The 57,671-nt window shown below is 58.4% G+C and carries 40 protein-coding genes (1 of these 40 running past the window's edge); 21 read left to right on the forward strand and 19 right to left on the reverse strand.

The genetic code is table 11. The features are described from left to right. Nucleotides 1-829: 829 nt before the first annotated feature. Nucleotides 830-1,801: a sensor domain-containing diguanylate cyclase gene (locus F3I15_RS15295; protein WP_150018500.1), complete on the forward strand. Its 972-nt coding sequence runs from the start codon at nucleotides 830-832 to the stop codon at nucleotides 1,799-1,801. A gap of 123 nt (nucleotides 1,802-1,924) precedes the next feature. Continuing rightward, nucleotides 1,925-2,749, forward strand: a complete 825-nt coding sequence (locus F3I15_RS15300) for an alpha/beta fold hydrolase (protein ID WP_150018501.1) — start codon at nucleotides 1,925-1,927, stop codon at nucleotides 2,747-2,749. Between the two features lie 45 nt (nucleotides 2,750-2,794). Here the strand turns inward: F3I15_RS15300 and treF are convergent, their stop codons facing one another. After that, on the reverse strand, nucleotides 2,795-4,453 hold the full coding sequence (gene treF, locus F3I15_RS15305; protein WP_370513347.1) for an alpha,alpha-trehalase TreF: 1,659 nt from the start codon (nucleotides 4,451-4,453) through the stop codon (nucleotides 2,795-2,797). Between the two features lie 834 nt (nucleotides 4,454-5,287). Between treF and F3I15_RS15310 the strand changes: the two genes are divergently transcribed. The 6 genes from F3I15_RS15310 (at nucleotide 5,288) to F3I15_RS15335 (ending at nucleotide 10,290) form a co-directional block, all read left to right on the forward strand. Further along, a complete protein-coding gene (locus F3I15_RS15310) occupies nucleotides 5,288-6,712 on the forward strand; it encodes a cytochrome ubiquinol oxidase subunit I (protein ID WP_039380115.1) in 1,425 nt (474 codons plus the stop codon). Next, nucleotides 6,713-7,717 (forward strand): cytochrome d ubiquinol oxidase subunit II, encoded by a 1,005-nt coding sequence (gene cydB / locus F3I15_RS15315; RefSeq protein WP_039380114.1) that lies wholly within the window; start codon nucleotides 6,713-6,715, stop codon nucleotides 7,715-7,717. A 22-nt stretch (nucleotides 7,718-7,739) separates the two neighbouring features. Then, entirely contained in the window at nucleotides 7,740-7,886 is a 147-nt protein-coding gene (locus tag F3I15_RS15320) for a DUF2474 domain-containing protein (RefSeq protein ID WP_369826793.1), read from the forward strand. Nucleotides 7,887-8,077: 191 nt separating this feature from the next. Next, nucleotides 8,078-8,944: a helix-turn-helix domain-containing protein gene (locus F3I15_RS15325; protein WP_150018503.1), complete on the forward strand. Its 867-nt coding sequence runs from the start codon at nucleotides 8,078-8,080 to the stop codon at nucleotides 8,942-8,944. Between the two features lie 250 nt (nucleotides 8,945-9,194). Continuing rightward, on the forward strand, nucleotides 9,195-9,338 hold the full coding sequence (locus F3I15_RS15330) for a cytochrome P450 (RefSeq protein ID WP_223810722.1): 144 nt from the start codon (nucleotides 9,195-9,197) through the stop codon (nucleotides 9,336-9,338). A gap of 160 nt (nucleotides 9,339-9,498) precedes the next feature. Next, nucleotides 9,499-10,290 carry a siderophore-interacting protein gene (locus tag F3I15_RS15335; protein ID WP_150018504.1) on the forward strand — a complete coding sequence of 264 codons (792 nt, stop codon included), beginning with the start codon at nucleotides 9,499-9,501 and terminating at the stop codon, nucleotides 10,288-10,290. Nucleotides 10,291-10,324: 34 nt separating this feature from the next. Here the strand turns inward: F3I15_RS15335 and F3I15_RS15340 are convergent, their stop codons facing one another. After that, on the reverse strand, nucleotides 10,325-10,591 hold the full coding sequence (locus F3I15_RS15340) for a SelT/SelW/SelH family protein (protein WP_150018505.1): 267 nt from the start codon (nucleotides 10,589-10,591) through the stop codon (nucleotides 10,325-10,327). Continuing rightward, a complete protein-coding gene (locus F3I15_RS15345) occupies nucleotides 10,584-11,585 on the reverse strand; it encodes an MDR family oxidoreductase (RefSeq protein ID WP_150018506.1) in 1,002 nt (333 codons plus the stop codon). Before F3I15_RS15345 ends, F3I15_RS15340 begins: the two co-directional genes overlap by 8 nt. 161 nt (nucleotides 11,586-11,746) lie before the next feature. Here F3I15_RS15345 and F3I15_RS15350 point away from each other — a divergent pair, with 161 nt between their 5' ends. Then, nucleotides 11,747-13,894, forward strand: a complete 2,148-nt coding sequence (locus F3I15_RS15350; RefSeq protein WP_150018507.1) for an ornithine decarboxylase — start codon at nucleotides 11,747-11,749, stop codon at nucleotides 13,892-13,894. Between the two features lie 49 nt (nucleotides 13,895-13,943). Here F3I15_RS15350 and mltC read toward each other — a convergent pair whose 3' ends face one another. From mltC to mutY, 3 genes are read right to left on the reverse strand one after another with little or no spacing between them, the layout of a single operon-like run. Further along, nucleotides 13,944-15,023 (reverse strand): membrane-bound lytic murein transglycosylase MltC, encoded by a 1,080-nt coding sequence (gene mltC / locus F3I15_RS15355; protein WP_150018508.1) that lies wholly within the window; start codon nucleotides 15,021-15,023, stop codon nucleotides 13,944-13,946. A 54-nt stretch (nucleotides 15,024-15,077) separates the two neighbouring features. Next, on the reverse strand, nucleotides 15,078-15,350 hold the full coding sequence (locus F3I15_RS15360) for an oxidative damage protection protein (protein ID WP_039380106.1): 273 nt from the start codon (nucleotides 15,348-15,350) through the stop codon (nucleotides 15,078-15,080). Further along, nucleotides 15,350-16,435, reverse strand: a complete 1,086-nt coding sequence (gene mutY / locus F3I15_RS15365) for an A/G-specific adenine glycosylase (RefSeq protein WP_150018509.1) — start codon at nucleotides 16,433-16,435, stop codon at nucleotides 15,350-15,352. Before mutY ends, F3I15_RS15360 begins: the two co-directional genes overlap by 1 nt. Before the next feature lie 154 nt (nucleotides 16,436-16,589). Between mutY and trmB the strand changes: the two genes are divergently transcribed. From trmB to F3I15_RS15380, 3 genes are all read left to right on the forward strand, one after another. After that, nucleotides 16,590-17,309: a tRNA (guanosine(46)-N7)-methyltransferase TrmB gene (gene trmB / locus F3I15_RS15370; RefSeq protein ID WP_039380104.1), complete on the forward strand. Its 720-nt coding sequence runs from the start codon at nucleotides 16,590-16,592 to the stop codon at nucleotides 17,307-17,309. Next, on the forward strand, nucleotides 17,309-17,635 hold the full coding sequence (locus tag F3I15_RS15375) for a YggL family protein (protein WP_150018510.1): 327 nt from the start codon (nucleotides 17,309-17,311) through the stop codon (nucleotides 17,633-17,635). Before trmB ends, F3I15_RS15375 begins: the two co-directional genes overlap by 1 nt. 364 nt (nucleotides 17,636-17,999) lie before the next feature. Then, on the forward strand, nucleotides 18,000-18,713 hold the full coding sequence (locus F3I15_RS15380; protein ID WP_150018511.1) for a DUF2884 domain-containing protein: 714 nt from the start codon (nucleotides 18,000-18,002) through the stop codon (nucleotides 18,711-18,713). Between the two features lie 31 nt (nucleotides 18,714-18,744). Here the strand turns inward: F3I15_RS15380 and hemW are convergent, their stop codons facing one another. From hemW to F3I15_RS15400, 4 genes are read right to left on the reverse strand one after another with little or no spacing between them, the layout of a single operon-like run. After that, nucleotides 18,745-19,875: a radical SAM family heme chaperone HemW gene (gene hemW / locus F3I15_RS15385; protein ID WP_150018512.1), complete on the reverse strand. Its 1,131-nt coding sequence runs from the start codon at nucleotides 19,873-19,875 to the stop codon at nucleotides 18,745-18,747. Beyond that, nucleotides 19,868-20,461, reverse strand: a complete 594-nt coding sequence (locus F3I15_RS15390) for an XTP/dITP diphosphatase (RefSeq protein ID WP_150018513.1) — start codon at nucleotides 20,459-20,461, stop codon at nucleotides 19,868-19,870. The genes hemW and F3I15_RS15390 overlap by 8 nt, the downstream gene beginning before the upstream one ends. A gap of 20 nt (nucleotides 20,462-20,481) precedes the next feature. Further along, nucleotides 20,482-21,036, reverse strand: a complete 555-nt coding sequence (locus F3I15_RS15395) for a YggT family protein (RefSeq protein WP_039380096.1) — start codon at nucleotides 21,034-21,036, stop codon at nucleotides 20,482-20,484. Between the two features lie 12 nt (nucleotides 21,037-21,048). After that, nucleotides 21,049-21,756 carry a YggS family pyridoxal phosphate-dependent enzyme gene (locus F3I15_RS15400; protein ID WP_150018514.1) on the reverse strand — a complete coding sequence of 236 codons (708 nt, stop codon included), beginning with the start codon at nucleotides 21,754-21,756 and terminating at the stop codon, nucleotides 21,049-21,051. A 15-nt stretch (nucleotides 21,757-21,771) separates the two neighbouring features. On the opposite strand from F3I15_RS15400, the gene F3I15_RS15405 reads away from it, so the two are divergent. After that, nucleotides 21,772-22,779, forward strand: coding sequence for a type IV pilus twitching motility protein PilT (locus tag F3I15_RS15405; protein ID WP_150018515.1), 1,008 nt, complete (start codon nucleotides 21,772-21,774; stop codon nucleotides 22,777-22,779). 108 nt (nucleotides 22,780-22,887) lie between these two features. On the opposite strand, the gene ruvX is transcribed toward F3I15_RS15405, so the two are convergent. The 8 genes from ruvX to metK form a co-directional block, all read right to left on the reverse strand. After that, nucleotides 22,888-23,304 (reverse strand): Holliday junction resolvase RuvX, encoded by a 417-nt coding sequence (gene ruvX, locus F3I15_RS15410; protein WP_150018516.1) that lies wholly within the window; start codon nucleotides 23,302-23,304, stop codon nucleotides 22,888-22,890. Further along, on the reverse strand, nucleotides 23,304-23,867 hold the full coding sequence (locus F3I15_RS15415) for a YqgE/AlgH family protein (RefSeq protein WP_150018517.1): 564 nt from the start codon (nucleotides 23,865-23,867) through the stop codon (nucleotides 23,304-23,306). The genes ruvX and F3I15_RS15415 overlap by 1 nt, the downstream gene beginning before the upstream one ends. Before the next feature lie 86 nt (nucleotides 23,868-23,953). Beyond that, complete coding sequence (gene gshB, locus F3I15_RS15420) at nucleotides 23,954-24,898, reverse strand: glutathione synthase (RefSeq protein ID WP_039380084.1); 945 nt, start codon at nucleotides 24,896-24,898, stop codon at nucleotides 23,954-23,956. Nucleotides 24,899-24,994: 96 nt separating this feature from the next. After that, on the reverse strand, nucleotides 24,995-25,726 hold the full coding sequence (rsmE, locus tag F3I15_RS15425) for a 16S rRNA (uracil(1498)-N(3))-methyltransferase (protein ID WP_039380081.1): 732 nt from the start codon (nucleotides 25,724-25,726) through the stop codon (nucleotides 24,995-24,997). A 74-nt stretch (nucleotides 25,727-25,800) separates the two neighbouring features. Beyond that, nucleotides 25,801-26,505 (reverse strand): deoxyribonuclease I, encoded by a 705-nt coding sequence (gene endA / locus F3I15_RS15430; protein WP_108570346.1) that lies wholly within the window; start codon nucleotides 26,503-26,505, stop codon nucleotides 25,801-25,803. A gap of 79 nt (nucleotides 26,506-26,584) precedes the next feature. Further along, nucleotides 26,585-27,097, reverse strand: coding sequence for a SprT family zinc-dependent metalloprotease (locus F3I15_RS15435; protein ID WP_150018549.1), 513 nt, complete (start codon nucleotides 27,095-27,097; stop codon nucleotides 26,585-26,587). 98 nt (nucleotides 27,098-27,195) lie between these two features. Beyond that, nucleotides 27,196-28,590 (reverse strand): sugar porter family MFS transporter, encoded by a 1,395-nt coding sequence (locus tag F3I15_RS15440; RefSeq protein WP_071668585.1) that lies wholly within the window; start codon nucleotides 28,588-28,590, stop codon nucleotides 27,196-27,198. Between the two features lie 1,602 nt (nucleotides 28,591-30,192). Further along, nucleotides 30,193-31,344, reverse strand: coding sequence for a methionine adenosyltransferase (gene metK / locus F3I15_RS15445; RefSeq protein ID WP_071668584.1), 1,152 nt, complete (start codon nucleotides 31,342-31,344; stop codon nucleotides 30,193-30,195). Nucleotides 31,345-32,129: 785 nt separating this feature from the next. On the opposite strand from metK, the gene speA reads away from it, so the two are divergent. The 7 genes from speA to speB all read left to right on the forward strand — a co-directional run bounded on the left by speA (nucleotide 32,130) and on the right by speB (nucleotide 56,302). Beyond that, nucleotides 32,130-34,109: a biosynthetic arginine decarboxylase gene (speA, locus tag F3I15_RS15450; RefSeq protein ID WP_039380074.1), complete on the forward strand. Its 1,980-nt coding sequence runs from the start codon at nucleotides 32,130-32,132 to the stop codon at nucleotides 34,107-34,109. Nucleotides 34,110-34,774: 665 nt separating this feature from the next. After that, nucleotides 34,775-35,464: an EAL domain-containing protein gene (locus F3I15_RS15455; protein WP_150018518.1), complete on the forward strand. Its 690-nt coding sequence runs from the start codon at nucleotides 34,775-34,777 to the stop codon at nucleotides 35,462-35,464. A gap of 303 nt (nucleotides 35,465-35,767) precedes the next feature. Continuing rightward, entirely contained in the window at nucleotides 35,768-50,320 is a 14,553-nt protein-coding gene (locus F3I15_RS15460; protein ID WP_150018519.1) for an Ig-like domain-containing protein, read from the forward strand. 71 nt (nucleotides 50,321-50,391) lie between these two features. Next, nucleotides 50,392-51,843, forward strand: a complete 1,452-nt coding sequence (locus F3I15_RS15465; RefSeq protein WP_150018520.1) for a TolC family outer membrane protein — start codon at nucleotides 50,392-50,394, stop codon at nucleotides 51,841-51,843. Then, a complete protein-coding gene (locus F3I15_RS15470; RefSeq protein WP_150018521.1) occupies nucleotides 51,840-54,017 on the forward strand; it encodes a type I secretion system permease/ATPase in 2,178 nt (725 codons plus the stop codon). The genes F3I15_RS15465 and F3I15_RS15470 overlap by 4 nt, the downstream gene beginning before the upstream one ends. Before the next feature lie 23 nt (nucleotides 54,018-54,040). Continuing rightward, entirely contained in the window at nucleotides 54,041-55,237 is a 1,197-nt protein-coding gene (locus F3I15_RS15475; protein WP_370513348.1) for an HlyD family type I secretion periplasmic adaptor subunit, read from the forward strand. Between the two features lie 144 nt (nucleotides 55,238-55,381). After that, complete coding sequence (gene speB / locus F3I15_RS15480) at nucleotides 55,382-56,302, forward strand: agmatinase (RefSeq protein ID WP_039380065.1); 921 nt, start codon at nucleotides 55,382-55,384, stop codon at nucleotides 56,300-56,302. Nucleotides 56,303-56,347: 45 nt separating this feature from the next. Here speB and F3I15_RS15485 read toward each other — a convergent pair whose 3' ends face one another. After that, complete coding sequence (locus F3I15_RS15485) at nucleotides 56,348-57,103, reverse strand: M48 family metallopeptidase (protein WP_150018522.1); 756 nt, start codon at nucleotides 57,101-57,103, stop codon at nucleotides 56,348-56,350. 272 nt (nucleotides 57,104-57,375) lie between these two features. On the opposite strand from F3I15_RS15485, the gene tkt reads away from it, so the two are divergent. Beyond that, a protein-coding gene (tkt, locus tag F3I15_RS15490; RefSeq protein ID WP_150018523.1) for a transketolase crosses the window boundary here: on the forward strand, nucleotides 57,376-57,671 show its 5' portion. The gene runs 1,696 nt beyond the window's last position; 296 of the gene's 1,992 nt are visible here — the first part of the coding sequence; the start codon lies at nucleotides 57,376-57,378; its stop codon lies off the right edge, out of view.

Consider the following 57,671-nt stretch of genomic DNA (forward strand, 5'->3'; position numbering starts at 1 on the left):
GGTCCGTTAAGGCCGGAGGGATAAGCCCGGGAATTCGCGAGGACGGCGCGGGGCGCGGATTGCTAAGGGGCGCGCCCACCCGCCCCTTAGCCCGTCCGCGTGCGAAAATGCCGCTGAAACTGCCGGAAGCCTGGCGGGCGGAACCCCCTCAGTGCCGCGCACTGCCGCATCCAGCTCCGCGCTGCCTGGCGCAGATTGAGCGCCGGTTCCGTTCGCCGTCAGCTGCGGCGGCTGCCTGTGTCCCGGCACGGCGACCGGGCAGAGGACGCCTGGCCGCGCCCTCTGCACTCCCCGGCCCTGCGCCAGCCCCGCCCGCCGCTGCNGCCCTCCCTCGGCGGACCCGGATGGCGCTTCCCCCGGCTGCTGATTTTTTCTCTCTTTCTTAAATTTTTTATGGCTGAAGGTTTCGTGAAGAAGCTTCAGACCACACCGCAACACTTTTAAAAAAACAAATGAAGGAGTTGCAGGCGGGGAGAGGGGCGCCCACCCGCCCCTTAGCCCGTCCGCGTGCGGAAACGCCGCTGAAACTGCCGGAAGCCTGGCGGGCGGAACCCCCTCAGTGCCGCGCACTGCTTAGCGCCCCCCCTTGCGCTAGCGGGCGGAACCCCCTCAGAGCCCCGCGCTGCTTAGCGCTATTTCCTCAGCCCCGCGCTGCTCAGCGCACCAACGCCCCTCCCCAACAGACAAAGCAAACTGAAAACCGGCAGATAATGCGCTATTACTTCTGCGGTTGGGACAATTTTCCGAAACTCGTCGGCTTTTCATCTCGTCTGTTTACAGAAAATTCAGGACAGGCAAAATAGCGTTTATTTTCTCACCATAACTCACTATGTCTGAAGAAGCCCTGCGTCAGCAGATCCAGAACCTGAAAAAACACAACGCGCGCCTGAAGCGCATTGCGCATGATGCGCGCAATAAACTCAGCGCCGCGCTGGATGGCACCGGACTCTGCCTGTGGCAGCTGGACATTCCCAGCGGCAAACTGGTGATATTTAACCGGCGCTGGGGGGCGATGCTTGGCTTTCAGCCGAAAGAGACCAAAGCGCGCTTTGAGGCCTGGCGGGAGTGCCTGCATCCGGAAGATGCGGATGAGGTACTGCGGGCGTTTTACGACCATATCGAAGGGCGGGCGCCGTGGTATGAGGCGCTGCACCGTATGATTGGCAAAAATGGCAAAATCACCTGGGTGCTGGATCGCGGTCGCGTCAGCGAGTGGGATGCGGCGGGTAATCCGCTGCGTGTGACCGGTACGCATATCGATATGACCAAAGAGAAAAACTATGAGGCTCAGCTCGCGCTGCTGGCGCATCACGATCCGCTGACGGGTCTCGCCAATCGCCATGCGCTCTCCGTTCAGTTTGCACAGATGCAGGCCGGAGGGCCGCTCTGCGTGGCGTTTATCGATCTGGACAACTTCAAACATGTCAATGATACCCTCGGTCATCGCAGCGGTGATGAAGTGCTGATCCAGCTCAGCCAGCGGATACTGGACGCTCTGCCGCCTGTGGTGCTGGCGGGCAGACTCGGCGGTGATGAGTTTGTGCTGCTGATGCCGTTCCTGATTGATTACCCTAAAGTACGGATTCTGGCGCAGGCGGTGCTGGAGGCGGCGCTGCAGCCGTTTGATGTGGATAACGGCCTCGCACAGATTGGCGCCTCAATCGGCGTGGCACCGGTACAGCCGACAGAGAGCTTTGATGATGCGCTGAAACGGGCAGACGAGGCGATGTATCAGGTGAAGCGTAATGGAAAGCAGGGGATCCGGCTCGCTGCCTCCGGGCAGGAGAGACGCGCCGTTTAACCCTTAAATGCATCCGCTGTAACCCTTATTCGCGTAATGCGCCTAAACTTGCCTGTGGACATTGCCGCGGCGATCTCTGCTGGCAATAAAACTGCCTGTTATCGGCCACACACGGAGAATGAGATGAGCACCTTTCAGACTAAAGATGGCGTTACGCTCTGGTTCAAAGACTGGGGCAGCGGCCAGCCAGTGCTGTTCAGCCACGGCTGGCCGCTGGATGCGGATATGTGGGACAGCCAGCTGACTTTCCTCGCGGAGCGGGGCTATCGCGTTATCGCGTTTGACCGTCGCGGTTTTGGCCGCTCAGAGCAGCCGTGGGAAGGATATAACTACGATACCTTCGCTGATGATATCCATGATCTGATTGAACATCTCCAGCTGGAAGAGATTACGCTGGTAGGGTTTTCAATGGGTGGGGGCGATGTCGCGCGCTACATTGGCCGCTACGGCAGCGCGAAAGTAAAATCGCTGGTACTGCTGGGTGCCGTGACGCCGGTGTTTGGCCGGAAAGCGGATCATCCGGAAGGCCCGGAACAGGCGGTGTTCGATGATATCAGGGCGGGATTGCGTCAGGATCGCGCGCAGTTTATCAGCGATTTTGCCACGCCGTTTTATGGTCTGAACGCCGGAAAGCAGGTTTCAGACGGGGTGCTGACCCAGACGCTCAATATCGCGCTGCTCGCTTCGCTGAAAGCGACTATCGACTGCGTTACGGCGTTTGCAGAGACGGACTTCCGGGATGATATCGCTAAAGTCGATGTGCCCACGCTGGTGATCCACGGCAGTAACGATCAGGTTGTACCCTTTGAGGCGACCGGCAAGCTGGCGCATGAGATGATTAAGCATTCGCAGCTGAAAGTGTATGACAATGCACCGCACGGCTTTGCGGTTACCCATCAGGATCGGCTGAACGCCGATCTGCTCGCCTTTTTGCAGCAGCAGAAATAAAAAAAGGTCGCCTGCGGGCGACCTCTTCTTAACTGCAGGGCAGAGTTAATCTGCCAGCAGATGACCATACATCGTCAGCAGACGGCGCGTCACGCCGTTGGTCCAGCCGAAACCGTCCTGCAGCGGATATTCACCGCCGCCGCCCGGACGCGCCCGATCGCCGCTGATATCATATTTCTCAACCAGCTTGTGATGCAGCGAGTAGAAATTTTTCACCGTAGTCAGCCAGTTCACCGCAATCTCAGTGGCCAGCGTCTCTTCACCGTAGTGATTCAGTCCTACCACGGCCATCCACTGCAGCGGTGCCCAGGCGTTGGGCGCATCCCACTGCTCGCCGCTCTCCACCATCGAGGTCAGCAGTCCGCCCTGCGTCAGCAGCAACTGGCGCAGCGCAATCGCCTGCAGATGCGCCTGCTCAGGCGAAGCCAGGCCGAGGAACAGCGGCACAACCGCAGCGGCGGTAAAGGCGCCAAACCGCTCGTTGCGCCAGTCGTAGTCACGATAAACGCCTGCGGTGGTATCCCAGAGGTAACGGTTAATCGCCTGCTTGCGCGCATCCGCTTTTTTCTGCCACGCCAGCGCCGTCAGCTCTTCGCCGCGGGCGTGCGATAGCGTGGAGATCATCAGCTCCAGCTTGTAGAGAAACGCATTAAGATCGATCGGGATAAACTGCGTGGTACGGATACTTGCCAGCCGCTGCGGATCGCGCAGCCAGCGTGAAGAGTAATCCCAGCCGGATGCAGCACCGGCACGCAGATCGCGGTAAACCTCATTAGCCGGACGGCTCGACTTGCTGGCCGTCTCCACATCTTCCACCCAGGATTCATCACGCGGTGTGTCGCGATCGTCCCAGTAGCGGTTGAGGAGAGAGCCGTCGGGCATGCGCACGACGTGACGATAAGCCTGATGCGGCATCAGCTCACCTGCGCCGTCCATCCAGAACTGATACTCTTTCATCAGCTGATCAAGGTAGCGTTTGGCACCGCGAATGCCATCCTCTTCAAACAGCTCCACCATCAGGGCAAACACCGGCGGCTGTGAGCGGCTGAGATAGTAAGTACGGTTTCCGTTAGGAATATGACCGTAGTTATCGATCAGCCAGGCAAAATTGTCCGCCATATGACGCAGCAGATCGTCACGCCCGGCATCCGCCAGCCCCAGCATGCTGAAATAGGAGTCCCAGTAATAGGTTTCGCCAAAGCGGCCGCCGGGTACCACGTAAGGTTTTGGCAGCGGCAGCAGCGAGGAGTGTGGCATATGCTGCTGAGGCATTTTTGTCAGCACCGGCCACAGATCATCGATGTGCTCTTTCAGCGTTTTATCCGGATTTGAGACATAAAAGCTCTCATTTACCTGCGGCAGGTAAAAGTGCTCATGAATAAACTTTTCCAGATCGAGATCGCCTGTCCGCTTGCGGCGACGATAGCGGATAAGAATATCCAGCGGATCGAATTTAGGCGCGCAGTCGGGAAACGTTTTGCTGTCAGCAAAAATATGAGAGGTCTGAACATGTTCAAACATCTCCAGATAGCGATCGGCAGGCGTCAGCGCATCCGGTGCCGGCAGTCCCTGAATCAGCTCAGGTTCTGGCTCCGAATCTTCTGCGCCTTCACGCACGAACTCATGAGGATCGTATTGATACCCCAGATCAGCATGGGCTTCGTGTTCACCGAACACCTGGCGTGGCTGGTGGTTAGTATTAATAACGGCCTCCTGAAATTCCTGGTTGCTCAAAAGACAAATTATAGAGGGTTCGCGGTTGCAGACAACAATGCGAAATATCTATGAACGTAATAAATATTGTCGATGGATCGCCGTTTTTGCCTTTTTTACAATATTAACAACGGCCTGTATTTAAAGATATTTAAGGTGTTTCTTAAATATACCTTCAGAAAGCGCACCGGATTAATCTGCAAATAAGAAAATCGCCAGTTTCAGGCGCCGCTTGCCCTTTTTTCTTGATCAATTTATGCGGTCGTTTTCTGCTTCCGACATCCGGTTCACATGCTTTAGCCATCCGGGCGTCTGTGCCTCCGGAAGAGACGCAGGATCCCGCTGCGATAAATTTTGTGCCAGATGAACAGGCGCTAAGCAAAAACGTTATTAATTACTTTTCGCTATAAACAAATTTTTTTTAATTTTAATTTAACTAAAAAAACGGCCGTGCAATAATTTTTACACTGCGCTGGCGCAGAGATCAGGCTGCCGTTTTGGTTGTTACCGTAATTAACAATTAAATGAACTGCTTAAAGAAGCGATCTCTTTTACAGCCGCTAAGCTTAATAACAACATTGTCACAATAGAGCAGGATAATTAACCTTAACTCAGTGATTTTAAACAAATAGTTTCTCGCAAAAACAATGATCTTAATCAAGGTTTACTGGTATAGTTTTATTCACTCCCTCTTTTCCGTTTGTTCCTGCCGGGTTTCTCACATTTGGCGGGAATTGATGACGGTGTAGCAGAAATTATTCTGCGCGCCATCTTTGTTAATAATAAGTAAAAATTCCGCGTAATTTTGTGGCAATGAGGTAAGCAATGTTTGGATTAGATGCTTTTCATCTGGCCAGGATACAGTTCGCGTTTACTGTCTCCTTCCATATTATCTTCCCGGCCATCACTATCGGGCTTGCCAGCTTTCTGGCGGTGCTCGAGGGGATGTGGCTGAAAACCCGTAATGAAACCTACCGCGATCTCTATCACTTCTGGTCGAAAGTGTTTGCGGTGAACTTCGGTATGGGGGTGGTCTCAGGTCTGGTTATGGCCTATCAGTTCGGGACCAACTGGAGCGGGTTCTCGCAGTTTGCCGGAAGTATTACCGGTCCGCTGCTGACCTACGAGGTGCTGACCGCCTTCTTCCTTGAGGCGGGCTTCCTCGGCGTCATGCTGTTTGGCTGGAACCGCGTCGGACCAGGCCTGCACTTCTTCGCCACCTGTATGGTCGCCTTAGGTACGCTGATCTCCACGTTCTGGATCCTCGCATCAAACAGCTGGATGCACACGCCGCAGGGCTACATCATCCAGAATGGTATTGTGGTGCCGGAAGACTGGTTCAAAATTGTGTTTAACCCCTCATTCCCTTATCGGCTGTTCCATATGTCGGTGGCGGCATTCCTCGCCAGCGCCTTCTTTGTGGGCGCGTCCGGGGCATGGCATCTGCTGCGCGGCAATGACAACCCGGCGATCCGCAAGATGTTCTCAATGGCGCTGTGGATGGCGCTGATTGTTGCTCCGATTCAGGCGATGATTGGCGATGCGCACGGCCTGAACACGCTGGAGCATCAGCCGGCAAAAATTGCTGCCATTGAAGGACACTGGGAAAACCCGCCGGGTGAAGCCACGCCGCTGATCCTGTTTGGTATTCCGGATATGGAAGAGGAGCGTACAAAGTATGCGCTGGAAATTCCTTATCTCGGCAGCCTGATCCTGACGCACAGTCTTGATAAACAGGTTCCGGCACTGAAAACTTTCCCGAAAGAGGATCGGCCTAATTCGCTGGTGATCTTCTGGTCGTTCCGCGTCATGGTGGCGATGGGTCTGCTGATGATCACGCTCGGCGTGTTCAGCCTGTGGCTGCGTTATAAACAGCGCCTCTACAGCTCACGACCGTTCCTGTGGTTTGCACTGCTGATGGGACCATCGGGCCTGATCGCTATTCTTGCTGGCTGGTTCACCACTGAAATCGGACGGCAGCCGTGGGTGGTTTACGGCGTGCAGCGCACAATCGATGCGGTTTCAGCGCATGGCGACCTGCATATGAGTATCAGCCTGCTGGCCTTTATCCTGGTCTACTCATCGGTGTTTGGCGTGGGCTATGTCTATATGATGCGCCTGATCAAAAAAGGTCCGCACACCGGTGAAGGGAAAGATGTCCGTCACGGTGGTCCGGGTCAGGACAAGACGCCAGCGCGCCCGCTCTCTGCTGCACATGAGAGCCTGGATGCTTCGCAGGAGGGTAAATAAATGATCGATTTTTCCGTTATCTGGTTCGCCATCATCGTCTTTGCCACGCTGATGTATATCGTGATGGATGGCTTTGACCTGGGCATCGGTATTCTGTTTCCGTTTAACAAAGATGCCGTTGAGCGCGACATGATGGTTAACACCGTGGCGCCGGTCTGGGATGGCAATGAAACCTGGCTGGTGCTGGGCGGAGCAGGGCTGTATGGCGCCTTTCCGCTCGCCTATGCGGTGATCGCTGATGCGCTGGCGATCCCGCTGACGGCTATGCTGATCGGCCTGATTTTCCGCGGTGTGGCGTTTGAGTTTCGCTTCAAGGCGACCGAAGAGCATCGTGCATTCTGGGATAAATCGTTTATTGCCGGCTCGCTGCTGGCGACCTTCAGCCAGGGCGTGGCGGTCGGTGCGATGATCAACGGTTTCCCGGTTAAAGGACGTGAGTTTGCCGGTTCAGCTCTGGACTGGCTGGCCCCGTTCCCGCTGTTCTGCGGCGTGGGTCTGGTTGTGGCCTATGCGCTGCTGGGCTGCACCTGGCTTATCATGAAAACCGAAAATGAACTGCACCGTAAAATGTCTGCGCTGGCTACGCCGCTGGTGATTGCGCTGCTGGTGATCGTCGGCATTATCAGCCTGTGGACGCCGTTTGCTCACGAAGCGATTTCGCAGCGCTGGTTTACCCGGCCGAACCTGTTCTGGTTCCTGCCGGTGCCGGTACTGGTTCTGCTCTGCTCGTGGGGCATTATGCGCGCCATCAAACGCGAGGCGCACTATTCGCCGTTCCTGCTGACGCTGGCGCTGATTTTCCTCGGCTTCTCCGGGCTTGGCATCAGCGTCTGGCCAAACATTATTCCGCCATCCGTAACCATCTGGGAAGCGGCATCGCCGCCGCAGAGCCAGGCCTTTATGCTGGTGGGCAGCCTGCTGATTATTCCGATGATTCTGGGCTATACCTTCTGGAGCTACTATGTGTTCCGCGGAAAAATCAAAGCTGACGCAGGATACCATTGAGATGCAAACGGAGGTCAGCAACATGAAACAGCACACTGAACACAAAGCGCCGCTCTGGAAGCGGGTGATGTGGCTGGTGATCATCTATGGTGCAAGCGTGCTGGCACTCGGCGTGGTGGCATCCCTGTTTCGTATGATGATGACCGCGGCAGGTATGCGTTCGCATTAATATCTGTCTGCAGCAGAGCGGCACGACACAGCGTGCCGCTCGCATTTCGTAAAAAGTTAGTTACCTAAGCAATTAGTGCGCCACCCTCAGCGGATCCTTTACTCTTCCTTACGTTGGTTAGGCGATTTTGTTATATTTATGTGACAAATAACGCATTAATGCGCGCTTTCCTGACTCATTCAATTAGAACCATGCTTAGCCTGAACCTGAAAAAGCAGTATATCTCTGACCTGGTTGACTGGATTGAAGCCAACCTGACCGATGAACTTAATATCGATCTTATCACCCTGAAATCGGGCTATTCCAAATGGCATATGCAGCGCATGTTCAAGGAGATGACCGGCCAGACGCTGGCCTCCTACACGCGTAAACGCCGCCTGACTTTATCCGCCATGGCGCTTCGCTTAACCAGCATGCCGCTGATCGACATCGCCGTGCGTTTTGGCTTCGATAATCAGCAAAATTTCACCCGTGTTTTCAAAAGTCATTTTTCGCTGACGCCTGGCGCCTACCGCCGTATTCCGGAAATGCGCATGAAAGCCTTTCACAGCCGCATCTCTGCACCGCGCCCGTGGGTTAAAACACGGCTCGCTGAGAAACCGGAAATCCGTCTGAGCGGAGAGGTGGTGGAGTGGGAGTGCCGCTTTGGCGAATATATTGACCATCACAACCATATTGTGGCGCAGTATACACGCGACTTTATCGCCTTTGCCGGTCAGCACGCCACGCGCGGCTGGCTCGGTTTTCAGTTCAGTCCCGGCGTGAGCTCGCTCGATCAGCAGCATATCAGCCTGTTTCAGGCGCTGGAGAGTGAGCACGCTGACGTTCTGCCACAGCATGTGCAGAACTGGACCGGCGAGAGCGGGCTGTATGCAGAGATCGACTGGCATGGCGCGCCGGAAGAGATCAACGCCTTCACCGCCGAGATTTACTACAACCATCTGCCCGCGCTCGGCGTGGCGCGCCGGCCCGGTAAGGATCTGCTCAGGCTCGATTTGAAATACAGTACGCCGCAGCTGCTGCAGGGCACCTTTCATATTCCGGTAGCACTGGAATAAACAGCAAATTGTGCGGCGAAACGTGACAGACCGCACAATTTTATAAACCCTGCGCCGGTAGCGGCGTAAAATTCTGCTCCGAAGCCTGACCTGCCGCGCCATGCGCTGGCAGCGCAGCATCAGGCTGGATGGCTCTCTGCATTCCCGGTCCGCTCCGGATCTTTACATGAAACCCAAAATCATCATGCGACTTTTACCGTTGTTCTTGTCCGCGGCGCTTGCCGTTTTTTCATCGCTGGCCGGTGCGCAAATGGCTGAGCCATTTTCACCCCCCGGCGGCCTGCATCCGCACCAGCAGCGCTGTGCTCAGCAGGAAATTGTGGGTGACAACGCACTGCCTCAGTATGAAAACAGTGAGAACGCTTCTCTCTGCTGCAGCGATCTGCACGCCTGACACCTGCCGCCGCTCTCCGCTAATGCGGCAACCGCATTTTTCGACATTGTTTCCCGGCGCGGTCACCGCTATCGTTTCGCCACGTAATGAGAATTATTTACATTAATTTAGCGTGGCGGTACAGGTGGAGTGCGCTGCTGCCGCTGCCGGGAGAAGTGAATTGTCACAGAAAAAGAGTCGTGCACCGCAGCGAGTGCGTAATGAGCTGCGCTTTCGTCATCTCACAGTAGCCAGCAAAACCCGTGTTGCCGGTGTTTTCTGGCGCATTGTGTTTACCGGGGCCGATCTGGCAGGCTTCCATTCCCCCTCGTTTGACGATCATATCAAAGTCTTTTTCCCCTCCGGGCCGGGCTGCGATGTTGCGCTGCCGCAGCTGAGCGAAAATGGCATCGTCTGGCCTGAGGGCGTGCGTCCCGCCGCGCGCGACTACACGCCGCTGGCGTTTAACGGCGTCGACGCTCTGACGCTCGATTTCTATATGCATGATGACGGGGTGGCGAGCGGCTGGGCAGCTGCGGCTAAGCCTGGCGATCGGATTGCGATGGGCGGGCCGCGCGGCTCCTGCATTATGCCGGTGGATTACGCCTGCCAGGTCTATGTCTGCGATGAAACCGGGCTGCCTGCTTTTAAGCGGCGCTATGCGGAACTGCAGGCGCAGCGCGTTCACCTGCTGGCGTTTACGGATGCTGCTATCGGGCGCGACTATCTGGGAGAGATGGAGGGCGTTACCGTTCACTGGCTGGGCAGCAACCGTATGGCGGCCACTACGCCAGCGCAGCTGACGGCAGAGCTGGCTGCCATCGATTTCACCGGCGATGACTATTTTGTCTGGCTGACCGGAGAAGGTAATGCGGTGAAGCAGCTCAGCGACTATTTTACGCAGCAGCGCGGCGCGGATACGGACTTTGTCCGCGCCGTCGCCTACTGGCATCAAAAGTCATCTGAAAAGTAAGTAGCGGCAGATATCCCGCTGCCGGCGAGCGGCGCTAGCGCCGTTTGTCGGCATGGCCCAGCGAGCGATCCGGCCAGCAGTAGTCGCGCACGCGCTGTTTCAGCGTGACCGCATCCGGAAAACCGCCGTCGCGTTTGCGCTCCCAGATAACCTGACCATCCACGCTGATCTCAAATACGCCGCCGGTACCAGGCTGCAGTGTGACCGCGCTGAGATCGTCGCTGAACGTCTGTAGCAGCTCCTGAGCCATCCACGCTGAACGCAGCATCCAGTTGCACTGGGTAATCGCGGGCTTAGACATCGTTAACTCCCTGACGGCAGTCCACTATCAGCCGGCCGCGCACCTTGCCCGCCAGCAGCTGTTCGGCGCCCGCCTGCGCTTCGCTGAGCGGAATGATGCGGGTTATCTGCTGCAGCAGCGCGCTGTCGGCCTGTTCTGCCAGCCGCTGCCACACCTGCTGGCGCAGCGGCTGCGGACACATGACGCTATCGATTCCGGTCAGCGTGACGCCGCGCAGAATAAAGGGTGCTACGCTGCCCGGCAGATCCAGCCCCTGCGCCATTCCGCACGCGGCCACCACGCCGTCGCGGCGCATCCCTGCCAGCACGTTGGCCAGCGTGTGGCTGCCCACGGTATCAATGGCGGCGGCCCAGCGCTCTTTTGCCAGCGGTTTACCCGGTTCGCTGAGTTCAGCACGATCGATTACCGCTGTGGCGCCCAGCGTATTGCACAGGTAGTCGCGCTCAGCCGTGCGTCCGCTGGCGGCGACCACCTCATATCCCAGGCGCGCCAGCAGGCTCACCGCAAAACTGCCTACGCCGCCGCTGGCTCCGGTTACCAGCACCGGGCCGTGCTGCGGAGTGATGCCCTGTTTTTCCAGCGCCATCACGCAGAGCATCGCAGTAAAGCCGGCGGTGCCTATCGCCATCGTCTGCTGCGGGCTGAGCGCATCCGGTACGCTGACCAGCCAGTCGCCGGAGACGCTGGCTTTCTGCGCCAGTCCTCCCCAGTGCTTTTCACCCACGCCCCAGCCGGTCAGCAGCGCCAGATCGTTCTGCTGCCACGCCGGATGGCGGCTGTGGGTCACGCGGCCCACAAAGTCGATGCCTGGCACCATGGGAAACTGGCGTACGATCGGCCCTTTGTTGCAGATGGCGAGCGCATCTTTGTAATTCAGCGTGGAGTAGCTGATATCGAGGATAACATCCCGATCGGGAAGCTGTTGCTCGGAGAGATCCTGCAGGGAGGTGCGATACCCCTGCGCATCATTTTCAATGACCAATGCTTTGAACATGCCGCCTCCGGCGATGGGAAGTGTGCAGCCAATAGTAACCCTGATTGTGAGCCGCAGCAAAAAATGCCATTATCGCGACCGGCGGGTCTCCTGCACTGGTTACGCCGTTCCTTTCTGTGCCACTGGCACCCACTCATCCTGTTATGCCGGGGATTTGAGTTATGAACCCATTGAAAATAGCCGCCAGTGTGGCAATCGCGCCGGGCCTGAGCCTGAATACCACCCGCGATGTCGTGACGCTCGACACGACCGACTTTACCGACGTTGCCGCGGTGGTGCTCTCGCTGGCGGATACGCGCAGCGGCGTACTGATGCTGCTGCGCCAGACCGGATTCAACCTGCCGGTGTTTGTGGCGAACGCGTTTGATAGCGCAGTACTGGAGCTGCCTGGCGTGACCGGAGAAATCAACGGCGCAGCTGAAGAGTGGCAGGCGCTGGAGCAGGCTGCGCAGCAGTATGAAGCGGCACTGCTGCCGCCTTTCTTTGATACCCTGACGCGCTACGTCGATATGCAGAACAGCACTTTCGCCTGCCCGGGCCATCAGGGCGGGGCGTTTTTTCGCCGCCACCCCGCCGGGCGGCAATTTTATGAATTTTATGGTGAAAACCTGTTCCGCTCTGATATGTGTAATGCAGATGTCCGGCTGGGCGATCTGCTGATCCATGAAGGCTCGGCGAAAGATGCGCAAAAGTTTGCAGCCCGCGTCTTTAACGCTGACAAAACCTATTTTGTGCTGAACGGAACATCAAGCGCGAATAAAGTCGTCACCAATGCGCTGCTGACGCGCGGCGACCTGGTTCTGTTCGATCGCAATAACCATAAATCTAACCATCACGGCGCGCTGCTGCAGGCGGGCGCCACGCCGGTCTATCTGGAGGCGGCGCGGAATCCGTTTGGCCTGATTGGCGGCATCGACGCGCACTGTTTTGATGAAAACTATCTGCGGGCAGAGATCGCAAAGGTTAGTCCCCAACGCGCCAGGCAGGCGCGGCCATTCCGGCTGGCGATTATCCAGCTCGGCACCTATGACGGCACCGTTTACAACGCGCGTCAGGTGGTGGACCGCATCGGTCATCTGTGCGACTACATTCTGTTTGACTCCGCGTGGCTCGGCTATGAACAGTTTATTCCGCTGATGGCGGCGGGTTCACCGCTGACGCTTACCCTGACGGAAGACGATCCGGGGATCTTTGTCACCCAGTCAGTACACAAACAGCTGGCGGGCTTTTCGCAGACCTCGCAGATCCATAAAAAGGATAATCATATCCGTGGTCAGCAGCGCTTTTGCCCGCATAAGCGGCTGAACAACGCCTTTATGCTGCACGCCTCAACCAGCCCGTTTTATCCGCTGTTTGCCGCGCTGGATATCAACGCGCGTATGCACCAGGGCGAGGCAGGGCGCAGCCTGTGGCACGACTGTGTCATACAGGGCATTGAGGCGCGTAAAGCGATCCTGCAGCGCTGCACCATGATTAAACCGTTTCTGCCTGCTCAGGTACACGGCGCGCCGTGGCAGCAGGCAGACAGCGCCGCTATCGCCCGCGATCCGGCTTACTTTAGCTTTGAGCCCGACGCGGAGTGGCACGGCTTCAGCGGCTATGCGCCGGGCCAGTATCAGATTGACCCCTGCAAGCTGCTGCTTACCACGCCGGGCATCGACGCACGCAGCGGCGCGTACAGCGACTTTGGCATTCCGGCCACCATACTGGCGAACTATCTGCGTGAGAACGGCATCGTGCCGGAGAAATGCGATCTCAACTCCATTCTGTTTCTGCTGACGCCGGCAGAAAGCGCGGAGAAGATGGCGCATCTGGTGGCGATGCTGGAGCAGTTTGAACAGCAGGTGCGCGAAGATGCACCGCTGGCGGAAGTGCTGCCGAGCCTGTATCGCAAGCATGCGGAGCGCTATCGCGGCTATACGCTGCGCCGCCTCTGTCAGGAGATGCACGATCTCTACGTCAGTTTTGCCGTTAAAGATCTGCAGAAAGCGATGTTCCGCGCTGACTGTTTCCCGCCGGTAGCGGTCAATCCGCAGGATGCACATCAGGCATATATCCGCGGTGAAGTGGAGCTGGTGCCGGTCGCGGAAGCGGAAGGGCGTATCGCGGCGGAAGGGGCATTACCTTATCCACCGGGCGTGCTGTGCGTCGTGCCCGGCGAGGTGTGGGGCGGGGCGGTACAGCGCTACTTCCTGGCGCTGGAAGCGGGCATCAACCAGCTGCCGGGTTTTTCACCGGAGCTGCAGGGGGTTTATATCGCGGAACAGAGCAGCGGCTATAAGCAGCTGGTGGCGAATATGCTGACCTGAATGTATCGCGCCCTGACCCGACCGGGCAGGGCGCGACAATCTGGCGCACTTAATAGCGGTGATAGCTGCGCTGCGCCTGGTTAACTTTATAGAGATAGCGACGCGACTCGGCAGAAGGATGGCGGCTGGTCAGCGTCTGGTAGACATCGGCTGGCGACATATCGTTGATCAGCGAAAATGCGCGATCTTTATCGCTGGAGAAGACGCGCAGCACGCTGCCGGCACCGCCGTTATACGCGGTGATCACCGCATAGCGACGCGAAGTAGGATCCTGAATGCCGCCCAGATAACTTTTCTGCAGCAGTGAGAGATAAGCCGTACCGGCATCGATATTGTTTTCCGGGTCCAGCAGATAACTGCGGCTAGGTTTGCCCCATTTACCTTTCATGCGGAAGACGTCAACGCCGGCAGTATGCTGCACCACCTGCATCAGCCCCAGCGCATCAGCGTGGCTGACCGCATAGGGGTTAAAGCTCGATTCGGTCTGCATAATCGCCAGAATCAGTGAGGCATCGACACCATACTGCTCAGCAGATTTGCGCACCATCGGCAGATACTTATGCGCACGTTTGTCGAGATGGTTCGGCACCATAGGAATGGTTACCGACCAGATCACATGCAGCCCGGCGGTGCGTTTTTGCAGTTTGTTCTGGATCAGGTAGTCCGCAAAGCTGGCGGCGCGCCCCTGCCAGCGGATCGGCTGACCGGTATTATCCAGCACCTGGCCATACAGCAGCGGCTCTTTACTGATCTTTATATCGTTGGCGTCAGAGTAGAGATCGACATTGCCCGGATCGTCGCCGATCAGCAGGGTGGTGACGATCGCCTGGCGCAGGCTGGCCATGGGATCGGTACCGGAGATGGTCTCAATGGTGATACTACCCTTGTCGAAGTTGATGTGACTGCGGGTGTAGTAGTTGTCACTGTACTTCACATAATCTTTCGGCCCGGCGATAAGAACTTCATTAATGCCCCAGATATTTTCGATATTGGCGGCAAACTGTCCCATCAGAATGTCAAAGCCGTTGGTATCTTTAACCCACTCTTCGTGATACTGCGATTTTTTTTGTCCGGAGCAGGAGATCAAGAGCGGCGCGATCGCCAGCAGGGCTATCAGTTTTTTATTCATCGTGAATCTGTGCCTGACTCAAAAAAGCGGGCCTCAAAGGAAGGCCCGGAACGGTTATTTTTCTGGCGGGGTAAAACCTTCGATATGCACATCTTTGCCTTCAAACAGGAAATTGACCATCTCCTTTTCCAGCACTTTGCGATCTTCCGGATTCATCATGTTGAGCTTTTTCTCGTTGATCAACATGGTCTGTTTCGACATCCACTGCTGCCAGGCTTCTTTAGAAATCTCATTATAGATGCGCTTGCCCAGCTCGCCGGGATAGAGCTGAAAGTCCTGGCCTTCAGCGTCACGTTGCAGATAGGTACAAAAAATGGTGCGGCTCATTACTCTTCCTCTTCGATCGCGCGCGATGACAGTGACAGCTGCTGCGGATGGCGTAATTCATGCAGTAAACGCTCTACCGGGGCAGCAAGGCCCACTGACGGTGGTTGCGCTAAGTTATACCAGAGACCGCCCGCTTCATCCATCAGCGACCCGGCGGATGGCTCTGCCAGCCACATCGGCACAATATCCAGATGGAAATGGCTAAAGGTGTGGCGAAATGCCGTCAGCTGCTGCAGGTCGCCGCTAATACCGTGCTGTGTCAGCCACTCCCGCAGTGCATCCTCGCTGCTGAACTGCGGAAAGCAGTAGAGGCCGCCCCACAGTCCCGTGGGTGGACGCTGCGCCAGCCAGACATTATCGCCATCCTGCATCAGTAAAAACCAGCCGCTGCGCACCGGCAGAGTGACTTTGGGCTTTTTGCCCGGATAGTCAGCCCAGCGCTGGGTGGCATACGCTTCGCAGCCGCTATTGAGCGGGCAGATTTCGCACTTTGGCCGCGAACGGGTGCAGACCAGCGCACCCAGATCCATCATCGCCTGATTAAACTGGCTGACGCCCTGCGCCGGCGTCACCGTTTCGCTGATCTGCCACAGCTGCTTTTCAACCTCTTTTTTGCCAGGCCAGCCGCCGATGGCGTAGCAGCGCGCCAGCACGCGTTTGACGTTGCCATCCAGAATCGGAAAGTGCAGGCCAAGCGACAGTGACAGGATCGCTCCGGCGGTTGAGCGGCCTACGCCCGGCAGGGCAGCAATCGCCGTGAAGTCGGGCGGGAACTCGCCGCCGTGCTGATCCACGACCTGTTTAGCCGCTTTATGCAGGTTGCGTGCCCGCGCATAGTAGCCGAGTCCGGTCCAGAGATGCAGAACCTCATCCAGCGGCGCGGCAGCAAGATCGCGTACGGTGGGGAAGCGCGCCATAAAACGGTCAAAATAGGGAATAACCGTGGCAACCTGCGTCTGCTGCAGCATGACCTCGGAAAGCCACACTTTATAGGGCGTCTTTTCCAGCTGCCACGGCAGCGTTTTGCGGCCAAAGCGGTCATACCACCTGAGCACCTGTTGCGCGAATTGCGACGCCTGCATCATATGAAGGAAATTTTCCGTGTTTACTCTACAATCAGGCAGGAATTGCAGCACAGAGCGTCAGGGGTGTAAACCGGAAGATTGCAAAGGCTTGCTTCTGACCTTTAACTTTGCATAATGCCCGTTTCCCCGAACAGGCTAACCAGCAGGCTTCAACATGATAAATGACGTCATCACTCCGGAATTTGATGAAAACGGGCGGCCGCTGCGCCGTATCCGCAGCTTCGTACGCCGCCAGGGGCGGTTAACGAAAGGCCAACAGCTCGCGCTGGATCAATACTGGCCGGTGATGGGCGTGGAGTATCAGCCCGCGCCGCTGGACATGACCGCGCTGTTCGGGCGCGATGCACCGCTGGTGCTGGAGATCGGTTTTGGTATGGGCGCCTCGCTGGTTACTATGGCGCAAAATAATCCGCAGCAGAACTTCCTGGGCATTGAAGTGCATGCGCCGGGCGTAGGTGCCTGCCTGGCATCGGCGAAAGAAGCGGGCGTGGAGAATCTGCGGGTTATGTGCCATGACGCGGTAGAAGTGCTGGAGCATATGATCCCGGATAACTCTCTGCGCATGGTGCAGCTTTTCTTCCCGGATCCGTGGCACAAAGCGCGTCACAATAAACGCCGTATCGTGCAGGCACCGTTTGCTGAACTGGTGCATCGTAAGCTGAAGCTTGGCGGCGTGTTCCATATGGCCACCGACTGGGAAGATTACGCGACCCATATGCTGGAGGTGATGAACAGCGTAGCGGGTTACGTTAATCAGTCAGCCACCCAGGATTACGTGCCGCGTCCCGAGACGCGTCCGTTGACTAAATTTGAGCAGCGCGGGCAGCGACTGGGCCATGGCGTGTGGGATCTGATGTTTGAGAGGGTAAAATAATGGCCGTACAGCGTAGTCGTCGTTTACGTAAGAAACTGCATATTGATGAGTTTCAGGAGCTGGGTTTCTCCGTAGCATGGCGTTTTGCCGACGGAACCACCGAAGAGCAGATTGATGCCACGCTGGATCAGTTTATTACAGAGGTGATCGATCCAAACGGTCTGGCCTATGACGGCAGCGGTTATCTGGTGTGGGAAGGTCTGGTCTGCATGCAGCAGACCGGAAAGTGCACCGATGAGCATCGTGAACTGGTGCGCAAGTGGCTGGAAGGACGTGAATTATCTGATATCCAGATAACGGAACTCTTTGACGTCTGGTGGGACTAAGTTGTAGTGCGACATTCGGGTGCGCATGACGGCGCGACCTGTAATGTACTGCGCCAGGGGCGCATTAATGCGCCCCCTACGGTGTAATGTGCCGCCGGGTCGCCGTTGAAATTCCGCGCCGGTACGAAAATCTGTAGGGGCGCCATTTATGGCGCCCGTTGAAATACCGCGCCAGGGGCGTATTAATGCGCCCCCTACAATGTAATGTGCCGTAGGGGCGCCATTTATGGCGCCCGTTTAAACACGGCACCAGGAGCGCATTAATGCGCCCCCTGTGATGTAATTTGCCGCCGGGTCGCCATTAATAGCGACCGCGCCATTGGCCGCACAATATCTACCCCGCACAGCACATTCAGGAGATCCCATGATTCGTAAGGCTCTGTTCGCCGCGCTACTGCTGACGGCAGCGCAGGCACACGCTGACTACCAGTGCAGCGTTAATCCGCAGGATGATGTGGTGATCACCCCGCAAAGCGTTCAGGTTGTCGGCAGCAACGGCAATCTCACGATGACTCCACAGGGTGATGTCACCTTTAACGGCAAAAAGATTACCGTTGATAACGCGGCACGTCAGCAGGCGATTGATTACCAGAGCGCGCTGCGTCGCGATTTGCCGTGGGTCAGCAACGGCGCTAAAACGCGCCTCGAACGCGGGCGTGCCGCACTGGATAAAGTGATCGTTGAAAAACTGGGCAGCGACAGCAACGTGCGCAACCGCCTGACCACGCTGGATGGCCAGCTGAAGCAGCAGATGAATCGCATCATTGAGCAGCGCCAGGATGGCCTGACGTTTCACCACCAGGCGATAAACCAGGTGCGCGCTGACGGGCAGAAGCTGGTACAGAGCACGCTGGGCGGCGTACTGCAGGATAGCCTGAATGAGATGGGCACGCAGCAGGCGACCAGCGGCAGTAATCCGCTGCAGGCGCTGATGGGCAATCTGGGCGGTCTGCAGCAGTCGATTCAGACTGAATGGAATAACCAGGAGCGCGATTTCCAGAACTTTGGCCATGAGGTCTGCAACCGGGTCATCGCGCTGGAAAACCAGCGTAAAACGCTGGTGAAGCGTATTAACTAGCAAAAAAAGAGCGGCCACCGGGCCGCTCTGATTACATAAACAGTTCCAGCAACGAATTCAGGAACAGTTTGCCTTTCTCGGTGATCTGCCACTCGCTGGCGCTTTCAGTGACATAGCCTGCGGCGATAGCCTGCTCCATCTGCGGGCGGATCGCCTGCTCATCCAGCCCGGTATAGCGGTGAAACTCCGCGCGCGGCGCCGCTTCCAGCAGGCGGAACCGGTTCATAAAGAACTCAAACGGCTTATCTTCGTTCGCTACGTCATGCTGCTTATCAAGGTAGTTGCCCTTCATAAAGCCGCGTGGATGACGGGTTTTTACCGTCCGCACAATGCGGCCATCCGCCTGCGTCAGCTTACCGTGCGCCCCGCAGCCGATACCGAGATAATCACCGAAGCGCCAGTAGTTAAGATTGTGCTCACAGCGATAGCCCGGCTTCGCGTAGGCTGAGGTCTCATACTGCTGATAGCCGGCAGCCGTCAGCAGCTGGTGCCCCTGCTCGTAGATATCCCACAGCGCATCATCATCCGGCAGCTGCGGTGGTCGTGAACCAAACAGCGTGTTGGGCTCAATGGTCAGCTGATACCAGGAGAGATGCGGCGGGTTAAGCGCGATCGCCTGACGGAGATCGTCCAGCGCCTCTTCCAGCGACTGGTCAGGCAGGCCATGCATCAGATCCAGATTAAAACTGCGCAGCCCGAGCGCGGCGGCCAGTTCAGCGGCGCGTTTCGCCTCCTGCGGTCCATGAATACGCCCCAGCCGCTCCAGCTTCTGCGGACTGAAACTCTGCACGCCGATGGAAATGCGATTGATCCCCGCAGCCTGGTAGCCGCTGAAGCGATCGGCTTCCACCGTGCCGGGATTCGCTTCCATAGTGATCTCCGCATCAGCCGCCAGCGGCAGGCGCGCCCGTACGCCATCCATCAGCGTCTGCATCGCGTGACTGCTCAGCAGGCTTGGCGTGCCGCCGCCAATAAAGATCGTGCGTACCTCGCGTCCGGCGGTCAGAGGCAGGTCCTGCTCAAGATCCTGCAGCAGGTGCTGTACATACTCCAGATGCGGGACTTCGCCTTTCAGCGCGTGTGAGTTGAAGTCGCAGTAGGGGCACTTCTGTACGCACCATGGAATATGGATGTAGAGGCTTAGCGGCGGTAAATCAGCCATTGCGCATCGCATCCAGCAGCAGCGTTAACGCTTTACCCCGGTGGGAGAGGGCACGCTTCTCATCTTTGCTCAGTTCAGCGGCGGTTTTACCCGCTTCCGGTACAAAGAAGATGGGATCGTAGCCAAAGCCGCCTTCACCGGCCGCCGTACGGGTAATTTCGCCCGCCCAGCTGCCGTGAAACACCAGCGGCACCGGGTCAGCGGCGTGCCGCACATAGACCAGCACACAGTGAAACTGCGCCTGACGCGCGCCATCCGGCACATTTTCCAGCGCCAGCAGCAGCTTCTCCAGATTTTGCTGGTCGCTGGCTTCTGCGCCAGCATAGCGTGCGGAGTAGATGCCGGGCGCGCCGCCCAGCGCATCTACCGCCAGACCGGAATCATCCGCGATAGCCGGCAGGCCGGTTATCTGCGCCGCGTGACGCGCTTTAAGCAGCGCATTTTCAATGAAGGTCAGACCGGTCTCTTCGGCTGACTCCACGCCAAGCTCCGTTTGCGCCACGATATCCAGACCGAAATCAGCGAGCAGATCGGCCAGTTCGCGAACTTTGCCCGGATTACCGGTTGCGAGAACAACTTTTTGCATAACAGTTCCAGATTAACAAATTACAGCAGATACCAGAGACCCGGGAACAGGTCCATGCCAAGGAAATTCAGCGCATAGAGCACCAGAATGACAATCATGGCGGAGAAGTCGATACCGCCCATAGCGGGCAGCATACGGCGAATAGGTGCCATCAGCGGTTCAGTAAGCTGTATCAGCACGTGATCCAGCGGCCCGCGTCCCTGACTGATCCAGCTCATCAGCGAGCGGATGATAATGACCCAGAACACCAGATTACCGGCTGACTTCAGCAGCGACAGCAGTCCTACCAGCAGATTGGTGGGATCAACCGAGAAGGCGCCAACCTGAATCAGCAGCAGAATCGGGTACTTCAGCGTAGTCAGCACAAACGCCAGCAGCAGCGAGGCGGTATCGATGGGGCCGATAGCGGGCAGCACGCGACGCAGCGGTTTGATCACCGGCTGCGTAATCTTCACCACAAACTGCGCCAGCGGATTGTAGAAGTCGCAGCGTGACCACTGCATCCAGATACGCAGCAGCAGTACCATGACGTAGAGATCGATTAGCGTTTTGACTAAAAACGTCAGTGTTAACATGGAGTTCCTCAGTTATTGTTGTGAAGGTCGCGCATAATCCCGCGCGCCAAACAGGGCGGTGCCAATTCTTACCATAGTGCTGCCGGCCGCGATTGCCGCTTCCATATCGTCGCTCATGCCCAGTGAAAGCGTATCAATGGCCGGGTAGTCGCGCTGCAGCGCATGAAACGCACTGGCCATCTGCTGGCAGACGGCCAGCTGGCGTGCATAATCCTGCTCGGGAGCCGGAATCGCCATCAGGCCGCGCAGGCTCAGGCGGGGTAGAGCGGCGATAGCGGCGGCCAGCGCCGGAACAGCCTCCAGCATGATGCCAGATTTACTGTTTTCGTCACTGATATTTACCTGAATTAACACGTTCAGCGGCGGTAAGTGCGCCGGACGCTGGTCGTTAAGCCGCTGCGCAATACGCAGGCGATCAACGGTGTGACACCAGGCAAAATGTTCTGCTACCAGACGGCTTTTATTGGATTGCAGCGGACCGATAAAGTGCCACTGCAGATCGCCTTCCGTCGTCAGCGCCGCGATCTTTTCCACCCCTTCCTGCACGTAGTTTTCACCAAACGCGCGCTGCCCGGCGGCAACCGCTTCTGCGACAGCGCTCGCAGGTTTGGTTTTGCTTACTGCAAGCAACGTAATCTCTTCTGGCGCCCGGCCGCAACGCACGGCAGCGGCAGCGATACGGTCGCGTACCTGATGTAAGTTGTGCTCAATGGAAGTCATAGTCAGGAGAAATAAATGGATTTAGATGAAATTGTGGCCCTTAGTGTAAAGCATAACGCCGCCGATCTGCACCTGTGCAGCGGACATTTACCGCACTGGCGGCGGCAGGGCGTGCTGGAGCCGGTGCCGCAGCAGCCGCCGCTGCCATCTGCGTGGCTGGAGACGTTTGCTTCGCGGTTTCTCAGTACTGCGCAGCAGTCGGAGCTTGACGTCACCGGACAGGCTGACTTTGCCCTGACGCTCAGCAGCGGCGTACGGCTGCGTGCCAATCTTTTCACCCAGCGGCACGGATTATCACTGGCGCTGCGGCTGATTGCGCAGACGATCCCGCCGCTGGCGCAGCTGCGCCTGCCGCCGGCCGTGCAGCAGCTTCTGCAGCTGCAGGAGGGGCTGGTTCTGATTAGCGGCGCAACCGGCAGCGGCAAGTCGACGACGCTGGCTGCACTGGTACAGGCGCTGAACCAGCAGCAGGCGCGGCATATCATTACCCTGGAAGATCCGATCGAGTTTGTGCACCGGAGTCAGCGTTCGCTGATTCAGCAGCGTGAAGTGGGGACGCACTGCCTCTCTTTTCAGCACGGGCTGAGAGCGGCGCTGCGTGAAGATCCCGACGTTATTCTGCTGGGCGAACTGCGCGACAGCGAGACAATCCGTTTAGCCCTGACCGCCGCTGAGACCGGGCATCTGGTGCTCGCTACGCTGCATACCCGCAGCGCGGCACAGGCGGTTGATCGTCTGGTTGATGTCTTTCCGGCTGAAGAGAAAAACCTGGTGCGCACGCAGCTGGCGGGCAGTCTGAAAGCGGTAGTGGCACAGCGGCTGGTGGCAGCGAAAGCGGGCGGACGCGTTGCGCTGTATGAGGTGCTGATCGCCACGCCTGCGGTAGCCAGCCTGATCCGTGAAGGTAAAGGACATCAGCTGCCGGGCGTGCTGCAGACCGGCGCGCAGCATGGCATGCAGACCTTTGCGCAGAGTGAACAGGCACGCCGCGCGGAGGGCATTATTGACCAGGCAAGCGGATAGCGGACCTGAGGCAGAAACAATGCTGCAGCTGTGCGCCCGGCCCGCTCCCGGCATCGGCTACACCTGTTGACCGGAGCGAGCTTTGTCGCGTTTATGCCGCTTGCAGCGTCAGTGGGTTTCGAACCAGTCCTGCAGAATAATCACGGCCGACTGTGAGTCTACCTGTCCTTTCTGCAGCGCACGAAAGCCGCCGCGCTCAAAGAGATCGGCGCGCGCCTCAACGGTACTCAGGCGCTCATCCTGCAGCTCAACGCGTACGCCAAAGCGGCCGTGCAGACGACTCGCAAACTTGCGTGCGCGGGCTGTCAGCGGCTGTTCGGTGCCGTCCATATTCAGCGGCAGGCCGACCACCACGTAGTCAGGCTGCCACTCCTTCAGCAGTTTCTCAATCAGGTTCCAGTCTGGCGTGCCTTCCTGAGCTTTCAGCGCTGTCAGCGGACGCGCGGTGCCGGTGAGCTGCTGACCCACGGCAACACCGATGCTTTTGGTGCCAAAATCAAAGCCGAGCAGCGTTGCATTCTGCATCAGGCGTGTCCCGCATCACTGGTCATGTTATGAATATCGACACCCATGCTGCGGGCGGCTTCGCGCCAGCGTTCGGCAATCGGCGTCTGGAACAAAATATGCGTGTCGGCCGGGGTCGTAAGCCAGGCGTTCTCCAGCAGCTCGTTCTCCAGCTGATCTTTTTCCCAGGCGCAGTAGCCGAGTGCGACCAGCACATTCTCTGGCTGCTGAGCAGTGCCGATCGCTTCCAGCACATCGCGCGAGGTAGTAATCACGGTATTGTCTGAGATGCGAATACTGGAGGCATAGGTATGCTGCGCAGAGTGCAGAATAAAACCGCGATCTTCCGCCAGCGGGCCGCCGGCAAACACCGGTTTATCAAGCTTAATCGCCGGATCGCGCTCTGACGGCGTGATCTTGAGCTTCTTCAGAATACCCTCTACCGTCAGGTTCTCCATCGGTTTATTAATAATCAAACCCATCGCACCCTCTTCATTATGCTCGCAGATATAGACAACCGAGCGCTTGAACAGAGGATCCTGCAGAGAGGGCATCGCTATCAAAAAATGATGCTGTAAATTCATTGTCACTCATTTACCGAAGAGAACCGGCGCCAGTGCGGCAGCGCCGGTATCAAAGGGGTTAGGGAGTTTGCACTCCGGCTGCGTCCTCAGCCCAGACGTTTTTCGATTGCGTCCATCAGCATACCGGTAACTGAAATCGGGAACGCCGCTTCAATTTCCCGTACGCAGGTTGGGCTGGTGACATTCACTTCAGTAAGTTTATCACCGATGATATCCAGGCCAACAAAAATCAGCCCCTTCGCTTTCAGCGTGGGACCGACGCGCCGTGCGATTTCCCAGTCGCTGTCAGAAAGCGGACGTGCTTCGCCGCGACCACCCGCTGCAAGATTGCCGCGGGTTTCGCCGCCCTGCGGAATACGCGCCAGGCAGTAAGGCACCGGCTCGCCATCGACGACCAGAACGCGTTTATCGCCCTCTTTAATCGCCGGCAGATAATTTTGCGCCATGCAGAAGAACTGGCCGTGATTGGTCAGGGTTTCTGTGATCACGCCAAAGTTTGCGTCATCCTGCTTAACGCGGAAAATGGATGCGCCACCCATGCCGTCGAGCGGTTTCAGAATGACATCACCATGCTCCTGCCAGAAAGCGCGCAGCTGCTCTTTATTACGGGTGACCAGCGTATCCGGCGTCAGATCCGCAAACCATGCAGTATAGAGCTTTTCGTTACAATCGCGCAGGCTCTGCGGCTTGTTTACAATCAGCGTACCCTGCTCTTCAGCCCGCTCCAGCAGATAGGTCGCGTAGATAAATTCGGTGTCAAAAGGCGGATCTTTACGCATCAACACAACGTTGAGATCGGCCAGCGGGATAGTCTGCTCGCTGCCAAACTCATACCACTGTGAAGCGTTTTGCTCCACGCTCAGCAGACGCGTACGGGCGTAGGTGACGCCGCCGCGCAGAGAGAGGTCGCCCATCTCCATGTAATGAATTTCGTAGCCACGACGCTGTGCTTCCAGCAACATGGCGAAGCTGGTGTCTTTTTTAATATTGATAGACGAAATCGGGTCCATCACAATGCCAAGCTTAATCATTATTCTCTCCTCAGAGGGGATATCAGCGACGTCCTTCCATGCGAAAGCGTCGTGCTGTGTAGTAGTCTGCGTCTCTTTTACGGCCCGAATTATCCCTTAACCGAGATCACCAAACCTCACCTGAAGTGCCGTTATAGCGGTGAGGGCAGTGGTTTCCGTGCGCAGCACGCGTGGCCCCAGTAATATATCCGTAAAGCCCTGCTGCGCCGTCATGGCGATCTCCTCAGCAGATAATCCCCCTTCAGGGCCAATCAGCAGCCGCACCCGCTCAACCGGTTGTGGCAAGGTGTTGATGCTGTGGCTGGCGCGTGGATGAAGATTCAGCCTGATGCCTTCATCAGCTTCGGCACACCAGGCTTCCAGCGTCATCGCGTCACGAATCAGCGGTACGCGGTTGCGGCCACACTGCTCGCAGGCAGCGATAGCAATCTTCTGCCACTGCTGGATCTTTTTTGCCAGTCGTTCTGCATCCAGCTTCACGCCGCAGCGCTCAGAAAACAAGGGCGTAATTACGTTTACGCCCAGCTCTATCGATTTCTGGATGGTGAATTCCATTTTTTCACCACGCGACATCACCTGGCCCAGATGTAAATGCAAGGGCGATTCCCGGTCATCAGGCTGACCGCTAAGAACCCTTACTTTTACACGCTTTTTATCCGCCTGGGTGATTTCGGCGTTAAAAGTCAGATTAGTGCCATCAAACAGCTCAAGCATCTGCCCGGCGCCCATGCGCAGCACACGGCCAACGTGGTTAGCCGCGTCATCTTCAAGAAAGATTTCACTGTCAACAGAGAGCGGTTCGGGGTGGTAAATGCGGGGTATACGCATGCGGTTCCTGCCAGCGTTATTGCCGCATCCCGTGATGCGGCGCAAAAATAATAAGCTAGTTTAGGGTAGCGCTTTTAGCGCTGGCAAGCGCGCTGTACATACGGGTTGTGATTTCCCTGTACCTGAGCAATACGACTGTCGCGCTCGCACTCCCAGACGCTGACCGGATAGAGCTTGTCCCAGGCGCTGAACAGTTGAGTCTGCTGGCGGGAGAGGCGCAGCTGATAGCGATCGCGCATGTAAAAGTAGGTGCGTGCAATGGCACCGCGCGCGCGGGCAGGCGGTTCAGCCAGCTTCTGTTTGAAGTCGACTTTCATCGCGCACTGCCCGTAAGGCTGCTCCCCGCCGTTCCACTGGCTGTACTGGAAATTATTGCGATCGCCGTTAACCTCGCCGATAGCGGGCTGAAGATTATGCAGATCGCTCTCTATACGGCGATATACCGGATCTTTGGCGCAGTTTTTTCGTCCTCCCTCCTGCCAGCACTGGCGCTGATGGCCAAATTCCCACGCCGGAACCACATGTTCCCACTCAATGCGCCCGGCGCGGTTAGCGTTTTTTCGTACGCTATAGCCGCAGCTTTTAAGATCGGGCACGCCTTTTTTTCCCTGCCAGTTGATCGTGCAGCCGCAGTAGAAATCGGGCGCATCCGCGTTAATTTGCGATGCGACCACTTTTGCCTGGCGAAAATTATTCTGATGAAACGAAGAGAAGCTGAGGCTGTATGCGCTAAGCGGTGCCAGCAGCAGAGGAAGAAGTAACAGCGTTTTGCGAGACATATTCCAGAAATTTACCCGATACCCAAAAAAGGGCGGCAGGGTAGCAGAATGACCGGAGCGGGGAAATGGGATTAGCGCGCTATATGCTGCTGAATTCGCCGGGCTGCAGCAGTGAACCACAGCGAACGCAGCGATATTCACTCTCCCCGCGCAGCACGCGATTATGCCGGCGCACGGTAAGCTGATGCTGCTGACAGCTGCAGCGATAGGTGAAGGTGTTAGTGCGCACCGAATTCAGTGCAAACTGATGCGTACGGCGTGCCGGCACGCCGAGCACCGTCTCCATCATCCACTTCCACTCTTTGCCATGCGGCGCAACGCGCCCGAAGCGCTTCCACACCAGCAGATGCGCCAGCTCATGCGGCACAACTTCGTCGGTGAACGCCTGCAGATTCTCCTGCAGCAGCACCGGATTCAGCCGAATCTCCCACTTCTCCAGCCAGGCGGTCCCTGCGGCAGTGCCGCGCTGCTGGTAGAGCAGTGCGGGTTCGTCAAAGGTGTATTCAAGGCGCTGTGCGGCGAGCTGCAAAAAGTGCCGCAGCGATCGCATGACCGCCTGCTGACAGGCGACAGGTACGCGGGTAGTTTTCATGGCGGGCAGCATACCATACGCTGCGCTGACGCGGCAGCGGGCAGTCGCGCACATAAAAAAGGGCCGCCCGCAGGCAGCCCTTGTCACTCAGAAAAACATCACTGCTGACCGATGTCGCGCAGTTTTTTACCTGCCATCAGGTTACGCTCAATGTGCTCCAGCGAGACGTTTTTGGTCTCCGGGATCAGCACCAGCGTCAGCACAATAAAGAACAGGTTCAGGCCGGCATAGACCCAGAAGGTCGGCGCGTTGCCCAGCGTGTTCAGCATGGTCAGGAAGGTGGCGCCCACGATCATATTGGCGATCCAGTTCGTGGTGGTTGAGACGGTAATCCCGAAATCGCGTCCTTTCAGCGGCTGAATTTCAGAGCAGAGCACCCAGATCAGCGGGCCGGCTGACATGGCAAAGCCGATGATAAACATCAGCAGCATCGCCACGGCGAAGTACTGTGCGCCCTGAGAGTGGATGCCCAGGTGCAGCATGGTGCCGAGAACGCCCATACCGGCCGCCATGACCATAAAGCCCAGCACCAGTGTCGGCTTACGGCCCCAGCGATCAACCAGGCCGATAGCGATAAAGGTCGCCAGAACGTTGACCAGACCCACAATCACCGTCCCCCACATCTGCTGCGTGGTGTTGGCGAAGCCGGCAATTTCAAAAATTTTCGGCGCGTAATACATAATGACGTTCATGCCGGTGAACTGCTGCATCACCTGCAGCAGCACGCCGAGGAACACCGCACGACGGAAGTTGCTGTTGCCCTGAAACAGCTGCCAGCCAGACTGTTTTACTTTCAGGCTCTCACGGATCTCATCCAGCTCACGTTTTGCCTGTTCGCTGGTATCGCGCAGGCGATCCAGCACGCGCTGCGCATCGCGGAAGTTACCTTTCGCAGCCAGCCAGCGCGGGCTGTTTGGCAGGAAGAAGACGCCAACCAGCAGCAGAACCGCAGGGATAGTAATCACGCCCAGCATCCAGCGCCACTCTCCGGATGCGCTGAACGCGGTATCGGAGAGGTAGGCGCCCAGAATACCGATGGTGATCATCAGCTGATAGAGCGAAATCATACTGCCGCGGATTTTCTCTGGTGCAATTTCAGAGAGATAGAGCGGAGCGGTGTAAGAAGCCACGCCAACTGCCAGGCCCAGTACTACGCGGGCAGCAATCAGCATCTCCGGGTTTGGCGCCATAGCGGACCACAGCGAACCGATAACAAACAGCACAGAGCCAGCCATCAGACTCTTTTTACGACCCAGGTGTGACGACATCCAGCCGCTGCCGATTGCACCAACCGCCGCGCCAAACATCATTGAGCTGACAATCCACTCCTGCTGGTGGGCAGTAACGTTGAAATCTTTAGCGATAAAGGGCAGGGCACCTGCGATGACACCGATATCCAGCCCGAACAGCAGGCCGGCTAACGCCGCCAGAAAGCAGACAAACAGGGTCATCGCCTTGTTTGAGGTCCTGCTTTTGTGAGTATTACCAGGCATAAAGCCTCCGAAAGTTATTTGTCTTGTTTTTTATTAATGCTAAGAGACCTGTACACGATAAAAAGTGAGCGCGATCACACGAATGTAACCGCTTACACACGCCGAAACCCTGTAATCCAGCATTTTTTGCCCGGAACAGTCTCTTCGCCAGTAAGGTATAGCACCCTTCAAGTTTCTGACATCGCTTTAAATATTGCCTATCAGACGACGCTGAAAATAACGCATTTTCAGAGTGATGACTACGCTGAAAAATCTCTAAATTACAGATTAAAAAAGAGTTTTAGAATGTAATCGTTAACACTTTGTTATCACAGCGGTCATAAGAGTGTAGCCAGTGAAAATTTTTATGCCCGGGAAAGCCTGAAGCCAGCTATATCACGGGATTTCACCCGGCGGGAAGCATGTAGGGGGCGCATTAATGCGCCCTTGGCCCGGAAGATGTACGCAGCCAGGGCGGCATAAATGCCGCCCCTGTAATGGCACGGTACGTAGGGGGCGCATTAATGCGCCCCTGGTCTGGATGATCCACGCAACCAGGGCGGCATAAATGCCGCCCCTGTGAATACCTATCATCCACGCAACCACAACGATTAACGGCGCGAAACGTAGGGGGCGCATTAATGCGCCCCTGGCCCGGAAGATGTACGCAGCCAGGACGGCATAAATGCCGCCCCTATGGTTAAACATGACCCACGTTGACGAGGCGATTAACGGCGCGGCACACAGGAGGCGCATTNCACGCAACCAGGGCGGCATAAATGCCGCCCCTGTGAATACCTATCATCCACGCAACCACAACGATTAACGGCGCGAAACGTAGGGGGCGCATTAATGCGCCCCTGGCCCGGAAGATGTACGCAGCCAGGACGGCATAAATGCCGCCCCTATGGTTAAACATGACCCACGTTGACGAGGCGATTAACGGCGCGGCACACAGGAGGCGCATTAATGCGCCCCTGGCCCGGAAGATGTACGTAACCAGGGCGGCATAAATGCCGCCCCTGTGAATACCTATCATCCACGCAACCACAACGATTAACGACGCGGAACGTAGGGGGCGCATTAATGCGCCCCTGGTTCAGATGATCCACGCAGCCAGGGCGGCATAAATGCCGCTCCTACGGTTACCCATCATCCACGCAACCAGAACGATTAACGGCGCGAAACGTAGGGGGCGCATTAATGCGCCCCTGGCCCGGAAGATGTACGCAGCCAGGACGGCATAAATGCCGCCCCTACAATGGCACGGTACGTAGGGGGCGCATTAATGCGCCCCTGGTCTGGATGATCCACGCANCGATTAACGGCGCGAAACGTAGGGGGCGCATTAATGCGCCCCTGGCCCGGAAGATGTACGCAGCCAGGACGGCATAAATGCCGCCCCTACAATGGCACGGTACGTAGGGGGCGCATTAATGCGCCCCTGGTCTGGATGATCCACGCAACCAGGGCGGCATAAATGCCGCCCCTGTAATGGCCCGGCACGCAGGGGGCGCATTAATGCGCCCCTGGCCCGGATGATTTACGAAATCAGCGCGGCGGGGGATGTTCAGGCATAAAAAAGCCCGCACAGAGCGGGCTATTAAACAGAATACTTTGCGCTTACAGGCCAGCGGCTTCGCGCAGCAGGGCGGCTTTATCCGTCTGCTCCCACGGGAAGTGTTCGCGGCCAAAGTGACCGTAGGCGGCGGTCTCTTTATAGATAGGTTTCAGCAGATCCATCATCTGAATCAGACCGTAAGGGCGCAGGTCAAAGAATTCACGAACCAGCAGCGTCAGCTGTTCGGTCGGCACTTTCTCAGTGCCAAAGGTTTCTACCATGATCGACGTTGGCTCTGCCACGCCGATAGCGTAGGAAACCTGAATCTCGCAGCGATCGGCCAGGCCGGCAGCAACAATATTTTTTGCCACGTAGCGCGCTGCATAGGCTGCAGAGCGGTCAACTTTTGACGGATCCTTACCGGAGAAAGCACCGCCACCGTGACGAGCCATACCGCCGTAGGTATCAACGATAATTTTACGGCCGGTCAGGCCACAGTCACCCATCGGGCCGCCAATCACAAAGCGACCGGTCGGATTGATATGGTATTTAGTGCTGGCGTTGATCCACTCAGCAGGCAGCACCGGCTTAATGATCTCTTCCATCACCGCTTCACGCAGATCGGCCTGAGAAACCTCTTCTGAATGCTGGGTTGAGAGCACGACAGCGTCGATACCGACAATTTTGCCACCATCATACTGGAAGGTGATCTGGCTTTTAGCGTCCGGGCGCAGCCATGACAGCGTGCCATTTTTACGCACTTCTGCCTGACGCTGCACCAGACGGTGCGCATAGGTAACCGGTGCGGGCATCAGCACATCCGTTTCGTTGGTTGCATAACCAAACATCAGACCCTGATCGCCTGCACCCTGCTCCAGCGGATCGGTGCGATCTACGCCCTGATTAATATCAGGTGACTGCTTGCCAATGGCGCTCAGTACGGCGCAGGAGTTGGCATCAAAGCCCATATCAGAATGAACATAGCCGATCTCACGTACGGTATTGCGGGTGATCTCTTCAATATCGACCCAGGCGCTGGTGGTGATTTCACCGCCTACCAGTACCATACCGGTTTTGACGTAAGTTTCGCAGGCCACGCGCGCTTTCGGATCCTGTTCGAGGATGGCATCCAGCACGGCATCGGAAATTTGGTCAGCGATCTTATCAGGATGTCCTTCTGATACGGACTCAGATGTAAAAAGGTGTTTAGCCATTCTGTTCTTTACCTTAGAAATGGGTTGAATTCGACTGCATAGCGCCAGTGAAAAACCTGCTTAGCGCCCCTTCAGGCAAAGCCACGAGCAGCAGGGAGTGTCAGCACACCAGGCTCACACCGCCTGGAACTTATTCAGTTTAGATGGAAAACCATCTGGACGGCTATTTTAGGTTACCCGATGTGCATTTTACCAGAGCTTTTTCTGATTCGGTTTGTTTCAAAAAGCGGCTTACTGGAAGCTTTTGCTGACAGCGCGCGCAGGGCGGGGACAAAGATTTTGCAATTTTACCCGGCTGGCGGTATAAAACGCCGCTATTGATGCCAGGACGCCGTCAGGCGTTGCACGATCAGATACCATCTCTGATTTTTTTCCGCTCCGTTTCCGCATGCTGCCCGCAGGCGCTGGAGGTGAGTAAAGTAATGAACCGTTCCCATCTGCTCTCTGGTTCACAGCGCATGTTAGGCGCGCTGGCCTCTCTTTCTGCTGTTCACACTTCCTGTTCTTTCTGTCGATGTTTGCCGCCGTGCAATCATGACGACATGCATAGCCATTAAACTGCGGCTAAAGTCCGGCATCAGCACAGGCGCGTGATTGACACCCGCCGCCGTGCCAAATCCGATCGGATTTCCACTGACTGCAGCGCGATGTTTTACACTTACTGGCAGTAACACCCGGGGTAACCTGATGAGGCGGGACACGCAGCATGAATAAGTTTTTAGCCGCAAACGCACCAGCAGTACCTGATAACTCTCTACTATTTCAACAGAAAACTGAGGTTCGCGATGTCTGACGACATGAAGAATATCAAGGGTTCGTCAGCTGGCGAACAGGGTGTCCTCCGCTCAATGCAGGAGGTGGCGATAAGCGATCAGGAAGCGAGCCGTATGCTGCGCACCTATAACATCGCCTGGTGGGGCAACAACTATTACGACGTAAACGAGCTGGGCCATATCAGCGTGTGTCCGGATCCCGATCGGCCCGAGGTGCGGGTTGACCTGGCAAAGCTGGTCAAAGAGCGCGAGGCTGACGGTCAGCGTCTGCCGGCGCTGTTCTGTTTCCCGCAGATCCTGCAGCATCGCCTGCGCTCCATCAATGCGGCGTTCAAGCGCGCGCGCGAATCCTATGGTTATAAAGGCGACTACTTCCTGGTTTATCCAATCAAGGTCAATCAGCACAAGCGCGTCATTGAATCGCTGGTTAACTCGGGTGAACCGCTGGGCCTTGAAGCGGGCTCAAAAGCAGAGCTGATGGCGGTACTGGCGCACGCGGGCAAAACGCGGACCGTTATCGTCTGTAATGGCTACAAAGATCGTGAATATATCCGGCTGGCGCTGATCGGTGAAAAGCTCGGCCATAAAGTTTATCTGGTGCTGGAAAAGATGACTGAGGTCCGTCTGGTTCTGGAAGAGGCGGAGCGTCTGAATGTGGTACCGCGTCTCGGCATCCGTGCGCGCCTTGCCTCCCAGGGCTCGGGTAAGTGGCAGTCGAGCGGTGGTGAAAAATCGAAGTTTGGCCTGGCGGCGTCACAGGTACTGCAGCTGGTGGATATCATGCGCAAAGCTGGCCGGCTTGACAGCCTGCAGCTGCTGCACTTCCACCTCGGTTCGCAGATGGCGAATATCCGCGATATCGCGACTGGCGTGCGCGAATCTGCCCGCTTCTATGTTGAGCTGGCAAAACTTGGCGTCAACATTAAATGCTTCGACGTCGGTGGCGGTCTGGGGGTGGACTATGAAGGAACCCGCTCCCAGTCTGACTGCTCGGTAAACTATGGCCTGAATGAGTATGCCAATAATGTTATCTGGGCGATTGGCGACGCCTGTGAAGAGCATGGCCTTGAACATCCTACGGTGATCACCGAGTCAGGCCGCGCCGTAACGGCACACCACACCGTGCTGGTCTCTAACATCATCGGCGTAGAGCGTAATGAATTCAGCACACCGGTCGCGCCTGATACGGATGCACCGCGCCCGATTCAGAGCCTGTGGGACACCTGGCAGGAGATGCATGAGCCCAACGTGCGCCGCTCGCTGCGTGAATGGCTGCATGACAGCCAGATGGACCTGTTTGATATCCATACCGGCTACTCATCCGGCACCTACGATCTGGGACAGCGCGCGTGGGCCGAACAGCTTTATCTGAGCATTTGTCACTACATCCAGCAGCATCTGGATCCGAGCAATCGTGCACACCGCCCGATTATCGATGAGCTGCAGGAGCGTATGGCAGATAAAATCTACGTTAATTTCTCTCTGTTTCAGTCGATGCCGGATGCCTGGGGTATCGATCAGCTCTTCCCGGTTATGCCGCTGGAAGGTCTGAACAAGATGCCACAGCGTCGCGCTGTGCTGCTGGATATTACCTGTGATTCCGACGGGACAATCGACCATTACGTTGACGGTGACGGAATCGCAACCACTATGCCGATGCCTGAATATGACGTGGATAATCCGCCGATGCTGGGCTTCTTTATGGTGGGCGCCTATCAGGAGATCCTCGGCAACATGCATAATCTGTTTGGCGACACTGAAGCAGTAGATGTGTTTGCTTTCCAGGATGGCAGCGTGGAAGTGCAGTTATCAGATGAAGGGGATACCGTCGCGGACATGCTGGAATATGTGCAGCTGAATCCGGACGATCTGATGACGCTATTCCGCGATCAGGTAAAGCAGCAGCAGGATATAGATGAAGAGCTGCGATCGCAGTTCCTTGCCGAGTTTGAAAGCGGCCTTTATGGCTATACCTATCTTGAAGATGAATAATCAGTAATAACGTATCGGGCCCTGCGGGGCCCTTTTTTATTGCTGTAAAATTTTTTTCTGGTTTGTGACGTAATTCACTATTTTGCGCGAGCGCTACTTCTTCGTTTTTTTCTGTAGCGACTACCCGGTCAGTTTGGCTTAAAAATCAATATCCTCTGCCATTATCGCTCACCCTGACTCTACCTTTTCTTATGTATTGATAAATTTTCTTATGTTTAGCTTATCCTTAAATCATAATTTATTTATGTTTTTTATAAATAAGAGATGTTTTTAGTCATGATCCATCTGGCGCATTTACTGATGTCAGGTTTCCTGAAAAATAGCCGGTTATTACTAAAATAAAAAATTAACAAGCTGCGCTTTCACATTAATTTGACTTAAAATCAGTATTTTAAGGCTAAATAAGGCGCTGATGCTCGCACTTTGCACGATCGCAGGCTTATCTCCGGGCGCCGGTTATAGAGCATTACCGGAACGGTTGTCAGAAAATGATTGGTTTTAGCTATCATTACAGGACCATTTTTAGCTGAAAACTATTTTTCAAAATGTAAATTGCAGGCTAATCTCCAGTTGCTATAGTAAATTTTGTCGATGTTTCTATTTTATATAACATAAATAAGTCTGATCTTTAGGGCTTTATCAGCAGCGTCTTCAGGAAGGGTGCCATGACCGAGCGTTTTAATCCGGTTTTCCTGCTGGAACCCGTTCACAGTCTGACCGGAGAGATAACTTCGTGGGAGCTGCTGACACGCTTTAAAGAGAAAAAATCGATAACCACACAATGCAATCCCGACAGAGAAGAACATTTTTTCTCTCTACTTCCTGCCGATGAAAAGTGGCAGCTATTCCTTCACCAGGTCGAAAAAATTATTCAGCTTAGCCAGCAGGGATTTAATCAGGTTATTAGCGTAAACGTAGACAGAGACATTGTTGCCGGCATATTTGCAGATGAAACCATTCAGAAAAAACTGGCGTCTGTTGCATTATTGCGGCTCGAAATCTCTGCATTTTTTACCTCGCGTTTTAATAGCGAGGATCTGCTGACCCTGAAAGGCGTAGCAAAAATTACGCCCGCTCCTCTCTGGCTTGACAATTTTGGTCCGGGTTATTCAAGCCTGACCATGCTTGACAGCGGAATATTTGAGATCGTCAAGATTGATAAAGCGTTTTTCTGGCAATTCAGCGAAGACCGCACCTTTGACATTCTGCTTAATCACCTTAATCAATTATGCCGTGGCGTCATTGTTGAGGGTGTTGAAAATCAACACTATGTGGACCTGCTTGCGCATAAGCCTGTTTATGGCATGCAGGGTTACCACTGGCAGAGTGTTTATCTTGATGATTTATTTGCGTAATTCAGCACACAGCTTTGCGATTATGGTCTGCGCAGAAAGGGATTTCAGGTGAAAATTAAGCGTGCCTGCTTCGCTTATTATCACCTATGAATAACGCTTCTGTATTCCGCATAACGCCTGATGTCCTTTCTGAATACGCGATTAAACCTATTCTGCGCTGCGCTTACTCTTTTACCGGAATAAGAGCAGCCGATGAAGGATGTGAGTAATTCCCTGAATTACTTGCGATAGCAAGCGGTATCTGATGATACCGGGCGTGCCAGTAACGCTCATAAACTTATATCTGCGCGGGATCCCGATAACATGAACAATATCTCTATCACGCCCAAAGGTGGGACGATTGCTAACGAAGTGAGCGGTACTCAGATTACGCTGACCGCACCCAGTGTGGTTAAACTTAACCTGAATCAGGCTGACATTAAGACTTTCACACGCAATGGTAACGATTTAGTCGTAACAACTAAATCAGGTGAAACACTTGTTATTCATGATTTTTACAGCGCCAATGGCGACAGCGATCTGGTCCTGCAAGATGACCGCGGTGCGCTCTGGTGGGTTGAGGATCCCGGCACAGAGGGCTTTCAGTATGTGTCAATCGACAGTACAGAAGGTCTGCTGGCAGAAAACGTAACGGATAACGGCACGATTGCCGCCTTCGGTATCGGTGGCGCGGCCCTGGCCGGTATCGGGGCGCTGTTTGCGACCGGCGGCGGCGGCGGTGGCGGCGGCGGTGGCGATGATGCGGATGATTCCGGCGGCGGCACCAATCCCGGTAACGGAGGCAACAATCCTGGCGGAGGTGGCGGCAATAACGGCGGAGGTAATGGCGGTACCGATCCCGGTAACGGCGATACCACCGCACCCGCTCCGGCTGGAAATATCGTGGTCAGCGATAATGTCGGCAGCAGCCAGGGGCCGTTACTTAACGGGCAAACCACCGATGACAATACGCCCACGCTGACCGGCACGGCGGAAGCGGGAGCCGTGGTTAAAGTGTATGACGGCTCCGTTCTGCTTGGCAGCGTCACGGCGGGAGCAGACGGGCGCTGGAGCTTTACCACACCGGCACTGAATAACGGTAGCCACACGCTGAGCGTGACGGTCACCGATGCGGCAGGCAATGTCAGCCCCGCAACCAGCGGGTTCGTGATCAATGTCGCCGCAGGCATCGCACCTACCAGCAGCACGCTGGAAATCACCGATGACAGCAGCCCTACGCTGCGTACGCTGCCGGACGGGTCCAGCACGCGTGATACGACTCCAACCCTGAGCGGCCTGGCGGGTGCCAATGAGCTGGTTACGCTCTATAACGGCACGACCGTACTTGGCAGCACGCTTGCCGACGCAAGCGGGCAGTGGAGTTTTACGCCCGCAGCGCTGCCGGACGGCAGCTACGCCTTCCGCGCGGTAGCCACCGATGCCGCCGGAAATAGCACATCATCCGTCACGCTGACCATTACTATTGATACGGTGCCGCCAGCCGCCGCCAGCGATCTGCTGCTCAGCAGCGACGACAGCGGCCCGCTCGTGCCAATTGCCACGAATGGCGCGACCCGTGATACCACGCCGGTGTTAAGCGGCAGCGCTGAACCTGGCAGCATCATCACCGTACGTGACGGCACGACGGTACTGGGCAGCGCTATTGCAGACAGCGACGGGCGCTGGAGTTTTACCACCCCGGCGCTGGGTGAAGGCAGCCATACTCTTACCACTACCGTGACGGACGCGGCAGGCAATACCGGCCCCGCTTCCGCTCCGCTGCAGCTGACGGTCGATACCACGGCTCCGGAGGCGATAACCGATTTGCGGGTCTTTGACGACGCGGGCGACAGCCAGGTTGAGCTGGCACAAAACGCCACCACGGATGACAGCACGCCCGTGCTGAGCGGCAGCGGAGAGCCGGGCGCGTCGGTCAGCATCTACGACGGTGACGTACTGCTCGGTGTGGCTCTGGTTGACGTTAACGGCAGCTGGCAGTTTACCACCCCTGCGCTCAGCAACGGCGCGCACAGCTTCACCGTTATCAGCACTGACGCGGCCGGTAACAGTGGTCCGGCAAGCGCACCTTTCACGCTTAACGTCCAGGCGGATCTGCCGCCAGCGACGACGCCGCTGGAAGCAGTAACCACCGGTGATAATACGCTGCAGCCGCTGACCGACGGCGCGACCACGCGCAGCGAGGAGATAACGCTGAGCGGCGTCAGCACCCCGGGCAACCTGATTACGCTCTTTGACGGAAACACTGAAATTGGCAGCGTTGTCGCTGATAGCAACGGCCAGTGGTCGTTTGCCCTGCGCGGCCTGTCCCAGGGGCTGCACAGTTTCTACCTGCTTACCACCGATGCCGCAGGCAACGCCACGCAAAGCGCACCGCTGAATATCACCGTCGACAGCGTGGCACCGGCAGCGGCTGATGCGCTGACGCTAAGCGGCAGTGACGGCAGCACCGTGGTCAGCATCACGCCGGATAGCACCGTTAACGACGCCCGGCCGGTGCTGAGCGGCACAGCGGAACCGGGTGCGCTGGTGACGATTCGTGATGGCGATACCGTGCTGGGCAGCGTGACCACCAACAGCGACGGCAGCTGGCGCTTTACCACGCCGCAGCTGGGTGAGGGCAGCCACAGCCTGACCACCACCGTGACCGATCTGGCTGGCAACAGCAGCCCCGCCTCTGCGCCGCTGAATTTTACCGTAGATACAGTCGCACCAGCGGCGGTCAGCAATCTGCAGGTCACTGATAACGCAGGCGGCAGCACCGGCCCGCTGGCTTCAGGGCAGCTCACCGATGACAACACGCCGACGCTGAGCGGCACAGCCGAAGCGGGCAGCGTGGTGCGCATTTATGACGGCGACGTGCTGCTGGGCAGCGCCGTTGTGGATAGCAACGGCAGCTGGAGTCTGACGCTGCCAGCGCTGAGCAACGGCCAGCATAACGTTACCACCACCGTGACCGACGCTGCAGGTAATGTCAGCCCGGCATCACCGGCGTTTACGCTGGCGATTGATGCCGGCAGCGTGCCGGCAACCAGCTCACTGGAGGTAACCGATGACAGCGGCAGCACGCTGGCTCCGCTGGCAAATAACGACAGCACCGGCGATAACACCCCGGTGCTGAGCGGCGTCGCCACCGCTGGCGACGTGGTCAGACTCTATAACGGTACCACGCTACTGGGCAGCGTTGTCGCAGACGGTGACGGCCAGTGGCGCTTTACGCCTGCCGCGTTAGCCGATGGCACCTATGCGTTCCGGGCGGTTGCCACCAGCGCAGCAGGAACAGAGACCTCATCACCGGTCGTTAATATTACCATTGATACCAGCGTGCCTGCCGCGCCGTCCGGCGTTCAGCTCAGCAATGAGAATGGCGATCCGGTTACGCCAGGCAGCAGCACCAATCTCACTACGCCGACGCTGAGCGGCACCGCGGAGCCTGGCTCCACAGTGACCGTCCGCGACGGTGACACAGTGCTTGGCACTACGACCACGGATGCTGACGGCAACTGGAGCTATACCACGCCGCCGCTCAGCGATGGCGATCACGCGCTGACCAGCACGGCCACCAATGCGGCCGGCAGTACCGGCCCCGCTTCCGACCCGGTGGCGGTAACGGTAGACACGCAGCCACCGGCCGCCGCCAGCGGTCTGCAGCTGAACAATCAGGAAGGTAACGCGCTGCCGGCGGGTGGTGCCACGAATGAAACCACGCCGACCCTCAGCGGCAGCGCCGAGCCGGGCAGCATCATCACCGTTTCCGATAATGGCGACGTTCTGGGCAGCACCGTGGCGGGCAGCGACGGCAGCTGGAGCTTTACGCCGCCGCAGCCGCTGGATGAAGGCCCGCACGCGCTTACCACCACCGTAACCGATACGGCGGGCAACACCGGGCCGGTCAGTGCGCCGGTTAATATGGTTGTCGATACCACGGCACCAGAGAGCGCCAGCGATCTGCTGCTGAGCAACGGGCAAAACGGTAGCGAAATTACTGGCATTACTAACAGCACTACGCCGGTACTCAGCGGAAGCGCTGAGCCAGGCAGTACCGTCACCGTTTCTGATAACGGTAACGTGCTGGGCAGCACCACAGCCGGCAGCGACGGCAGCTGGAGCTTTACCTCACCGGTACTGCAGCCAGGTGAACATAGCCTGACCACGGTTGTGACCGATCCGGCTGGTAACAGCGGGGCTGCGTCCACGCCAGTGGTGTTTACCATCGATACGACTGCACCCGCGGCACCCGCAGCTCTGCAGGCGGCTAACGATGAAGGCAGTACGCCGGTTCCGGTTGACAACGGCCTGACGAATGACGCCACGCCGCTGCTGAGCGGCAGCGGCGTGGCCGCAGGCAGCCTGGTGACGATTTCAGATGGGGATGAGGTACTGGGCTCCGTTACCGTGGGAGAGGGGGGAAGCTGGAGTTTTGCCCCCGACGAACCGCTGGCAGACGGCGAGCACAGCCTGACGGCCGTCACCACCTCACCGGCAGGGAACAGCAGTGCGCCTTCTGCACCGCTGGTGCTGACCATTGATACTACACCGCCCGCTGCAGCAGGCGGCCTGCAGCTGAGTAACGATCAAAACGGTAATGCCATCAACGCCGGAGGCGTAACTAACGACACCTCGCCGGCGCTGAGCGGCAGCGCTGAGCCAGGCAGCACGGTCAGCGTCTATGATAACGGCACGCTGCTGGGCAGCGTCAGCGCTGACAGCACCGGAGCGTGGCGCTTTACGCCGGAAACGCCGCTGGCAGCCGGACCGCACAGCCTGACTACTACGGTCACGGATGCGGCGGGTAACCGCGGCGATGAGTCTGAACCGCTTAACTTTACGATTGACACCACGCCGCCGCCGGTGGCGGACGATCTGGTGCTGAGCAATGACAGCAGCGGCACGCTGGTGACGGTCACTAACGGGACGACCAGTGATACCACCCCGGTGCTGAGCGGCACGGCGGCTGCGGGCAGCACGGTAACGGTACTTGACGGCACCACGGTGCTGGGCAGCGTGGTCGTGAATGACGGCGGTACGTGGCGCTTTACGCCAGAGTCGCCGCTGAGCGAAGGTCAGCACAGCCTGACGGCTACGGTAACCAGCCCGGCGGGTAACGTCAGCGAGCCTTCTGCTGCGCTGGTGTTTACCGTTGATACTATTCCGCCGGCGGCGGCAGACGAACTGCAGCTCAGTAACAACGACGGCGAAACGCCATTGCCGGTTAATAACGGCGTGACCAACACGACGTCGCCGGTGCTGAGCGGCAGCGCCGAACCGGGTGCGCTGATCACCGTTTCCAATGGCGACACGGTGCTGGGCAGCGTAACCGCCGATACAGACGGCAACTGGAGCTTCACGCCAGAGGCACCGCTGCCTGAGGGCGATTACAGCCTGACCACTACCGTGACCGATCTGGCGGGCAACGTCAGCGCGCCATCGGCACCGCTGAATTTCACCATTGATACAACGGCACCCGAAGCTGCAGAGGCTTTGCAGGTCAGTAATGAGGCGGGCGGCGTGGCGCGCCCTGTCGACGAGGCCGGTGCGACTAATACCACCTTGCCGGTGGTAAGCGGCACGGCGGAAGCGGGCAGCATCGTGACCCTGTATAACAACGGCGAGGTACTGGGCAGCGTCACTGCAGGCAGTGACGGAAGCTGGCGCTTTACGCCAGATGCGCCGCTGGCTGAAGGCGATTACAGCCTGACCACGCGGGTCACTGACGCCGCCGGTAACACCGGCGCGGCCTCCCCTGCATATAACTTCACCATCGATACCACAGCCCCTGGCGCCGTAGTCGACCTGACTGCGAGGGATGATAATAACGCACCGATCACCGGCGTCACCAACGACGCCACACCGGTGCTGAGCGGCAGCGCTGAGGCGGGTAGCCTGGTAACGCTCTATGACGGAACAACCGCTATCGGCTCTGTCCGGGCAGACGCAGACGGGGCCTGGCGCTTTAGCGACACGGTCCTGACCGATGGCGCACATACCTTACGGGCCACCGCGACCGACGCCGCAGGCAACGTCAGCGCCACGGGCAACTCTGTGACCCTGACGGTGGATACCAGCGTGCCGGCTGCACCTGCTTTCTCCGTCACTTCCGGCGAAGGCGTGCCGGTTGCCAGTAACGGCTACACCAGCGACAGTACGCCGCAGCTCAGCGGGACGGCCGCCGCCGGCAGTCTGATCACTATTTATAATGACGGCACGGCTATCGGCAGCGTGGTAGCCGGTGGCGATGGCGGCTGGCAGTATACGCCCGCAGCCCTGGATGATGGCAGCTATGCGCTGAGCATTACGGAGACCACGCCAGCGGGCAACGTCAGTCCGGCCTCGGCAGTAACCACGATTAACGTGGATACGCAGGCACCGGAAGCGGCGCAGAACGTGCTGGTTAACAATAATGAAGGCAGTACGCTGGTGCCGATCAACAGCGGTGACGTGACCAATGACGCGACGCCGCAGCTGCTGGGTTCAGCCGAGCCGGGCAGCGTGGTACTGATCTATGACGGTACCGCGCAAATTGGTTCGGTTACTGTGGGCAGCAGCGGCAGCTGGCAGTTCACGACCGGCACGCTGGCGCAGGGCGAGCACAATCTGAGCACTGTTGTCAGCGATGCAGCCGGGAACACCAGCCCCGCTTCGCCCACAATCACCTTTACCGTGGATACGGTCGCACCGGCTGCGGCCAGTGCGATCGCGCTGGTGAACAACAACGGCACCACGCCGCAGGAGATTACATCCGGTTCCACCACCAGCGACAACACGCCTGAGTTCTCCGGTCAGGCAGAGCCTGGCAGCACTATTGTCGTGTCTGATGGCAATCTGATCCTCGGGACCACTACGACTGATGCGGAGGGCAACTGGAGCTTCTCGCCGATCCTCAGCGATGGCCCGCACAGTCTGAGCGTGACGGTAACCGACGCCGCCGGCAACAGCAGCGCGCCGGGCACGCCGATCGCCTTTACCGTGGACACCACTGCACCTTCCGCCGTTACGCAGCTGACGCTGAGCAACGATAACGGCACCACGCCGGTAGCGGTTCCCAACGGTGGCCTCACCAATGACGGCACGCCTCTGTTCAGCGGTCGCGGGGATGCGGGCAGCATTATCACTCTTACTGATCAGAACGGTACGCTACTGGGATCCACCACGGTAAACGGGCAGGGAGAATGGCAGTTTACACCAGCCACCGCGCTGTCAGACGGCAGCTACATCTTTAGCGCCACGGCATCTGACACGCTTGGCAATATCAGTGCACCGGTGACCTTTAACGCAATTGTTGATACCACACCACCGGAGGTGGCGGATAATATCGCGCTGACGAATAACGATGGCACCACGCCGGTGACGATCGCCAGCGGCAGTATCACTACGGATAATACGCCATTCCTCAGCGGCACCGCAGAGCCGGGCAGCGTAGTGACGATTCTGGACGGAACCGCAATTTTGGCCAGCGTGACCACCGGCAGCAACGGACAGTGGAGCTATCAGCTGCCGACGCTGGATGATGGCAGCTACAGCCTTACTACCACCGTGACCGATGCGGCTGGCAACACCGGTCCGGCCTCTGAGCCTGTCAATTTTACCGTGGACGCCACGCTGCCGGATGCCACATCGCTGGTGGTCAGCAACGACAACGGCACGGTGCCGCAGCCTCTGACAAACGGCGCGCTGACCACGGACAATACGCCGCTGCTGAGCGGCACCGCGGAACCTGACAGCCTGATTACGCTGTATGACGGTGGCGTGGTGATTGGCTCGGTGACGGCGAACGGCGACGGCAGCTGGAGCTTCAGCTCACCGGTATTGACCGACGGCCAGCACACGCTGAGCGCCACGGTCACCGATGAGGTGGGCAACGTCAGCGCACCGTCCGACGCGCTGACCATCAACATTGATGCCACTGCGCCACAGCCGGCAGGCGATCTGCTGCTGCAGAATGATATACAAGCGACGCCGGTAACTATCAATAGTAACAGCGTAACCCCTGACGCGACGCCGCTAATCAGCGGTACCGCAGAGGCGGGGGCGACCATCATTGTGTATGACGGTGAGCAGGAAGTTGGCAGAACCACCGCCGATCCTCAGGGGATCTGGAGCCTCAATACCAGCGCGCTGGCAGAGGGGGCGCACACTCTGACGGTGACCGCCACCGATGTAGCGGGCAATATCAGTGAGGTGGCGTCGACGGTCAGCTTCACGGTCGATACCAGCACGCCAGCCGCGGTGCTGAGCTTTGAGATTTACAATAACGCCAACACCACGCCGCTGCTGGTAGCGAATAACGGCTTCGCTAACGACAGCACGCCGGTGCTGCGCGGAACCGGCGTTGCCGGCACGGTGGTGAATATCATTCAGGATGGAGCCATCGTTGGCACCACAACCGTGGGTGAGAACGGCGTCTGGCGTTATGAAACCGCGACGCTGGACGATGCGACTTACGCCTTCAGCGTCTCGGTCAGCAACGCGGCGGGCACCACCGGCCCGGTTACCGGCCCGGTTACCATCACTATCGACACGGCAGTGCCGGAGGCAATTGACGATCTGCTTGTCACCGACAGCGTCGGCGGCGCTGAAGGTCCGCTGACGTCAGGCGCGATCACTGATGATAATCTTCCGGCCTTCAGCGGCACGGCGGAGGCGGGCAGCACGATAACGGTCTATGACGACAACGTGCTGCTGGGAACGGCCACCGCTGGCGAAAACGGCAGCTGGAGCTTTACGCCAGATGCCGCGCTGTCAAACCGCGTGCATAGCTTTACGTTCACCGTGACCGATGCGGCGGGTAACGTCAGCCCGGCTACCGGCGCCTTTACGCTGACGATTGAAGCCGATCTGCCACCGGTCAACAGCACGCTGCAGATCACCGATAATAGCGGCAGCACGCTGGTAACGGTAACAGACGGGGCTGATATCCGTGACAACACGCCGGTCCTGCAGGGAACGGGCCCGGCAAATGGCACTGTAACCATTTCTGATAACGGTACAGTGCTGGCTACTCTGACGATAGACGCGAACGGACAGTGGAGCTATACGCCAGATCCGGTGCTGGCTGAAGGCGCACACGCGATTTCTGTAGTCAGCACGGATGAAACCGGCAATCCTGGCGATCCGTCAGAGGTGATTAATTTCATCGTCGATACCGTTGTGCCCGACGTCGTAACCGATCTCGCGGCGGCCAATAACAATGGTGCCACGCCGGTGCCGGTGACGGATAACGGCGTGACTAACGACAGTACGCCACAGCTCAGCGGCACCACGGAGGCGGGCGGTCTGGTGACCATCTACGATGGCAATACGGTAATCGCTACGGTCACTGCTGACGGCGACGGCGCATGGAGCACCACGCTGCCGCTGCTGAGCCAGGGCGCGCACGCGCTCAGCGTGACGGTGACCGATGCGGCGGGCAACGTCAGCGATCGCTCCGGCGCGCTGAACATTACGGTTGATACGGTCGCCCCTGTGGCCGGCACGGTGAATGTCACCGCGGGTGATTCGGCTACGCCGCTCACCAGCGGCGCAACCATTAACGACAGTACGCCAGCGCTGAGCGGCACCACAGAGGCAAACGCCACGGTCAGCGTGTATGACGGCACCACGCTGCTCGGTACCACTACCGCCAGCGGCGCGGGCGCCTGGAGCTTTACCCCTGCCGCGCTGAGTGAGGGCAGCCACGCCCTGAGCGTGCGCGTCACCGATGTGGCTGGTAATACCGGTATCGCCTCTGCTGTCACCACGGTAGTGGTGGATACCGTGGCACCTGCGGCCATCTCCGGCCTGACGGCGGTCAACAACAACGGCAGCACGCCGCTGACTATCGCAGCTGGCAGCACCACCAGCGACAACACGCCGCAGCTGAGCGGCACCGCTGAGGCGGGCAGCATCGTGACGGTGCGTGACGGCAACGATGTGCTCGGATCGGTCACCGCCGGCACCAATGGCGCATGGAGCTTTACCACCGCCGCGCTGGCGGATGGTCCACACACGCTGAGCGTGAGCGCCGCCGATGCGGCGGGCAACGTCAGCCCGGCGAGCGATATCAGCTTTACAGTGCTGACCGCAGCGGTTGCCCCGGTCACGGCGCTGACGGTAACGGATAACGTGGGTGCGATTCAGGGGCCGCTGACCAGCGGTACGCCGACTGACGACACCACGCCAACGCTCTCCGGCAGCGCTGCGGCAAACAGCGTAGTGGTGATCAGCGAAGGCACTACGGTGCTGGGATCGGTCGTGGCAAACGGCGAGGGAGCATGGAGCTTCACCCCTGCCGCGCTGAGTGAAGGCACGCATCCGCTCAGCGTCACGGTACGCGATGCTGCGGGCAGCAGCAGCGATCCGGTGAACTTTACCGTAGTAGTGGATACCACTGCGCCAGCCACCTCAACGCTGGTGGTAACCAACGATGTGACCAGCGCAACCATACCGGCGGGTGGCTACAGCAGCGATACGACGCCGACCTTAAGCGGCGTAGCGGAAGCGAACGCTATTGTCACGGTACGCGACGGCACCGCGGTGCTGGGCTCGGTGACCGCTGATGCGGAAGGACGCTGGAACTATGTCAGCACTACGCTGAGCCAGGGACTGCATACCCTGAGTGTCACCGCCACCGATGTGGCGGGCAACATCAGCGGCGCGACCAGCACCACGCTGATCGTGGATAGCGTGGCGCCGGTCGCCGTGAGCGGCCTGAGCGCGGCTAACAACAACGGCAGCGCGCTGGTGGCAATTGCCGCCGGCGGCACTACCAGCGATGCCACGCCGCTGCTCAGGGGCACGGCAGAGGCGGGCAGCGTGGTGACGATCCGCGACGGCAATGCCGTTCTCGGATCGGTAACGGCGGGCAGCGGCGGCGCGTGGAGTTTTGTCACGCCGGCGCTGGCAGAGGGGGCACACACCTTTAACGTTACCGCCAGCGATGCGGCCGGTAACGTCAGCCCGAATGCGACGCTGACGCTGACGGTCGATACCACTCCGCCAGCCGCAGTGAGCAATCTGGTGGTCACCGATGACGCTGCGCCGAACACCGGACCTCTGGCTAACGGCGCCGTGACCAATGACACCACGCCGGTGCTGAGCGGTACGGCAGAGGCGGGGGGCGTGGTCACCGTCTATGATGGCACTGCAGTACTGGGCTCCGCTGTGGCCGACGGCAGCGGCGCGTGGAGCTTTACTTCGCCCGCGCTGAATAATGGTCCGCATGCGCTGAGCGTTACGGTCCGTGATGCAGCAGGCAACGTCAGCGCGGCGTCGCCCACGGTGGCAATCACCGTGGACACCGTGGCGCCGGCTGCGCCAACGCTGGTCGTGACCAACGACGTGGCGAACACCACGGTGGCGAATGGCGCAGCAAGCGGCGACAGCACGCCAACTCTGAGCGGCAGCGCTGAGGCCAACAGTCTGGTGATTATCCGCGACGGCACCACAATACTCGGTTCTGTTACCGCCAGCGGTACCGGCAGCTGGAGCTTTACTCCTGCTACGGCGCTCTCTGAGGGCTCGCACACCTTCAGCATCACCGCTACCGATGCAGCAGGTAACGTCAGCAGCAGCGTCAGCTCCACGGCGATTATTGATACCGTTGCGCCGGGCGCGGTTACCGGCCTGGCCGCCGCCAACAACAACGGCAGTACGGCGATCGCTATTCCCAATAACAGCGTGACCAGTGACAGCACGCCGCTGCTGACCGGCTCTGGCGAGGCGGGTGCGCGCGTGACTATCCTTGACGGTAATGTTGCGCTGGGTACGGCGATTGTCAGCAGCAACGGCAGCTGGAGCTTTGTCAGCCCGGTGCTGAGTGAAGGCCTCCACACCCTGAACGTGACGCAAACCGACGCCGCCGGGAACGTCAGTCCGCCAGCCAGCATTACGCTGACGGTGGATACGGTGGCGCCGGCAGCGGTCAGCAACCTGACGATTACGGACGATGTGGCGCCGGTGACCGGACCGCTGGCAAATGGCGCGGTCACCAATGACTCGACGCCAACGCTGAGCGGAACGGCGGAGGCGAGCGCGGTCGTCACGGTGTATGACGGCAGCACGGTGCTGGGATCGGTGGTTGCGGGTAGCGACGGCGCATGGAGCTTTACGCCAGCTGCGCTGAGCAACGGCGTGCATTCGCTGAGCACAACGGTACGTGACGCCGCGGGCAACGTCAGTCCTGCAACGCCGGCAGTATCGATTACCGTCGATACCGTGGCTCCTGCTGCGCCAACGCTGGTGGTCACAAATGACATTAACAACACTACGGTGGCAAATGGCGGCGCGACGCGCGATAGCACGCCAACCCTGAGCGGCACGGCCGAGGCAAACAGTCTGGTGATTGTGCGCGACGGCACGACTGTCCTGGGGTCAGTGACCGCCAGCAGCAGCGGCAGCTGGAGCTTCACGCCGGGAACAGCACTTTCCGAGGGATCGCACACCTTCAGCATCACCGCCACTGATGCCGCGGGTAACGTCAGCAGCAGCATCAGTTCGACGGCGATTATCGACACCACGGTGCCGGTTGCCGTAACCGGGCTCACCCTGGCTAATAACAACGGCAGTACGGCAATCGCAATCCCCAATAATGGCGTGACCAACGACAGCACGCCGCTGCTGAGCGGATCGGGCGAGGCGGGCGCACGCGTCAGCATTTACGATGGCACCACGCTGCTGGGAACCGCGACCGTTGGCGGCAGCGGCAGCTGGAACTTCATTACGCCAGTGCTGGGTAATGGCGCTCATACGCTCAACGTGACGCAGACCGATGCGGCGGGTAACGTCAGCCCACAGGCTTCGATCACGCTGCGGATTGACACCGTGGCACCGGCGGCCAGCACGCTTACTATTACGGATGATGCGGGCAGCGCGCCGGTAACGCTGACCAATGGTGCTTTTACGCGCGATACCACGCCGACGCTGAGCGGTACGGCAGAAGCGGGCGCGCTGGTGACCATTTTTGACGGCACGACCGCACTGGGTTCCGTCACGGTGGGCACGGGCGGCAGCTGGAGCTTTACCACCGCGGCGCTGAGCAACGGGGCTCATACCCTGAGCACCACGGTGACCGACCCGGCAGGTAACGTCAGCAGCACCAACGTGGCGACCACCGTCACCGTAGACACGGTTCCACCGGCGGCGGTATCCGGATTGCTGATCAACAGCGCCGGCACCAGCGTCACCGGCAGCGGTGAGGTCGGTGCAACGGTAACGGTCCGCGACGCCAGCGGCGCCACGCTCGGCACCACCACGGTGGGCAGCGGCGGCAGCTGGTCAGTGGCGCTGAGCACAGCGCAGACTACCGGTGCCACGCTCTCGGTGACGCAGAGCGACAGGGCGGGCAACGTTTCGCCATCGGCGTCGCTGCTGGGGGCCATCCGCATTGTGGCGACCAACGATGTTAGCGAAGTCGATTACGGCACCACGCAGGCCACCATCAATAACGGCACCGTGAACTCTTCACACACGGCGCTGCTTACCCTGGGGGTCGGATCGCTACTGGGCGCCAGCGTGCTCAATAACGGCAACGCCTATATCTTCAATGTGGGTCAGGACGATTTCCGCACGGTGACGCTCTACGGCTCAGTGAACAGCATCGGCGTGGCGGCTAACTACTCGCTGAACCTCTACACGCAGCTGAGTAACGGCTCCTGGCAGCTGGTGAGTTCGCAGAGCAACTACATCAGCTCTCTGCTCTCAATCGGAACGATTCGCGGCGGTAACGTCACCTACAGCAATCTGGGTACCGGTAACTACGCGGTAGTGGTCGGCGCGAATACCAACCTCAGCATACTACCCACCACTACCGTGAGCACGGTGTCAGACTACACCACGCTGGCGGTAACCACGGCGGCCACCGTCACCGGTAATCTGCTGGCGAACGACACCAGCTCGATAGCCGGTACGGTACCTGCCGGCGTGGCGGTCACGACGGCGGGCGGCGCAACGGTTGCCGGCACGGGTAATACGGTGATCACCAGCAGCTACGGTACGCTGACCCTGGATGCGCGAGGTAACTACACCTATGCGCTGAAAGCGGGATTGAACATCGATACCCTGCCAGCGGCAGACACATTCACCTACTCGGTGCGCGATGCCAATGGTGCTGTGACCTCCGCCACGCTGACGGTAACGCTGCATAACGGTCCGGCGGCCACGCTGTTTGCCGCCACCAGCCTGCTGGCGGAAAGCAGCAGCGCTGAGCATGACGCGAGCGGCAGCATCTGGGCTGACAGCGCCAGTACGCACAGCGGAACCTTAACCATCACTAATGCTCTGGGGGCAGAAACCACGGTGGGAGCGGCCGGTATGACGCAGGTGGCCGGTGAGTTCGGCGTGCTGCAGGTCAGCGCCAGCGGGAGCTACACCTACTCACTCAATGCGGATGTTAACGTCCAGAACATTACGCATAAGGAGGTATTCAGTTACACCCTGGCGGGCCGGGACGGCACCCTGACCAGCCACAGCTTCACCATTGAGCTGCACCCGACCATTAACGGTACCGGCGGAAACGATACGCTGACCAGCAGCGCCTACGATGACACCATCACCGCTGGCGCCGGCGCGGATACGCTGGTCTACCATCTGCTGGATCGCGCTGACGCCACTGGCGGCAACGGTCACGACACCTGGACCGACTTTAACGTCGCACAGGGAGACAAGATTGATATCAGTGAACTGCTGATTGGATGGAATGATTCCACAAGTAATATTAATGATTTCGTGAAAGTGGACCATACTTCTGATGGCAGCACCGTGCTCTCAATCGATCGTGACGGTAGCGGGACGGGCTACAGCACTACGCAGCTGATCACGCTGGAAGGCGTTAACGTGTCACTGGAGGAGCTGCTGCAGCAACCGCACCAAAACCACACGGCATAGTGGTGTGTGACGCAGGGAAGCATCACGGGCACAGGAGGTGCCCTTTCTCTATTCTGACTGGTGGATAATCGATGGATCTGATGCAATCCGGCGCACCTTTTCGCCGTTCCTCTCTGCCCGCCGCAGTAAGCGCGGGCTTTCTGTTGTTTTACAGTGCGCATCTTAGTGCCGCCAGTGAGACGCTGATACGTGCTGGGTCTATCACGCAAAGTGAGCTGGTTCAGCAGCAGGAGCTGCCGTCGCTCGCGGGCGAAGTCGCCGAACCGGCGCTGGGCAGCGTACCGGATACCCTGACGATTGAGCAGGCGGTACAGCGTGCGGTGCAGTGGCATCCTGATATCGCGCAGGCGATCGGCACCATGCTGGAGCAGGCGAATCAGGTTGATGTGGCAAAGGCAAAATATTATCCGCAAATCAGCGCGGGCATGAACAATGGCTATAGCAACAGTTACAGCGGCAGCGGTTTCAGCCCCTCATTTGTGCTGTCGGTGTCGCAGATGCTTTATGACTTTGGCAAAGTCAGCAGCTCGGTTCGCTCTGCTGAGGCGGGCGTGGCGCAGGAGCAGGCTAACGTGCTGGTGAGTATCGACAGCGTGGCGCACGATACCGCAGCGGCACTGGTTCAGGTGCAGGGCTATCAGCAGCTGGTAAAGATTGCCCGCGATCAGCTCAGCGCCTTAAGCCGGATTGGCGTGCTGGCGCGGCAGCGTAATGAAGAGGGCGCCGCCTCGCTCTCCGACGCGACCCAGACGGATGCGCGTATCGAAGGCGCGCGCACCACCCTGACACAGTATCAGGCGAGCCTTAACCGCTGGCGCGCGACTTTAGCCACCTATCTGGGCTGGCCGCTGGTAAAGCAGGTCAGCGACCAGTTTCCCGCGACGCTGACTCGCGGCTGCGCCAGTGGCAAAGCGGATGACAAAACCAACCCGGCGGTGCTGGCCGCGTGGGCGCAGGCTAATCAGGCGCAGGCCAAACTGGATAACGCCAGCGCACAGAACCTGCCGACTATCTCGCTGGAGCCGCAGGTTACCCACTATCTCAACGATCGCTACGCCGGCAGTCAGTCGCTGGACCGCACGCAGTACTCTGCCTTTATCAAAGTAGAAATGCCGCTTTATCAGGGCGGCGGGATTACCGCCGCGCGCGACGCCGCCGCCAGTGCGCTGCAGGCGGCGAACGCAGCGGTAAATTCCGCACGGCTGAAAGCGCGTCAGCAGCTGAGTGAGTCGCAGAATGAGGCGCTCAGCCTGTCGCAGAGTCTGGCGATTATGGGGCGCCAGCAGGCGCTGGGCGAGAAAACCCGCCAGCTCTATCAGGATCAGTATCTGCAGCTCGGCACGCGCCCGCTGCTGGACGTGCTCAATGCCGAACAGGAGGTGTGGCAGACCCGCTTTACGCTACAGCAGACCGTAAGCCAGCTGCGATCGCTGCAGCTCGACTGTCTTTACAGCACCGGACAGATACGTTCAGCCTTTACGCTCAATAACCAGCGCATCCAGACCGTGGAGATCCAGCCATGACCCAATTACCAATTCCGGACGCGCCTGAGAGCCAGCCCGCCAGCGGCGGCGAGCTGCCGCTTAACGGCTGGGCCACGGCCATTATTCAGATCGCCACTCACTACCGGCTGCCCTGTTCGCCAGGCATGATCATGGCGGCAGCGGAGTGGCAGGGCAAACAGACGCGCGATAAAGCGCTGCGCCATCTGGCACGTCAGGCGGGGCTGTCGCTGCAGCTGTTTGCAGAAGAAAGCCGGGAGATCACGCGCTGGCGCCTGCCGCTGGCGGTTGAGCTGGATGATGGCCAGGTCGGCGTGGTGACGGCGTTTGATGGTGATGATCGCGTTCGGGTGCACTTTTCCGGCGATGAACAGCCGACGCCGGTGATGCTCACCGATCTGCTGCCCGCCCTCCGCGTGGTGGCCGCGCTGCGACCGGTGGCGGCGGCGAAAGATAGCCGGGTTGACCGCTACCTGGCTACCGTCCGCCCCGACTGGCTGCGGCGGCTGGTGCTGCACGATCTGCGTCCCTACGGCTACGTGATGCTGGCGTCCTTTTTGATCAATCTGCTGGCGCTGGTAGGAATTGTGTTTTCGATGCAGGTCTATGACCGGGTGATCCCGGCGCAATCCTATCCGACGCTCTATGTCCTCTATGCTGGCGTGATCATTTCAGTGGTATTTACCTATATTCTGCGCGTGGGACGCGATCACGTTACCGACCTGCTGGGCAAGCGCGCCGATATGCGCGTCTCCGATCGGGTGTTTGGTCATGCGCTGCGGCTGCGCAACAGCGTGGTGCCGCGCTCTACCGGCACCTTTATCTCCCAGTTGCGTGAGCTGGAGGCGATCCGGGAAATGGTGACGTCAACCACCGTGACGGCGATTGTCGATATGCCATTTTTCCTGCTGTTTTTGCTGGTTATGGCGATTATTGCGCCGCAGCTGGCGTGGATCGCCCCGGTGGCGGTGCTGCTGATGGTGCTGCCGGGCCTGCTCAGTCAGAAAAAACTGGCGAAGCTGGCGCAGCAGGCGCTGAAAGAGTCCACGCTGCGTAACGCAGTGCTGGTGGAGAGCGTGCAGGGGCTGGAGGATATCAAGCTGATGCAGGCGGAAGATCGCTTTCTGCAGCAGTGGAACAGCTATATCCGTATCACCGCGCAGTCGGGCGTCGCGATGCGTAAAGTGATGCACTCGCTCATTAGCTGGGGCGTAACGGTGCAGGGACTGGTTTACGCCAGCGTCATTGTGGTGGGCGCGCCGATGGTGATCAACGGCGATATCACTACCGGCGCGATTGTCGCGGCGTCGCTGCTCTCCTCGCGCATGATTGCACCGATGGCGACGCTGTGCGGCGTGCTGGCGCGCTGGCAGCAGGTCAGAGCGGCAAAAACCAGCCTCGACGGCCTGATGAACCTGCCGGTTGAGAACAGCAGCGATGAGACGCGTATCCACTGTCCCGTGCTGTTTGGCCACTATCAGTTCACCGACGCCATGTTCCGCTACTACAGCGACTCGCTGACCATGGCGCTGCGTATCAAATCCCTGACCATTCAGCCAGGGGAGCGTATTGCGGTGCTGGGCCGCAACGGCTCCGGTAAATCCACGCTGCTGCAGGCGATGGCGGGCGGCATGGATCTGGTGAGCGGTGAGCTGCGGCTTGATAACCTCAGCCTGCCGCATATCGACGTGGCCGACGTGCGGCGCAACGTCGGGCTGCTGACGCAAAACGCGCGTCTGTTTCACGGTACGCTGCGCGAAAACCTGACGCTCGGCGCGGCGCATGCTACCGATGATGCCATCTTCTCTGCGCTGACGGTGAGCGGCGGAGCAGAATTTATTCGCCGCCTGCCGCTGGGGCTGGATCACCCGGTCATGGAGGGGGGCACCGGCCTCTCCGGCGGGCAGCGGCAGTCGCTGCTGCTGGCGCGCATGCTGCTGCGCGATCCCAATATCGTGCTGCTGGATGAACCCACCGCCGCGCTCGACGATCACACGGAGAAAGAGTTTATTGAGCGCCTCGGCGCGTGGCTGAACGGCCGCACGCTGATCGTGGCGACGCATCGCGCCGCGATTCTGTCGCTGGTGGATCGGATACTGGTGCTGAAAGAGGGACAGCTGGTCATGGACAGTCCGAAAGAGAAAGCGCTGCCGCCAGCGCGCAGCGGCGGAAATCTGCCGGAGGTGAACGCATGAAGCAGCTGCCGGCAAAACTGCGGCTGGTCACGGCTGCTGAAACAGATGCGTCAGACGATCTGCTGGGTGAACTGAAATCGGAAACGCATTACAGCGGAGCGGTGCGGCTGATTGTTATCAGCGCCGCGCTGATGCTGGTCGCGCTGATCTGGGCGTGGTTTGGCGTGCTGGATGAAGTCTCAACCGGGACCGGTAAGGTGATCCCCAGCTCACGCGAGCAGGTGCTGCAGTCGCTGGAGGGCGGCATTCTGACGGAGCTGTACGTGCATGAGGGCGATCAGGTGCAGGCGGGTGAGGTGGTGGCGCGTCTCGATCCGACCCGTTCCCAGTCAAGCGTGGGTGAAAGCGCGGCACGCTATCGCGCCGCGCTGGCGGCGGCGTCACGCCTGCGGGCAGAGGTTAACGACACCCGGCTGACCTTTCCGGATGAGCTTAGCGGCTGGCCCGATCTGATCGCGGCAGAAACCCGTCTCTATAATACTAAGCGGGCACAGCTCAACGACGCGACGAAGCAGTTTAAGGCGTCGCTGGCGCTGGCTAACCGCGAGCTGGCGATTACGCAGCGGCTGGCAAAGAGTGGAGCTGCCAGCAATGTGGAGGTGCTGCGCCTGCAACGTGAAAAATCCGATCTGGAGCTGAAGCTGACCGATATGCGTTCGCAATATTATGTCCAGGCGCGTGAAGAGCTGGCCAAAGCGAGTGCGGAAGCGGACAGCCTCGCGGAAGTGATTAAAGGGCGCGAAGATACGGTGACGCGGCTGACGATCCGCGCCCCGATGCGCGGCATTGTCAAAAATATCAAAGTCTCCACGGTCGGCGGCGTGGTGCCACCCAACGGCGAGCTGATGAACATTGTTCCGCTCAACGATCGGCTGCTGGTGGAGGCGCGCCTGTCGCCGCGCGATATCGCCTTTATCCATCCGGGGCAGCGCGCGGTGGTGAAGATCTCCGCCTACGATTACGCCATCTATGGCGGTCTCAATGGCGTAGTAGAGAGCATCTCGCCGGATACCATCCAGGATGAGGTGAAACCAGAGATCTACTACTATCGGGTGTTTATCCGCACCGATAACGACTATGTGCAGAACAAAGCGGGCCGGCGCTTTTCTATCACGCCCGGCATGGTCTCCACGGTGGATATCAAAACCGGAGAGAAAACCGTGATGGATTATCTGGTTAAGCCGTTCAATAAAGCTGAAGAGGCGATGCGCGAGCGCTAAGCGGATGAGGATTGCAGGGGAGTATATTCCCGGCGATAATCACGCCATCAATCCCTTCCTCGTCGGGCCTAACGACGCGGAAGGGATTTTTTTATATCTGACCCAAAACCAGGCCGGTGCTGCCTGACGTAAAGAGGATGAATTATGTATAACACCCTGGGCAATCAGTATGACAACTCCCTGGTTTCCAACGCCTTTGGCTTCATGCGTTTTCCGCTCAACTTCCAGCCGTATGACAGCGATGCTGAGTGGGTGATCACCGGTGTACCGTTTGACGCCGCGACGTCGGGCCGTCCGGGCAGCCGTCTGGGGCCGGGCGCGATTCGTCAGATCTCCACTAACCTGGCGTGGGAAGGGTGCCGCTGGCCGTGGGAGTTTGATCTGCGTCAGCGCCTGAATGTCGTGGACTGCGGTGACCTGGTTTACGCATTTGGCGACTCACAGGATCTCTCAGACAAACTGCAGGCGCATGCGGAAAAACTGCTGGCCAGCGGTAAGCGCATGCTGACCTTTGGCGGTGACCACTACATTACGCTGCCGCTGCTGCGCGCCCACGCGAAGCATTTCGGTAAAATGGCACTGGTGCATTTTGATGCGCATACCGACACCTACTCTAACGGGCCGACGTTTGACCACGGCACCATGTTTTTCACTGCGCCAAAAGAGGGGCTGATCGATCCGCAGCACTCGGTGCAGATCGGTATCCGTACTGAATTTGATAAGAGCCTGGGTTTCAACGTGCTGGACGCGGCGCAGGTTAACGATCGCAGCGTGGATGATATTCTGGCGGAGGTGAAGCGCACCGTGGGCGACCTGCCGGTCTACCTGACGTTTGATATCGACTGCCTCGATCCGGCGCACGCGCCAGGCACCGGTACGCCGGTGATTGGTGGTCTGAGCAGCGACAAAGCGACCAAACTGGTGCGCGGCCTGCAGGGAATGAATATTGTCGGCATGGATCTGGTTGAGGTAGCGCCAGGCTACGATCACGCCGATCTCACCGCGCTGGCGGCGGCTACGCTGGCGCTGGATATGCTGCACGTGCAGGCAGCGAACAAAGGCTGATAGTGGCAGCCCTTCTCCCGGCGGGAGAAGGGCTGCAGCAGGTGCTTATTTGCCGTCTGCCGCGATACGATCGCGGATATGCTGCGCGCGCGCTTCGGAATCAGGATGGGAGTCAAACATCGAACTCTGATGCCCCTGATCCATCTTCGCCAGCTTCTCAAAGCTGGTGGCTAAACCGAGCGGGTTGATACCGCGCTTTTTCAGCAGATCATATGAGTAGTCATCTGCCTGCGACTCCTGAGTCTGCGAGAACTGCGCGTTAACCAGCTTCTCGCCGATATCGCCCAGCTGCGACTGCGACAGCGAACCAATAATACCGCCGACCGAGGCGGCAGCACCGCGTGCGGCTTCGGTGGCAAAGGCAACCTGCATCGCTTTGCGCGTGTGGCCCAGCGCAACGTGACCCATCTCATGGCCCAGTACGCCTTCCACTTCATTATCGGTCATCATATCCATCAGGCCGCTGTAAACGCGGATGCAGCCGTTGGCCATCGCCCAGGCGTTGACATCTTTGGTGACGTACACCTTATAGTTCGCCGGCGTGCCGTTGATATTGTCGCCCAGCGCGGCAGCGATCTTATTCAGACGCTGCTGATAGCTGCTGTTTGCCGCCGCAACCTGATTCTCTTTGTCCATTTGCGTACAGGACTGGTCACTCAGCTGTTTTACCTGCGCATCACTGAGCGAATAGGCCTGATAGGCCTGCGCGCCCGACTGCAGCAGCGCGTTGTTATCAAACCCCTGACAGCCGCTCAGTAGCGCTGCCACTCCGATTGCCGTAACCGTAGCCCGGATTTTCATATCATCATCCTTTAAGTAACTCGTCGTAAAAACAGACACCTGAAAGCAGGCCAGCTGTATAAACCCGATGTTTATAGCGCGCCCGTTTCGCGGTTGCTAGCAGACGCGGCTTAAAATGCAATCGCAGCCATGATAATTAGCACGCGGATGCATGTACTTTTGTGCCGATTTTCATGTACATTGATGGGCGACTTCTTTCACGCTTCGCCTGATAACTGATTAATTACAATACGTTAAGTGCGGCGGAGCCTTAATCCGATCTGGAGTAGAACATGCCCTCTCGTAAAGAGCTTGCCAACGCCATTCGTGCGTTAAGTATGGACGCAGTACAGAAAGCTAAATCGGGACACCCGGGTGCCCCGATGGGCATGGCGGATATCGCTGAAGTGCTGTGGCGCGATTTCCTGAACCACAACCCGGTTAACCCGCAGTGGGCTGACCGCGACCGCTTCGTGCTCTCGAACGGGCATGGCTCTATGCTGATCTACAGCCTGCTGCACCTTGCCGGCTACGATCTGCCAATGAGCGAGCTGCAGAACTTCCGCCAGCTGCACTCTAAAACCCCAGG

The organism is Pantoea sp. M_9 (assembly GCF_008631385.1).
GTDB classification, from domain to species: Bacteria; Pseudomonadota; Gammaproteobacteria; order Enterobacterales; family Enterobacteriaceae; genus Pantoea; species Pantoea eucrina.

Coding starts and splice junctions, on each gene's coding strand:
- F3I15_RS15295 (WP_150018500.1), top strand. CDS start 830: ATGTCTGAAGAAGCCCTGCGTCAGCAGATCCAGAACCTGAAAAAACAC.
- F3I15_RS15300 (WP_150018501.1), top strand. CDS start 1,925: ATGAGCACCTTTCAGACTAAAGATGGCGTTACGCTCTGGTTCAAAGAC.
- F3I15_RS15310 (WP_039380115.1), top strand. CDS start 5,288: ATGTTTGGATTAGATGCTTTTCATCTGGCCAGGATACAGTTCGCGTTT.
- cydB (WP_039380114.1), top strand. CDS start 6,713: ATGATCGATTTTTCCGTTATCTGGTTCGCCATCATCGTCTTTGCCACG.
- F3I15_RS15320 (WP_369826793.1), top strand. CDS start 7,740: ATGAAACAGCACACTGAACACAAAGCGCCGCTCTGGAAGCGGGTGATG.
- F3I15_RS15325 (WP_150018503.1), top strand. CDS start 8,078: ATGCTTAGCCTGAACCTGAAAAAGCAGTATATCTCTGACCTGGTTGAC.
- F3I15_RS15330 (WP_223810722.1), top strand. CDS start 9,195: ATGGCTGAGCCATTTTCACCCCCCGGCGGCCTGCATCCGCACCAGCAG.
- F3I15_RS15340 (WP_150018505.1), bottom strand. CDS start 10,591: ATGTCTAAGCCCGCGATTACCCAGTGCAACTGGATGCTGCGTTCAGCG.
- F3I15_RS15345 (WP_150018506.1), bottom strand. CDS start 11,585: ATGTTCAAAGCATTGGTCATTGAAAATGATGCGCAGGGGTATCGCACC.
- F3I15_RS15350 (WP_150018507.1), top strand. CDS start 11,747: ATGAACCCATTGAAAATAGCCGCCAGTGTGGCAATCGCGCCGGGCCTG.
- mltC (WP_150018508.1), bottom strand. CDS start 15,023: ATGAATAAAAAACTGATAGCCCTGCTGGCGATCGCGCCGCTCTTGATC.
- F3I15_RS15360 (WP_039380106.1), bottom strand. CDS start 15,350: ATGAGCCGCACCATTTTTTGTACCTATCTGCAACGTGACGCTGAAGGC.
- mutY (WP_150018509.1), bottom strand. CDS start 16,435: ATGATGCAGGCGTCGCAATTCGCGCAACAGGTGCTCAGGTGGTATGAC.
- trmB (WP_039380104.1), top strand. CDS start 16,590: ATGATAAATGACGTCATCACTCCGGAATTTGATGAAAACGGGCGGCCG.
- F3I15_RS15375 (WP_150018510.1), top strand. CDS start 17,309: ATGGCCGTACAGCGTAGTCGTCGTTTACGTAAGAAACTGCATATTGAT.
- F3I15_RS15380 (WP_150018511.1), top strand. CDS start 18,000: ATGATTCGTAAGGCTCTGTTCGCCGCGCTACTGCTGACGGCAGCGCAG.
- hemW (WP_150018512.1), bottom strand. CDS start 19,875: ATGGCTGATTTACCGCCGCTAAGCCTCTACATCCATATTCCATGGTGC.
- F3I15_RS15390 (WP_150018513.1), bottom strand. CDS start 20,461: ATGCAAAAAGTTGTTCTCGCAACCGGTAATCCGGGCAAAGTTCGCGAA.
- F3I15_RS15395 (WP_039380096.1), bottom strand. CDS start 21,036: ATGTTAACACTGACGTTTTTAGTCAAAACGCTAATCGATCTCTACGTC.
- F3I15_RS15400 (WP_150018514.1), bottom strand. CDS start 21,756: ATGACTTCCATTGAGCACAACTTACATCAGGTACGCGACCGTATCGCT.
- F3I15_RS15405 (WP_150018515.1), top strand. CDS start 21,772: ATGGATTTAGATGAAATTGTGGCCCTTAGTGTAAAGCATAACGCCGCC.
- ruvX (WP_150018516.1), bottom strand. CDS start 23,304: ATGCAGAATGCAACGCTGCTCGGCTTTGATTTTGGCACCAAAAGCATC.
- F3I15_RS15415 (WP_150018517.1), bottom strand. CDS start 23,867: ATGAATTTACAGCATCATTTTTTGATAGCGATGCCCTCTCTGCAGGAT.
- gshB (WP_039380084.1), bottom strand. CDS start 24,898: ATGATTAAGCTTGGCATTGTGATGGACCCGATTTCGTCTATCAATATT.
- rsmE (WP_039380081.1), bottom strand. CDS start 25,726: ATGCGTATACCCCGCATTTACCACCCCGAACCGCTCTCTGTTGACAGT.
- endA (WP_108570346.1), bottom strand. CDS start 26,505: ATGTCTCGCAAAACGCTGTTACTTCTTCCTCTGCTGCTGGCACCGCTT.
- F3I15_RS15435 (WP_150018549.1), bottom strand. CDS start 27,097: ATGAAAACTACCCGCGTACCTGTCGCCTGTCAGCAGGCGGTCATGCGA.
- F3I15_RS15440 (WP_071668585.1), bottom strand. CDS start 28,590: ATGCCTGGTAATACTCACAAAAGCAGGACCTCAAACAAGGCGATGACC.
- metK (WP_071668584.1), bottom strand. CDS start 31,344: ATGGCTAAACACCTTTTTACATCTGAGTCCGTATCAGAAGGACATCCT.
- speA (WP_039380074.1), top strand. CDS start 32,130: ATGTCTGACGACATGAAGAATATCAAGGGTTCGTCAGCTGGCGAACAG.
- F3I15_RS15455 (WP_150018518.1), top strand. CDS start 34,775: ATGACCGAGCGTTTTAATCCGGTTTTCCTGCTGGAACCCGTTCACAGT.
- F3I15_RS15460 (WP_150018519.1), top strand. CDS start 35,768: ATGAACAATATCTCTATCACGCCCAAAGGTGGGACGATTGCTAACGAA.
- F3I15_RS15465 (WP_150018520.1), top strand. CDS start 50,392: ATGGATCTGATGCAATCCGGCGCACCTTTTCGCCGTTCCTCTCTGCCC.
- F3I15_RS15470 (WP_150018521.1), top strand. CDS start 51,840: ATGACCCAATTACCAATTCCGGACGCGCCTGAGAGCCAGCCCGCCAGC.
- speB (WP_039380065.1), top strand. CDS start 55,382: ATGTATAACACCCTGGGCAATCAGTATGACAACTCCCTGGTTTCCAAC.
- F3I15_RS15485 (WP_150018522.1), bottom strand. CDS start 57,103: ATGAAAATCCGGGCTACGGTTACGGCAATCGGAGTGGCAGCGCTACTG.